Raw genomic sequence first — 57,671 nt, forward strand, 5'->3', positions numbered from 1 at the left:
CATTATCTTGATAGCAGACCAGACAGAAACGCTTAAAATATGTCGCATCCATCCTTAGATTTACCGACGTGCGCTTAATGATTTTAACTGAAGGTGAGCGGGAAAGATATTCGTAAAAAATACGTTGAAGAGTATCTTTTGAAAGACCACTTTCACGACATAGAATCTTAAAAGTCTGCCGCTCAAGAACCCATTTTTTAAACCATACAAAACGGTTCCGAAGTGTCTGTTCTTTAGAGTTACGGGTGAAGAAAAGACCACAGTTTTTACATTTAAATCGCTGTTTTCCTGCCTGCTTCCCCCAGCGAATAACCTCCAAATTCCCGCAAGCCCAACATCTGTTTTTTTTGAGTTTTCATAGTACAAAAAAAGTTTACTGAAACCAGTTTCAGTAAACCTCTTGTATTTACCTGATAATCATTGATGTTATAAGGTTTTTACCAACTATTTTTCAGTATTATGCCATAATTAAAAGCTTTTCTCTTGTCAAGAAATCTTCAAGCTGGACTACTTCAGAAATAATCCCTAATTCTTTCATCATTTTCATCGCTTGATTCAGCTGACTTCTCGATAGCTCAGGTTCAGTAGCCCAAGATGTTTGAGCAAACCATTCTTTTACATCATTGACATCTAGCGCATAGTTTATGGCTATGTCTGCTATAGTAGAGGAATTCGTTTGAAGGCTTTTGGATTCTGAATAGACTAAGTCTCTGAGTTTAAATATTAAATCTCCAAATTTTGCTATCGCCTTGTTTGTTGCTATGATTGCAAAGCAAGGCCATGGACTTGGAACTTCACCTATCCGCTTCATTTGTTTCGATTCGACCCAAGGTTTGGTCGTGTACTTCTCCCAAAGAAACATTTCAGGCTTCTCCGGAGTCATTTCTGCCAGTGCCCCGGTTAGGTTATTGACAATTTTGAATTGCAGCATATCAGCATCCCAGCCCTCACGTTTTGCAAGCACATAGCTCATTAATTGAGACCCTGAACCTATTCGGCTGATGAGAAAATTTGGCTCTGTGATCTCTTCCAAGGAATCTACGGTAGAACCAGCTGAGATGTGAATGCCCCAAGTTAAAGGCGATTTGACATGTAATCCTATCATTTTAGATGGGTTGCCTGCCTCGAAATCTTTAAGGAAGCTTTCTGTAAGGACTAGTGCAATATCACATTTATCCTCTCTCAGATCTTTGTTCATCTGTCCAGAACCTCTTGATTCGTCTGTCCACTGTAGTCTAATTCCTTCCTTCTCAAAAGGCTGATTTGCTACGACTTTTTTCCAAGGGAAATTAAAATGCTCAGGAACTCCGGTGATTCTAAGGGTTTTCATAAGAGAAGATTTTACTCGTGACAAATGTACTAATCAACGGGGAATAGAAATTCCTAGGAGCTGAAAAATACCCTTTTAATCCAGCTTTTAGGGCATTTGAAAGATTACTTTAATCAGAGTAGAAATTGATTTTTTCATTTTCCGGTTTAGAATCCTACATACTGATGATTAAAACTTTTCTAGTCACTTCTTTTTTTGAAATCTACTGTTTTGAAATCGATTGCGCAGAAAGTAATGCTTTTAAGAATGATATTTTAGAATTAGAAGAGGGGAATTATAAGTAAGGGATTTATATCTTTGAACTCTACGTTAGAAATAGGGCCTTTTTTCGGGCGCTTTAACTTGAAATACACAAACCTAATACGATATGAAATTTAAACCTGGAGTAAAATACGGTGAAGAGCTTAGAGACCTTTATGCTTATGCTAAGGAGAATGAGTTTGCTATGCCTGCAGTGAACGTAATTAATACCAACTCGGTAAATGCTGTTCTTGAAACTGCAAAGAAATTAAACTCGCCGGTGATCATTCAATTTTCAAATGGGGGAGCTCAATTTTTTGCTGGTAAGTCGTTGGCAAATGATAAGCAACAAGCTAGTATCGCTGGTGGTATCTCAGGTGCGCATCACGTGCATTTGATGGCTGAAGCTTATGGTGTTCCCGTGATTTTGCATACTGATCATGCTGCAAAGAAGTTGTTGCCTTGGATAGATGGACTTTTGGACGCTGGTAAAGCTTATTACGCAACACACAAGAGACCTCTGTATAGCTCCCATATGTTGGATCTTTCTGAAGAGCCTTTGGAGGAAAACGTAGAGATCTCATGCAAATACTTCAAAGAATTCGAAAAGCTGGAAATGGCAATCGAAATCGAATTGGGTGTAACCGGTGGTGAGGAAGATGGCGTGGACAATACTGACATTGATTCTTCTAAGCTTTATACTCAGCCTGAAGAAGTAGCCTATGCGTATGAGCACTTGAAAGAAATCGGAGATCTATTTACAATCGCAGCAGCTTTCGGTAACGTACACGGTGTTTACAAACCGGGAAACGTTAGCTTGAAGCCAATCATCTTGAAAAATTCTCAAGACTTTATCAAAGAAAAGCATGGTTTGACTGGAAAGCCGTTGAACTTTGTATTCCACGGTGGCTCTGGATCTACAGTTGAAGAAATCAGAGAAGCAAATAGTTATGGTTCTATCAAAATGAATATCGATACAGATATGCAGTGGGCGTTCTGGGAAGGGATTTTGAATAATTACAAAAAGAATGAGGCATATCTTCAAACTCAACTAGGAAATCCTGATGGAGCTGATAGTCCAAACAAGAAGTTTTACGATCCTAGAAACTGGTTGCGTAAAGGCGAAGAGAACTTCGTGAAAAGACTTGAGCTGGCTTTCGATATGCTGAATGCAGTAAATAGAAATTAATACAAACAACAAACGAAAAAGTCACTTTTATGAAGTGACTTTTTTTTTCTCCAATCCATATGAAAAAACCCGAAATAGCCTCAATTCTTATGGGATTAGCTTTAATGTCTGCCTGTAATCAAAAGCCCACACCTTCTGTCGAAAATTATTGGCCGAAAGCTGGTGTAACCTATGAGATTTTTGTTCAGTCATTCAATGATTCTGACGGAGATGGAATTGGGGATTTAAATGGAGTGACGGAGAAGCTGGACTATATCTCTGAGTTAGGAGCTAATGCGATCTGGTTTATGCCGATTATGCCTTCCCCTAGCTATCATAAATATGATGTGACAGACTACAAAGCTATCCACACTGACTATGGGACAATGGATGACTTTAAGAGGCTGTTGGATGAAGCGCATAAGCGTGATATTAAGATTATAATCGACCTGATTATCAATCATAGCAGCAGTGATCATCTTTGGTTTCAGGAATCTAAAAAAGGAAGGGATAATCCTTATAGAGATTATTATGTATGGGCTCAAAAAGACACTATCGCAGATTTTATAGAGAAAAAGGTCATCACGCTGGATTCCGATAACATCAGACAATGGCATGATCCGGGTTTTGGAGAAGATTTCTATTATGGTTTTTTTTATGGAGGAATGCCTGATTTGAATTTTGACAATCAGAAGGTTAGAGAGGAGATTTTTGACATAGGAAGATTTTGGCTGGAAGAGGTCGGAGTTGATGGCTTCAGATTGGACGCTGCAAAGCATATTTACCCTGATGAAAGAGCAAGTGATAACCACGAGTTTTGGATAGATTTTAGAGCTGAAATGAGCAAAATCAAACCTGATGTTTATTTGGTGGGAGAGGTGTATGATAAAAAAGAAGTTGTAGCTCCATTTCTCCCAGGACTTCCAGCATTATTCAATTTTGATTTTCATTACACATTGATAGAATCATTGAATAAAATGGATGGAATGTTGTTAGTAAAGAAGCAGAAAGATGTCCTTGATTTTTACCAAAGTATTACCTCAGATTTTATTGATGCGACGATATCTTCTAATCACGATCAGCCGAGGTTACTCAATGAACTAGGTTCTGATCCTGAAAAATACAAGCAAGCAATAGCAATTCTGATGACCATGCCTGGAGCTCCTTATCTGTATTATGGTGAGGAAATTGGTATGTTGGGATTAAAGCCTGATGAGCAAATCAGAGAACCTTTCCTCTGGGATGTAAAAGAGAAAGATACTGGACGTACTACATGGATAGAACCAAAGTATTCACTAGATACAACGGTTACTCCTTTGTCTTTGCAAAAAGATGAGCCAACTAGCTACTTTAATCATTACAAAGAGTTGATTTACCTTAGAAATACCAATCCTGCATTGGCAATTGGCTCATTGGAACTGCCTTCAACTTCTTACCCAAAATCAGTAATGGCTTATTCTAGAACCCTCGCTGATCAAGAAGTAGTTGTGTTGCATAACCTTGGGAAAAAGAAAATCTCAATTAATGCTCCTGAAGGTTTTGATCAAGAAATCTTTTCTCTGGGAGCTGTGGAGTCAGTAGGAGGTCAAATTGAACTGGGTAAAAACTCCAGTGTCGTATTGATGAAGTGAACAACACAACTGGTAAGAAATCCTTTTCTATTGATCAGACTTTCTTGCTAGTTTTCATTTACGTTTACCTCTCCTTCCAATTCTTTTAATTTTGCTATAGCACTTTCAAGCGTAGGTTCTAAAGCAACTACTTTTTTGAAAACTTCAATTGCGCGATCTTTTTGACCATTTTTTGTCAATGCTTCTGCATAACTATTTAATACGCGTGGAGAATAAGGGAAGATCACCGAATTGATTTCATAGGTAAGTAATGCTTGAGGTAGTCGACCCGAAGTCTCGAATAAATAACCAAGGGTATTCAGCTCCTTCTCTTTGCCTACCCGTTGATACACTTCGTTGAAATGAGTTTGGACATTTCTGTAGATAGAATCCAAAGGATCCGAATCAAATAATTCCAGAAGGTAAGTCGCAGCACGGTAATTAGGCTCTGAGGCATAACCAAGCGCGATTTGGGCTAAATCAGTTTCCAAATCATTCACGGGAAATTCCACAATCCGGGAATATTCCTGATCATTTTCCTTGAATATAAAAGTCGGTACTCGATGGATTAGCATTCCCTTTTCTTCTCCGCTCGGACCTTGCTTGTACTGCTCTTCTCCGTCATATAAGGCAGTAAATTTGAGTTGGTCTTCATCTAACCCAAGCTCGTTCCAAAGTTTCACGAACTGTGGAACCCAGCGTTTGCTATCTCCGCACCATGTTCCGATAAAAATCTCCACTTCGGTATTCTCCAGACTCTTTTTCCAATCAGTATTTTTTCCCGAAAGTTGAAATAATTTTTCACTCTCCGCATACCAGCCTTGAAATATGGTGTCTGTCCTTAAAATATTGAGATCAAATTCTCCAGCAAGGTGCTTTTCCCCCTCAGAATTAAAATAGGTTAAGGGAGTTTGAGCTAGGATCTTATTGGAGGATAAAAGAATAAGAGCAATTAGAAAATGTCGCTTCATTGAAGTGTATTTAAACAGTAGATTAAAATTAAGATTAAGCTAAAACAAAAAGTCCAAGGGATAATCCTTGGACTTTTGAATTTCAGAATATTTAAGAATAATTAGGTAGATAAGATCTTTGCAACTCGGAAATCATCTTCATCTACTGATTTGTCATCGACGATTGCTTTTTTGATAGGGGTGTAAACGACCTTGTTATTGATCAGTCCCGCCATCACATCATACTTCCCTTGTAATAAGCCTTCTATTGCTGCTACACCTAGTTTTGAGGCAAGGAGACGGTCATAAGAGCTCGGGGAACCGCCACGCTGTAAATGCCCTAGAATAGTGACTTTGATGTCATAATAAGGAAGATGTTTTGAAACTAGAGCAGCAATTTCTGTTGCACCACCACTTTTTCCACCTTCAGCTACGATCACAATGTTGGACGCTTTCTTGGCTTTAGTTCTTATCCTCAATTTATCAACCAGGTGCTCTATTGGCATCTTTTTCTCGGGGATCAAAATAGCAGCAGCAGCACTTCCTATACCTGCATTGATTGCGATGAACCCAGCATCTCTTCCCATTACTTCCACAAAGAAAAGCCTATCATGGGAAGTTGCAGTATCACGGATCTTGTCAATGGCCTCGATAGCCGTGTTACATGCCGTGTCAAATCCAATGGTAGAATCTGTTCCGGAAAGGTCATTGTCAATCGTTCCAGGAAGACCAATAGCAGGAATGCCAAATTCTTTATAGAATAAATGAGCACCAGTTAAGGAACCATCTCCTCCAATTACCACCAACGCATCAATGCCGTGGCTTTTTAGATTGTTATATGCTATCTGTCTGCCTTCTGGAGTTCGGAATTCAGCGCTGCGGGCAGATTTCAAGAATGTACCGCCTCTTTCGAGTACATGGGTAATATGCTTTGATTCTAACTTTTTGATGTCATTAGAAATCATACCCTCGTAGCCTCGGTAGACTCCATACATTTCTATATCGTAGTAAAATCCTGCTCTTACTACAGCTCGGATTGCAGCATTCATTCCTGGAGAGTCTCCTCCAGAAGTCAAAACGCCAATTTTTTTAATGGTTTTAGGTTCCATTTCTTAGGTTTGTGTAAAGGCCTTAAACATTAGGTCGGCCGAGGCCGGGTTGGTTGCCAAAGGAATATTGTGCACATCACATATCCTCATTAGCATTTGCACATCTGGCTCGTGCGGATGTTTGTCAAGTGGATCTCTAAAGAAAACAACCATTGCAAGCTCTTTCTGAGCCGCCAAAGCGGCAATTTGAGCATCACCTCCATAGGGTCCAGATAGTAGTTTTTCAACTTCAAATCCAGCTTTTTCTATATGTGAACCGGTAGTGCCTGTAGCAACCAAATCCACATCTGCCTTCTGCAGTCTTTCGCGGAATCCACTTAAAAAATGAACCATGTCGGCTTTTTTACCATCATGGGCTATGAGAGCGATTTTCATGGAGTATTAATCTAATAGGTTTATGCCAAAGTTAGGAAAAAATATTTCCCTTCCTGACTGACGGATATTATTTAAACGAGACTTAATGTTAAGCTGGAATCATACCTTCAAGGTAAAGTAAGAAGGTATATTCTAACGCCATTTCTTTCAGGGAATTAAATCTTCCTGAAGCTCCACCATGTCCAGCATCCATATTCGTATGTAGGAACAGCAACTTAGAGTCGGTTTTCATTTCCCTTAATTTTGCCACCCACTTTGTAGGCTCCCAATACTGCACCTGACTGTCATGGAGTCCTGAAGTGATCAATAAATTGGGATAGTCTTTGGCTTCTACGTTATCATAGGGCGAATATGAAAGCATGTATTCGTAATAATCCTTATTCTTTGGGTTACCCCATTCTTGAAATTCTCCTGTTGTCAAAGGAATACTTTCGTCCAGCATGGTAGTCACTACATCTACAAAAGGAACTGCTGCAATCAGTCCATTGAATAAATCAGGTCGCATATTCATCACAGCACCCATCAATAGTCCTCCAGCACTTCCTCCCATGCCATATAAATGAGATGGTGAAGTGTATTTTTGAGATATTAGGTATTCCGCACAGGTGATGTAATCCGTGAATGTGTTTCGCTTTTTGAGCATTTTCCCATCTTCATACCATATTCGGCCGAGGTCTTCTCCGCCACGGATATGTGCGATTGCAAACACAAAGCCTCTATCCAATAAACTTAAACGACTGCTGGAGAAATAAGCATCCATGCTAAAACCATAGGAGCCATAGGAGTAGAGTAAAAGTGGGTTTTCTCCCTGAGGAGAGAATTTGTCGATTCTATAAACCAAAGAAATTGGCACCATGACGCCATCATCTGCTTTTGCCCATATTCGAGCAGAAGTGTACTGAGTACTATCATAACCTCCTATGATTTCTTGTTGCTTCAGCAAAGTTTTCTCCTTGGTCACCATGTGGTAATCAAAAGTACTGGCTGGAGTTACAAGAGAATTGTAGCCAAATCGCAGAATGGAAGTATCAAACTCTGGGTTTGTACTTATCCAGGCGGTGTAGGTTTCATCCTCAAATTCTAGGGAATGACCAGCAGTTCCATCCCATGGTTTGATGTTGATTTTGCAAAGTCCTTTTGATCTTTCTTGGACTACCAGAAAATGTGAGAAAATATCAAAGTCTTCTAACAATACTGTGTCGCGATGCTCAATTACATCCTCCCAGGTTTCTATACCAGGGCTGTTGATGGGTGCTTTTACTAGCTTGAAGTTCTGTGCTTCATGATTTGTTCTGATCCAGAAGTGATCCTGATAATGATCTGCGGCATACTCCAAGTATGGAATTCTGGCTTGAAGCAATGTGAATTCTCCGCTGGGATTGGAGGAATCCAAAAACCTCATTTCAGAAGAAATTGTGCTTTCAGAATGGATAAGAATGTATTTTTCAGATTTAGTCTTATGAACTACGCATGAAAATTCCTCATCCTTTTCTTCATAAATCAGGCGGTCCTCAGTAATAGGTGAACCAAGTTTATGTGAATAGATCTGAAAGGATCGAAGTGTGTCAGGATCTTGCTTGGAGTAGAAAAGCGTTTGATTATCTGCAGCCCAGACAAAATTACCAGTAGTAGCAGGAATGTAATCGGGTAGGATGTCTCCGGTTTCAAGGTCTTTGAAATGTATTTCATAGATTCTTCTGCCTACTGCATCAGCGGCAAAAGCTAGGGTTTTAAGATTGGGAGTGGCTGCCGTTCCGCCAACGTGATAGTAGGCCTTGCCTTCTGCAAGTGAATTAACGTTCAAGAAAATCTCTTCCGGCGCCTCTAAACCTCCTTTTTTACGGCAGTACAGTGGGTATTCTCCTCCAGTCTCATATTTCACATACCAGTAATACCCGGATTTGAGGTAAGGAACACTTTCGTCATCCTCCTTAACCCGACTTTTCATTTCCTGGAAAAGCTCTTCCTGAAATTTTTCGGTTGATTTCAGACTTGATTTTAAGTAATCGTTCTCAGCATTTAAATATTCTATAACCTCTGGGTTTTCTCTTTCTCGCATCCAATAATAGTTATCAATGCGCTGATGTCCGTGTGTCTCTAGCAGCTGGGCTATTTTTTTGGCTTTTGGTGCCTGCATTTTTATTGAGTAGTTAAGCTTGCAATGTTAAGGAAAAAAATGGGGTCAGAGTTCGCTTTTTAGTTCAAATATGAGGCACAAACTGCACTTTTTATTTATTAAAATGACTTAGATATAGTTTATGTCTTGGATTGGAAAATAATTTTTAAAATATTCCCTATATCATTTAACCATTAACCAAAAACGTATGGGATTTCTTAAAGAGTTTAAAGAGTTTGCTGTCAAAGGCAACGTAGTCGATCTAGCAGTTGCTGTTATAATAGGCGGTGCTTTTGGTAAGATCGTCGCCTCATTTGTCAAGGACATCGTAATGCCTCCAATAGGAGTCCTGCTGGGTGGAGTAGAATTTACTGACTTGGCCATCGTGCTGAAAGAGACTAGTATAGGCCCCGCTGGAGAAGAGCTGGGACCAGTTTTGCTGACCTATGGTATCTTCATCCAAAATGTTGTCGATTTCGTAATCATCGCCTTGGTAATCTTTATAGCTGTGAAGGGAATCAATAATATGAAAAAGAAAGAAGCTGCAGCACCAACTCCGCCACCTCCAGCACTTTCTAAATCTGAGGTATTGCTTGAAGAAATTAGAGATCTTCTAAAAAAGTAAACAAATAAAAAAAGCGGCATTAAGCCGCTTTTTTTATTTCTTATCCTCGTCTCTTCGTCTCTGCCAAATATGTCTGGCAAATTCTCTGTTAAGGCCATCCAACCGAATGATTTGATTATAGGTGATCACCCCAGATAGATCTTTCACGAATTTTTCCTCGTCAGTAATCAACTTGCGTTGGATTTCAAATTTTTTGGAAATTCTATTCTTAGCTTCTGTTTCTGACAAATCTAAGTCTCTGGTTCTTCCTAGCTCTGACATTTCTTTGAGACTTTTCTCCCTTGCATCATTGAAGACATTATATATAGGCCAGAATTTTTGTGCTTGTTCAGGTTTCAGATCCAATCTAGTGGTTATAAAAGCTACCCTAGCCGCTTCTAGTTTTTCACGATCATATCTATCATCAGGGCGCTGGGCTTTAGTAGATCCTATTACCAGGAAAAACATAAGTGCTATTATTATAATTTTTTTCATCTGCTTATTTTTTAATTGTCATCCCGATAGCTATCAGGAGGAATTTTTTTGGGTGATTAATAATCCCTCTTCGAGCTGAATTTTGGAATGCCTTAATGAAGTTGTCAGGCTATAGTTTTTTAAGATTAATACCAATTTTGATCAGTTTCATCGATATACTCTACTTCATAAATCATTTCTTCCGCAATGATTTGATCTAATATTTCTTCTGGGTTATCCACCATACTGAGTACATCTTCAGCGGTCCAGAATTGACTTTCTATGTATAGAGAAACTTCTTCATCCATAGAAAAATCTTCTACCTGAGAATTGAAAGTGTTGAATTGCCAAACCCCTAAGCAAACGACAAGGACTGCAGCTGCTGCTGCGTATTTCATCCAGTTGATAGATCGATTAGGTTTGATTCTATCCATTATATTATCTGGGAGACTTTCGAAGTAATTATCGGGTGCCTTGAAATCCTTTATTTTTGGAATTTTTTGCATGGTATAAGTTTAGACTGGGTTGAGGGTCAATAGTTTATTCTAATGTTAAGGAATGTTCGATTTTTTTTACAGCATGGTGATAACTGGCCTTTAGCGCACCTATAGTGGTACCTGTGATTTCAGACATTTCCTCGTAGGTAAGTTCCTCTTGGTACTTCAAATGGAATACTAGCCTTTGCTTATCAGGCAGGGTTAGCAATGCTTTTTGGAGTAGGCGTTGTATTTCGTCTCCATCTATATTGCCAGGTTGATCAATATAAGATTCCATTTTCTCTTGATGATCATCAATCGAGAAGAAGTTCCTTTTTTTCTTCTTTTCTAAGAAGGTCAACGATTCATTGGTGGCAATTCTATAAAGCCATGTAAAGAGGCTTGATTGTCCTTGAAACTTATCGATGTGGTGATGAGCCTTGATAAAGGTGTTTTGGGTGATATCATCAGCATCTTCATGAATCAAAACCATTCTCCTGATCACATGATATACTCGCTTTTGGTAAGCCTGGATTAACTGCCTGAAACCCACGTCCCTTGTTTTGGGATCTTGTATGAGTTGGAGGATTTCCTGGTCACCGTTTTTATTCATTAGCCTTTTAGACCTAATTTAAGGAAAAGGGTTTAGTGAGCCAGTAAAAAATCAGGTTTAAGTCTTGGTTTTCAGAGAGAAATATTCTGAAAGATATTGAAATTAAATTTCTAGGATATAATCTAGAATGCCGGCATTCTTCCCTTTAGGTCTTGTCACCAAGAGTGGTATACTATCATTGTACTGGATTAATCTTTCAGCCATACTTCCTATGAATAGGGCAGTGGCAGCGGTGCGTCCTTTGGCACCAATGATTATCCCATCCGCATCTATTTCCTTTGCTTTTGCTACGATCTCCTCTACCGGATCATCGTTGACGTCTTGAGTATAGACTGGGGTTATTTTATTCCCTTTTGTATCTATTTTCCGGATGAATTTCTTGTAATTTATTTCAGCATGCATTCGCATAATCTGCGTGAATTCATCGTAGGTCTTTCCTGTGTAGTGATAGCCAGATGGTACTGTGAATACGTTCTGGCATACGATTTCAAGTCCGCCATGCTTTTCAGCAATCATAATTGCTTCTTCCAATGCATCTTTTGAATAATCAGAGAAATCACTTGGAACGAGAAGGCGCTTCATTTTAGTCTTAGACCCTTCAGGTACTATTAGCAGAGAGCAGCTTGCTCTTCTAGCTAATCTCGTGGATGCGACTCCAGTTCCAGGTAAATGCACTTTTCTGCCGATAAGGATCATGTCCGCTGATTTTTCCTCAGCCAGTTTCAGGATTTTTTTAGAAAGCGAACCCTCTTTTACTATGTAGTTCAGAGATATGCCTTTGGGGTGATTGAAATGCTCCTTCACCATTGATTCCATAGCTTCCTGCCTCTCATTGATCATATTCTCGATCAAATTCGGGAACTCCTCAAGTACCTCCTTAGGAATACTGAGGTTTTTAATCACATTTACGAAGTAGATTTTTTTGGTTTGATTCACCTGAGCAATAAAAGCTGCATGCTGAATCAAGGTTTGATCCAGAGAGGTTTGATCCAGGCAAACGACCATTTTTTTAATCAAATACATAAAGCGCCAATGGTTTTAGAAATGCAAATTTAACAGTATTACGAGTAAATCTTTAAGATATCTGTAAAATATAATTTTGAATTATCCTGATATTCATCTTATTGTAACTATATGTGGTTTGAGATGGTAGAAAAACTGAAATAATATTCGGAACTATTGGGTTGAGACCCAAGGATTTTGAACATGATTCTAATACATATTCGGAATCATCCTCCAGATTTGCCAACCTGCCGTGTAATAAATCGTATATTTGCACTGTCCGGATCGCCGACATGTTCAAACTTCACAAATTACAAATTTACCGAGTGAAGCCCTTCCCAAAAGCAGGCCTCACCCCGATGAAAATTGGGGCCTCGATTCGAAAGAGTCAGGATAACAGTGGAAGTTTGCGGTTAACAGGCAGCTCAAATCTTGTCAAGTAGGAGGTTTGCAACACTCTAAGATCCGGACTTTTTTATTTTATTTTTTACCCATTTCCACTCTTCATTTCCAACTCCTAATAATTTTGACCAAAACAGATAAAGGCCAAGAACCAATAAACTGGTGACTAGGATGTTTGGAATAGGAGAAAGAGAAAATGGATTGAAATACCCAGGACCAAAAGCTGTTACTCCAACGAAAATTATTTTTAATGTGTCTCTGGAGAAAGGATCAAAACCTAATCTGATTTTTAAGAATAAATATTTCACAAAATTGAACAGAAACATCACTGCAACTGATGCCAAGGCAGCTCCTTCTATTCCATAGATTGGAATAAGAAGGTAATTCAACCCTACAATGAGTACACTCATTCCAATTGTAGCAATCAAATTGAATCGGTAATGCTTGGAAAAAACCAGGATTTCACTGTTTACGGAGAATACGACATCAAATAATTTCCCCAAACCAATCAGAACTACTACATGCTTACCTGCTTCGTAGATTTCCCGATTTGGAATAAAATAATACAACGCATCCAAATTGGCGCATATTCCAACGAATAGGAGTAAGCAGATGTAAAGTTGACGGTTTGAAATTTGCTTATACAGGGCATTTATTTCTTCAAGATTTTCTTTGGCAAAATGGTCTGCTATCACAGGCATAACCACCTGAGAAATCGCTCTTCTAGGTAGTTCTATTACCAAAGCCATGCTAAAAGCAATGGTATAAATTGCATTTGCTTCTAGGCTGATCATGGAGCTCACCATGATGCTATCAATCTTCATTATCAAAGTGGAAGCTGCAGTAGCCAAGAAAGTAATGAGGCTAAACTGAAGGAAGGAGGTTCGAAAACCTTTCGGAAAGGTGTTCCAGCGGAAATCAAATTTTAAAACTCCCAGCCAAAGTAAATAGATTAATACTCCCAAAAAGGCTAACCCATAGACTAGCACTAGTCCTTGCATTACTTGTTGGAAGCTGATCCATTTAAGCAAATATGCTCCTACCAAAACCCCTGTCAAAAGACGTAGAAACACCTCTCTAACGAGTGTGGGGACCGCCACTTTTACAAAAGATCGACTGTAAGCATCCAGTATACTACTCAAAAGGGCAAATAGAGTAATAAGAAGTATGACTCCGAAAAAGTCTATTACTTCGGGAGAGTTAACCGCAAAAAGGTTGATGATTTGGGTTCTGAATCCTAGAAATATGGCGCTAACCACTGCAAACCCGGCCATCGATAAGGCTAAGCCATAACTGAGAAAAGCCGATTGATTTGATTTGAGTTGAGGGAAAAAGCGTGTGATTCCATGCCCAACGCCCAGCTGGGCAAAGGGAACAAAGAGTAAACCTATGTCTTGGATTGTTCGAAATGTACCTAACTCAGATGCGTCTAAGGCATAAGGATAAAGCCAAAGAACATTGACATAACCTATGACTACTCCCAGGTAAGAAAAAATGGTGGTTTGAATACTCTGCTTGGCTACTTTGCCCATGAGCTTAAAAGTATCAAAAAACTGGCATTAAGAGATTATTTGAGGTAAAAATCAGGACTTGGCGCACTTATCACATCCTGCTTCAGTTTTTGATTTGAAGAAATACTTCTTTACCAAAAATGCCAAAGCTGCTATAACTATTACTCCAATTACTATTTCCTGCCACATGTTAAGATAGAATTTGATAGACAAGTAAGGCCGAAAAATAGGCTAATACTGTCATGTATGCTGTTTGTATCAACGGCCATTTCCAACCTTTAGTTTCCCGATATACTACAGCAACAGTACTCATACACTGCATCGCAAAAGCATAGAAAACCATCAGCGAAAATGCTGTAGCTTTATTGTAGACTTTATCACCTGTGGTTGGGTTTATTTGCTGGTTTAGCTTTTGTCTGATGGTAAGTTCATCCTCGGTATCAGCACCTATACTATATATAGTAGCAATTGTGGATACAAAAACCTCGCGCGCTGCAAAGGAAGCTATCAATGCAATTCCAATTTTCCAATCGTAACCTAATGGTCGAATTACTGGCTCTATAGCTCTCCCCATAATTCCGATAAAGGAGTTTTCAAGAAGTAGGGAAGAAGTTTCATTTTCTATTGCTGGAATCTCTTCAGGTGAAGCTTGGGAGAGCTTAACTTCACTTTCAGCTCTGATGGCATCCATTCTCTCTGGTGGTCCATAAGATGCCAAAACCCAAAGTATCACAGAAATAGCCAAAATTACTTTACCAGCCTCAAAAACAAAAGTTTTTGATTTGTTATACATAGTCATCAAGACATCTAACCAGCGAGGGGCACGATAGGTAGGAAGCTCGACCATCAAAAAGCTTTTTTCTTCGGTTTTCAGTATGTTTTTCAGAAGCAACGCGGTAAATAACACCCCAATTACTCCTAATAAATACAGAGAAAGTAACGCCAGAGCCTGAAGATTCACAAAACCTAAAACAAGCTCATTTGGAACTACCAATCCTATTAGAATCACATAAACTGGCAGTCTAGCAGAGCAACTCATTAGAGGCGTCACCATAATGGTGATTATTTTCTCTTTCCAATTACCAATGTTTCTGGCTGCCATCACACCGGGAATGGCACATGCTACACCCGATACTAAGGGAACTATACTTTTACCATGAAGTCCAAATGGGCGCATCCATCGATCCATTAAAAACACCACTCTGGACATATACCCGGTGTCTTCTAGAATTGCAAGAAAACCAAAAAGCATGGCTATCTGAGGGATAAATATCACTACACCTCCAATGCCAGGAATAATTCCTTCTGTGATTAAACTTGAAAGCGGCCCTGAAGGAAGTAAGTCGGATACGGAACCTGCAAGCTCAGCAAAGAACCCATCAATTAGATCCATGGGTACAGAAGCCCAGGCAAAAATTGCCTGAAAAATAATTAACAGAATGCCTCCAAATATGAGATATCCAAAGACTGGGTGAAGTAATATTTTATCGATACCAGACTCCTTCTTTACATCTGGAGTTTTAACTACTGCTTTTTCAACTATTGAAGTGATAATTCTGTACCGAATCTTAGTCTCCTCTAACTGTGCTTTTTCAAGATCAAACTTGTTTTCTTCAAGTTTTGCCTTGATCCAACTTCGACTTTCGAGGGAAATGGATTTGTCTTTTTCTCCAAAACGAAGCATTTGATATGCCTGATAGGAGTTAGTGAATTCAAATTTCTCTTTTACCTCATTCAGTAGGGTTCCAGAAACTACCTCTTCAATAGTTATAAAAGATGATTTTTTACTGAAGTTTTGTTGATGGATTAACTCACGAATTTGATCCAGACCTTTTTCTCCTCTAGCATCGGTGCTTAAAATAGGAACTCCGAGAGCTTTGAAAATCTCAAAGGTTTTGATTGCAATATTTTTTCTTGTGGCAATATCAGCCATGTTCAGAACCAAGGCTAGATTTAAACCCAAATCGATTAACTGAGTTGCCAAAAATAGACCTCTCGACAACTGGCAGGAATCAATGACCATTAACACAAAGTCTGGCTTTTCATCTTCGCTCAGCTGGTTCAGTACACGGTGAGCAATGATTTCGTCTTCTGAGTTTGGGTAAAGACTGTAAGTACCTGGAAGGTCAATGATCTCATAATTTGACCCATGGTACTCCATCGACCCAGTCCTTTTATCCACAGTCACTCCAGGATAATTACCAATTTTTTGATTCAGTCCTGTGAGTTGATTGAAAATAGTTGATTTACCAACGTTCGGATTCCCGATGATGGCGATTTTTGGTGATTTGACTTGGGAAGGAATGGTAGACTCAGGCATGAAATTCAGAGCAATTGTACTTCAATGAGTGAAGCTTCGGTTTTTCTTAGGGCAAGTATTGTTTCATCAAGCTTGAATGCCATTGGTCCTCCCATTGGAGCGGAATGATGCAGGGTGATAGTTTTTCCAGGCAAAAACCCGAGTTCCATCAAGTTTATTTTCAACGGAGAATCTAAGATTTCCTGAATAATTGCTGCCCGGGTGACAGGTATAGAATCAGCTGTTATTAACATAGTATTACCTCGGCCTTTTGAACCGATTGCAAAAATAGAATTATTTGGAATGAATCTAAAGAAAAATAAAGAAGATTTTTGTCATGTTTTTGAATCTTGGGCTATTGGATAAAGAAAATTCGGTGACGAGAGCTACTGCTCAAAATAGAGTTTTAAGTGAAATGGTAATACCTGCTTCGCTGTAAGAGTTCTGATTTTGATTATTGGCTGCACCTTATATCTTAGTATTTGTTCGATCTATAGAATTGGTAAAAAATACTAAAATTTGTATCGTAATTGGTAGGTTTTCAATGAGATAGATTGGATAGTTTTAGGGATTAATTGGATTTATTTTTAAATTTATTTCGCTCTTTTAATTTTTAATTGTTTGGTGTTGATTTTTATGTGGTAGCAGAAGAGACAGTTTTATCATGAGAGGGCTTCACAAGTCTAAACACTTTTTACCATGGAAAAAGACCTGATTCAATCCTTGCTTACAGAGGTTTTTAGTCAATTACAGGCTAACGACTCCGAAGAAAAAAAATCGATTACTGAAGGAATTCCAATTTTAGCGAAAGCCTTGCAACATCAGTCTCTAGCAGATATTCAATCTGAAAAATTAACTGTTCAATCTGCAGATTTTTTCTTCCAAGACAGACTTTCTAAGCCTGATAAAATAAAGATTGAAGAAATTTCCAAAGAAGTCACCAGACAAAAAGTAGCTGCTGAGCCAGAGAATAAAGTATTTGTTCGTGAGGTTCCTATTAGGACTAGTCAAGTGAAAAAGAGTGTGCCAGCATGGGCGGTTGGAGCAAAGGTTAATAAAACAATTGGACCAATTACGAGAGTAGATGGCTTGCAGGTTTTCGTGGATGTTTACAGAGTAGAAAAGCTGATAGCTCTACGCAAACAAGGAACCAATGAACCTTTGATATTTTTCAAAGCAAAATTCACCAAACCTAAAGTACAGCCAGTTAATAGTCAGCCAGTTGAAGTAACAGAGAATTATACATTAGTAGCAGGTAGTGTGTGGGTTAAAGCAAAAATGTTTGCTTCGAATGCACCAGCAGATCGGTATTTTGGACTAAAAATAAAGGCCGGGACAATTTCACTTACAGCTAAACCTGTGCTTAATGGAAATAATCTACTCTTGGGTACGAATACTCAAGTAACGGTCAATCTAGAGCTTGATTCACCTATTTTAAAAGGAAGCAAGAGCACAAAGAGGTATGGAAAAGACGCAGCTGAGATGTCACTTCAATGTCCAGATGCTATTCAATTCAAGTTTACCGGCTCAGGTACAGGTCAGATAGTTGGTGCAGGAAATGCGCAATGGAATGTGTATGGTAATTCAAATTCTTTCAGCTATCAGAATAAAGCAGCTACATATAATACTCAACTCAGTCGATTCTGTATTCCATTTGTACCGGATTCAAAAGGCAAAGTTTTTTCTCCCAAAAAGACACAAGGGAATTGGGTGGAGCTATCTGGAGAAGCCAATGTGAAATCGAGCTGTTGGGCCATACCGGCAGCTTCTTTGGATGTAAATGCACCTTTGGAGGTGTCTGGAATTGGGGGGATGATGGAAGAATGGGAGCCAGGTATTTTATTTAAATGGAAGAGTGCTGAAGTTCAAAAAATCAGCTTAAATGAAAGCCTGTTTTTGGTAGAAGAAGGAAGGATTGCTATCACATCTCTGTCTGCAAATGGATCAGGGGGATCGATGCAAGTTGATCATTGGAAAGATGAACTCAATCCATATGGAACCTCTATTGCTATCGCTTTTACTTCGCAAACAACTTTTTTGTATAACTGTCTGGCAGAGGGAACGGAGCTAATTTTTTCTACCTGCAATACATCGGTTAATATCGATAGACCAAAGCAAGTTAATGGACATGCAGTTGCTATTAAGACAAAGGATTCTGCTTTGATTTTAGCTGGAAATGACACTTCGAATTTACTTTTACTATTGGATGATAATATACTGTGGGATAATAAATTACCATTTGATAAAGTGCCAGATTTTAAATCCATTGCTTTAGCACTAGAAAATGCATTATTCACTGTGTCTCCTGTAAATGGCTGCATGGTTTTTGGCAAATGTAATGATGAGTGGACAAGAATTGTAGAAAGCCAAACCTACTTGGTATTTGGTATGTTGGCCTACTTACCAACATTGCCTGACCCTTATTTAGCGAATATTGGGTCATTAGGTAGATCCTTCAATCGGAAAAGTACCAATTTGGATAATATTAAAAATTGGTTGGTTTGTAGAATTATACAGAAGCCAATTCCCGAGAAAGATGATGAGGTAACTGTTTCTTTTCACTTTGGGCAGGCGCTAAGTAGTGCAGCTTCTAGTCCTTCAAATGATGCTGTGGCGGGAGTAGTCATGAGTGCAGCTGGAGATTCTGAGTCTGAAAAGGTAGTTTATAGAATAAATAGCGATTCAGGTGTACCAAGAAGTACTGCAACTAATCGAAATACCCCCGACTTTGAAGCAGAGTATGATAAGCAAGTATCAGGTTTCTCTCGGGATTTTTTCACATTACTCGATGTAAGTTCGAATGCAAATCAAGTGGGGGTAAGTCTAGGTACTAATGTGAGAGCAGTATCTCAACGACAAGTAACTGGATTGGCAACCCACAAAACGGAAACTGAGGCAGCTGTTGTGGCACAGGATGGGCAACTAATTTCCGTTGAGGGAATGCAGGTCAAAGTTCCGGGGTATTTGGCAAGGGTATTTCTATTACCTCAGGTGGCCTGGGAGCCTGTATTGAATTTGACTGCACCTTCTGATCCACCACAACCAATGGATCCACCTGCCGGATATAATTATTACCTCAATGATGGTGGACCTACACGACTTATCAATACAAGTAATTTAAGTGTTACTCTATCTCCTATACCATTAACTGCTTTTATACTAGATCAGTATAAGCAAAAGAAGATTGATCTTTTGGCTCAATTTACTTTGCCATTTGGTTTGAAAGCCGTAGCTCAACTCACTCAAAAAAGTCCATACCAAGATTTGCTGCCACGGCTGGAAGGCGTCAACCCAAATTTCCCAGATAGCCTACAAGGAGGAATACAAATTCGCGCGATAGGTGGTGATGCTGGCAAAAAGCCTCCTTTGGAAAAAGACTTACCGATGTTTGATGGTTTTACTTTTCAGTTGAATAACGTCCTTTCTGCTTACGGAACATACACCAATACCAGTACACTAGGTGACTCAGTAACAACTATTTTTAACACAGAATTTTCCACACAAAATGGTGATCCAAAGGGAGTTCCGGTATCGACGATAGATTTTTCGGGCTACGGTGCTAGTATGTTTAGCAATTGGTTAAGTCCTTCTGCGGCGATTGCAAGTACGAGCCAAGCACGATTTGATGTTATGCTAGGCAGGACTGGCCATGAGGTGATTCAGGTAAAAAGTCTGGTTTATCCTTGGGGAATACGGGTAGTACGTACGATTACGCTATTTCGTACAAGTTCTGGCTTTGTCTATCGTGTGGATAGTGGATGGCAACCTGAGACAGATGGTAAGTTTGATTTTGGGTATGATTTCGTAAGGAATGGCAGCCTGGTACACGAAGATCCCTATGAAATCCATCCTGGCACACTGCGAGGTTTGTTCAACATAAGAAATATTGAAGAGGATGCCAGCATAGCTGATTTTGAACAAACTGATTTTATAAAAAAGGATGAGAAGTACATAGATATCTTGGGCGTAGAACAAACATGGGGCGAGAATACGGATAAAGAATTACCCATTATCTGTCGTCCAGTTTGGTTTGATGCAGATGTTGAGCTGGAAAACTTAGTGCAAGGGCATACTAAAAACCGAACTCCTTCCAAAAAGATTTTAGGATATGTACAATTAGCCCCAACAGGTGTTCCGCTGAGTCCTAAGCGCTTTAAAGAGCTGTTAGATTTGCAGGGGGGAATAATCGGTGGAGATATTAACTGTGTCATGAATGTTAATAAATCAGATCAGCAGATGCGGATTTCACGATTTGATTTTTCACATTCTACAAGCCCATTGAATACAGATCCAATTTTTGTGGCCGCTTCAAGAGGTAGTTTAATCCTTCCAAAAACTGGTAGTTGGACTGTGGTTCAGCATAACGTGAGTTCTGGAGATGTTACACCTTTGCCTCCTCATATTCCTGTTCCATTGATTAGAGCAGGGAAGTGGGTTAAAGACATCGTGGTGAAACCGGCTGATGTCAATACGAAGTTGTTGAGATTGGCAAGTCCATCAGAGTTATTAAGAAATCCTGACTCCAGCACAATCAACTTCGGGATACTCCAAACTACAGCTTCTCAGAAAGCCCTCGTGTTGACTCCTTCCTTCGAAAATGGAACAAAAAAACTTCTAAGTAAAACTCCAATGCTTTATGCTGATGCTTATCGGTTAATGGCAGGTAGTGGGATTTTCCCAAATTCTGGAAATGCAATTAATGAATTTGGAAAAGCAGCAGTTCTATTCAGTGGCGCATTAGCTGGTGTTGGAGCCGCTGCAAGTATTTTCAAAGAGAATGGTCTACAAGATGGTGGAGTGAAAGTTTTGGAAATGCTGAAAATAGAGCTCCAAAAAGAAGGAGAATCGATAGTAGATCAGGGGTTTGAGCTTTTGTCTACTGGAGCAAATGACATCATAAAGAAGGCGGTAGCTTTTGATCTTCCTCCAACTCAAGTGTTTTTGGTGAAAATGGAAGCACTGAAGATTTATATCGATTATCAAACGGGTAAGAAGGAAGATAATCCAAATACCTATGTAGATAGCAAGCTGAATTTTGATATTAAAGCAGCAGTAGGTGATACTGCCAAAGCATGGAAGAGCAGATTAAATAATCTTGCTATGGTCGTTGATTTGGGGGAGTTTACGCGATTAATGACTATTAAAGGAAATTTTGATGCGCAGAAGGGTAAAGAGTCAGGTTATGAGGGTTTTAAGGACGATGATTTTCCGACTCTAGGATTGCCAACTCCAGAGATTGAGTTCAGCGACGAGCTTCAGCCCGTGATTGATATTTTACAATTACTAGCATCCCTGAGCACGGGAGATTATGGAGCTGTCATGCAAAAAGGTCTCAAAATAGCGATGAGCAATGCGGGTGAGATTTGGGAATATAAATTTGAAGCATCTAAAGAAATTCCTCTGGTTCGATTCCCTCCACAAGAGGACTTGTATAACTCCGCACAGACGCCACTGAAATTGGAAGCGGGCTTAGCTTTAGGGGTTTATTTCAATGCTGCTCTCAAAGTAACTACAGACCCTAAACAACTTTTACCAACAGCTGGCGCATTCATCGAATTCCGTGGTGGGCTTGAAGTGATGTGTGTAACCGTAGGGGGAGCAACGATTTTTGCTATCGGCGAAGTCCAACTAAAAGTAGCTTGCGATACTAAGATTGGTCCAAGTTTGACAATGAAGCTTGGTTTTGGAGCAACAATAGCTGTTGGGTTACCAGTGGTAGGGAATGTGTCTGTCACCTACATGGTTGGATGCGAAATGTACGCTAGTGCTGATCTGATCAGTGTCACTGCCTTTATGCTATTCAGAGGTAAAGCAAGCTTAGTTGGCGGTTTGGTCTCAGTGACCATTTATATCGAAGCCAGTGGTACTGTCACAAGACTCATTCCTGAAAAGCGAACAGAATGCACTGCTTCAGTCACTTTTGGACTTGAGATCAGCATATGCTTTATCATCAATATTGATTTTGAAGAGACTTGGCAGGAAAGCAGACAAATCGCTTGATACTTATTTTTAACTAGACCTTTTTGAAAATGGAACTTAAAAAACTTCTTTCGGTAATGGCACTTCCTCAGCACTATGATGGGGAGAATTTGTCTGTAAATATTTTAGTAGTACCAACCAATACGGATCCATTTGTTAATTGGAATACTGCTCCAGCAAGCCCCAATGCTGTGCCTGGGTTTGCTAATTTTCACCCTCAATTCAGTCTGGGAATTGTCAGAGGGACTGATGACTTTCCAATTTCAAATCCTTTAAATCCAGATCGAAAGCCGGTGTTAGTGCCAGTCACCGTCACAGAAGCGACAAAAAAGGCGGATTTACTGGATAAAGTATCCAAGAGTTTTAAACTCACAATTGGAAACGCTAACGACAAACTTCCACCAGTAGTTGACGTTTCCAAGAGTGTTAAAAAGTATCTACCTGAAACTTATAGAAAGAGTTTTAATTTTACTCAGCCTCGACATCCGAATGCAATCACTGATGATAGCTATGAATGTGCCGTAAGAGATAAACTACCTCTCCAGCCAGTTGCTCCTGTAGATAAGATAAGTTGGGGAAAGATTTTCGCCCAAATTCTCAAGCAACCTTTATTAGCAGAAGCTTGTGGAATGGTATATAAGGTAACTATCCCGATAGAAGCATCGTGGTTTGAAGACGGAGGCTTTCTATATGCAGATATAGTAAATGAGCCATATTCTTCAGTTCAAAATCAATTATTAGAAGACTCAGAAGGGCCATTAATTAAACGGTACGCTGCCAGAATTCCAACTTTGGTACCTGGTACCGAACGTCCAGTTTTTGCGGCAGTGACTTTCCCTGTAGTACATAAGAAAACTACTGACCCAACGCCGGTAATTCCATTTGGGCCTTGGGATGAAGTTTTTCAGGAGGCCAGGTTATATGATGATGGTTTTGCGAAAATAGTCCATGCTAATCAGCCCAAAAGTGGAAATCTCATAAAGGAAAAAAGAGATGGTTTTCATCCTCAAACTGAGGCAGGAATTAGATTAGGCTGGGATGATGAACAGATATTAGTGTGGTACATCAGACAGCTGACAGAAAATACGGATGTTCAAGCTGCAGGTTCCGGGTTAAGACTAGATGCTCCTTTGGGTGTGATGGGTTATCATATTGACGTGAAAGAAGCAGAAGAAGGTAGTGTATGGGAAAGTCTAAATGAAGTTGAGATCAATCCAGAAAGTAATTTGGGGAAGGAATTGGCTACATCTACTACCGAACTTCCTTACCAAGTTTATCCTACCAAGCTTACAGGAAAGAATGCCAGCAATTTTTGGTTGCCTATGTATTATGCACATTGGGTTGGCAAAAGCATGGTGACTGAAGATCTTGATGCGCTTTTGATTTATAAAAATGATCAGGAAAATGGCGCTATTCTGAAAGGGAGCCAAGAGAAAAAAGTTGACCCTAATTCCACTTTGATCCCTGCTCCAATTGATACTGTGCTGCGATATGGCCAAAGCTATGATTTTAGAATACGCCTAACTGATATTAGTGGAGGTGGGCCAAGGGTGGATAAGATACCTCTAAACAGTGCGCCTAATCCTGTGACAAATGTAGCCTTCAAGCGTTATGTGATTCCGGGGATGCTTAGGATTGACATGCCTAAGCAGCTTCTTCAACAGACTGGCGAATATTTTAACTCCACAGATCCCGCAGAAACATCCTTTTCTTCCAATCCTACGATTTCCCTTCATCGACCACTGTTGGAATATCCAGCGGTAGTTTTTACTCAAAAATATCAGAAGGCAGGTCGGGATCCCATCGAAGAACTGAAGAATGTGGCTGCTCAGAACAAAGTTTTGAAACCGGCTTTAGCAGATCCAGATGTGACTGAAGTATCTATTAGGGTAGAGGTCAAATCACTAAGAATGGATAATGCCTTAAGCCAGAATGGTTCTGACGGCTACATCACTTTGTATCAAACCAAACGATTGTTCCCCTCAGATTTTGATGCAAGACTGGATATTCCTGTTGAATTTATCGATGTTCCTGTTTTGAATCTCGGAGAAGAAGCCAATCCATTTTTCGTAGATAACTTGAAAAATTCAGATTTGGATGAAATGACCCAATTAATACTTCCTACAGGTAGAAATATTAGAGTGACACTCCGAGGTCTAGCCAGCAGTGAGGAAGATCCAGATGAGTATTTTGGATCTATTGATTCTGACGTTGAGAATGATAGTAGGTATGGTAAAGTGACACAACTGGCTTTTTATAAGGAGCCCCTACAGGAAAGTCAATTACTATTTCCTTACGGAAATGTGCCTGAATTGCAGGGGATTTTTCTTTGCCCAGAGCGTGTGCCAACGATTAAGAAGAATCTTTTTTCACATCTATTGAAAAGAGTAACAGAAACTGGAGAAGCAGATATTGTAAACAGGTTAGCTGATGCCCTAGGCTGTAAAGCCAAAGGTATGACCATACTGGCTCCGAAAGGGGAAAGAATAGCATTTGGTTGTAGCTCTCGAATTCAGCATTCTTTAGCTCCGGATGGGAGTAGCGTGACCTTCGCCTCTAAAGCAGAATTGCAAGGGCACTGGATTGGCGGGATAAGCTATAAAATGCAAAGAGACTGGACTTGGGATTGCTTGGAAAATGATGCCTTCCAAATCAGTAAGAGATACAAATTCAGAAAGGACCTGGAAAGCGAATGGAGAAACCTGAAAAATGCTGGAGAAATAGAACTTAAGCATACCGTTTCTTTTGAAGCACTCCAAGAAGATCGATTTGGGGAAATAAATAGAGGATATACCCGACTGGTTTTTATAGATGCAATAGAACCCAAAAACGACCTTAAAAGAGATGGGGGTGAACTTCGATTTCCGGATGAAATCTGGGTTAATTATACGATTTTACCAAAGTTCAAACCTAAGCACGTCAGTGTCCCTGAAAAGAAAATTGAAGAATTAGCCTTGCCAACAGTGCTTGCACCATCGCAAATGCCTAAAATGAAAAGTGTAGGTCTGGCATTTTCTCCCTATGATAGATCTGATGATTATAGTTCCACTGAGGTGCGAAGGAGACATTTGTGGATTGAGTTTGAGGAGCCGGTAGAGAATCCCGATGACTTATACTTCTGTAGGATGCTGGCAAATGCACCTGATCAGTTGATTTCTAATAATTCTGCTGAGCAGTTATTAGCGCCTGAAGAAAGTCCATTGAATCTTGATCCTGAACTGACAAGAATAATTACTCCTGGTCAGGGCGATGATATGGCGGCAATAGGAGCCATGCAGCAAATGACTAAATCGTTGGATAGTGACCGGCATTTTATACTGCCGATACCACCTGGTATGCATCCAGAGAGCCCTGAGCTTTTTGGATTTTTTACCTATGAATTTAGAGTTGGGCATGCACATTTTGATGGTGAAACAAATAATCTTTGGTCCACAGCTCAAGGTAGGTTTGGGAGAGCACTTAGAGTAACAGGTATTCAGCATCCTGCTCCTAATTTACTGTGTACATTGAATAGAGGAAAGCAGCAAATGTATGTCACTGCGCCGTTTGCAAAGGCAGTAATGAATGGCAAAAATGTCACTTCAAAACCACCTAGAACAAGTCTTTGGGCGGTGTTATATGCTCAAGTGTACCAAGCCGACGGACTAGATTTTAGGAATATATTATTGGGAGAACAGGAAATGCAAATCGGGATAAAAATTGTAGATGACAAAGAAGAGTCTGAGCAATTTAAAGATTTGGTGAAAATAGCTTCTGCTCCAAATAAGGTTCCTACGAATGTTAGCTCTTCTTATGTTCAAAATGAAGCATTAATTCTTCAAGGTCATTTGGTGGCTAATCTAAAGGAGCTTCATCCAGTAGGAACAGCTAAATTTTCTTCTGAGGAAATTGCAAGTAGATTGAAAATGTTCGGTTTACCGGAAGATAGTCCGCTCAGCGTTTTGGTAGTCGAGGTTTTTGGTAACATTACCAATATTTTTGATCACTTCGAACAATTCCAACAGGTACGGGACAGTCCAATATTGGAGAAAATTTTAGAGAAAGTTGACAAAGATAAAATCCCACCTACCAACACACCCGAAGAAATGCGTCCATTGAGTAGAGGATTAGGACATTTTAGAATTTTGAGAACATCTCCTCTCACTAAGGTTCCATTTGTCTGCTGCCCCACATGTGAATAGTTGACTGATAAATAATTAGTATAAATACCTCTCAAGTCAATTGGGAGGTATTTTTATTGAACTATCTTGATCGAGAAATTGTGATATAAATCACTCAGCCAAAAACGGTAGATTTTTAAATTTGCCATCTTTTTAAAATGATATGACAACGGAAGAACTCAAAGAAGCACTGCCTAATTTTACAGACCCTGCATTGCTTGAGCAACTATTGGAAAAGGGGCAGATTATGGAATTAAAGGCTGGGAAAGTTCTTATGGAGCCTGGTCAGTTCATGAAAATGGTTCCAATCGTGCTGGAAGGGTCAATAAAAATTTCCAGGATGGATGAAGAAGGAAGAGAGTTGTTTCTTTACTTTTTAGATTCAGGTGAAACTTGTGCTTTATCTCTGACTTGCTGCTCTGCCTCAAAAGCCAGTGAAATTAAAGCAGTTGTCGAGGAGGATGCTACCATTATAGCTATACCAATTACCGCCATTGATCAGTTTTCGAATGATTTCAAGCAATGGAAAGATTTCGTTTCAAACACATACCAGAACCGTTTTCAGGAAATGCTGGTCGCCTTGGATGCTGTAGCCTTCAAACGAATGGATGAACGATTAATGGGCTATATCGTGAAAAAAATGAAACAGCTTAAAACTAATGAGCTTCATACTACCCACCAAGAAATAGCTAATGAGCTAACTACATCGAGGGAGGTTGTTTCGCGACTTTTGAAGCAATTAGAGAAAAAGAAATGGATAGAATTGGGTAGAAATGTGATCTACATCCGTGATGATTTTGAGGAGTTGATCAGTAAGTGATCAGGTCATTACCAGAAGTGGGACTTTAGAATGGAATACCATTTGAATAGTTTGGCTCCTAGTTAAGACCTGTTCCCAGAGGTTTTTATGTTCATGGCACATCACAAGGATGACATTTTCATTTTCTTCCAAAAACTGGTCTAACCCTTCAATGGGTGTTTTAGCATAAAAAGTGTGAATTTTAGCTGCTAAGCCTGGGTATTGAGTGCCAATTAAATTTTCCAATTTTTTTATTCCTGGGTCTTCCTCGAAATCATTTGAGGTTTGTACATGGACGAATTCTATGCCGCGTTCCCATCTTTTACTCATATTTATTACCCAGTCAATGAATTTTTCCTCATGACTTGCAAACTCTAATGCCAAAGCTACCTTTCGAATATCCGCTGCAATTGATTCTGCAGGAACAACTAATACAGGGACTGATGATTCTTTGATCAGGTTGACTGTAGTGCTCCCGATGAGAGCAAGTTTAATTCCACTGGCACCTTGAGTGCCCATTACAACCAAAGTAGCATCTAGTTCTCTTGCAATTCTAGCTATTGAAATAGAAGCAGTTCCTTCTTTGATGATGGTCTTAAAAATCAGGTTGGAATCCTTATATTTTTCTAAAGTCTCTTGCATCAAATCTTCTGCGTCTCGATGCATGCTTTCCATAGCTATGGAGGCTTGAGATGCAAAGTCGAAAACAGCCTCTATAACATGCACGAGTATTATTTCACCATCTTTTTTTCCAACAAGTGCTATAGCGAATTCCAATGCACTAATAGAATTATCTGAAAAATCTATCGGAAGAATTATTTTCATGGCTATTCAGTTTCTACCAATAATTTAAGCAAATGTGTAGGAATAAATGAATGAATCTGCAGGTGTAACCAGAATTATTTTGCAACTAGAGCTATCGAAATTACCTTAATGAGATTATCAAAGTATTTTGTCGCTTTTGAAGCCAGTGTAACAATTGTCACTTCGTCCTCTAAGGATCACTGCTACTTTTGTACCATCAAATCTTAGAAATTCATTATGGAAATCATCGTTTTTGTTGGATATGCAGCGGCGGTTGTGATAGGTGTAAGTTTGGGACTCATTGGTGGAGGAGGTTCAATATTGACTGTTCCTGTTCTTGTCTATATTTTAGGTATTGACCCAGTATTGGCTACTGCATATTCACTTTTTGTGGTGGGTACTACTTCGCTGGTTGGCTCATTTACTTATATGAAAAAGCAGCTGGTGGATTACAAGACTGCTTTAGTTTTTGCAATACCTTCTTTTATTGCCGTTTTCTTAACCCGAAAATTTATCGTCCCAGCTTTGCCGGATCCTTTATTTGACTTAGCAGGATTGGAGATCACCAAAAGCATTGGAATCATGGTATTCTTTGCCTTGATCATGCTTGCAGCTTCTTATTCTATGATCAAAGGAAATGGAAGTGTAAATGATGATGAAGAAAGCGAGGTTAAGTTCAATATACCGTTGATCGCTGTAGAGGGAATCGTAGTAGGATTGATCACAGGAATAGTCGGTGCTGGTGGAGGATTTTTGATAATCCCTGCCCTTGTTCTTTTAGCTAAGCTTCCCATGAAAATGGCTGTTGGAACTTCCTTGCTCATTATTGCAGCGAAGTCCTTGATTGGTTTTTTAGGAGATGTGGCCAATCAAACCATTGATTGGAAAATGCTTTTGATTTTTACAGGCTTATCTATCATCGGGATTTTCGTAGGTAGTTCTTTATCCAAAAAGATAAATGAAAAGGCCCTCAAAAAAGGGTTTGGTTGGTTTGTTCTTGTTATGGGGATTTATATTATTACTAAAGAACTAATGTCTATGTGATGTTTTTAACCGTAACCCTAAGGATCTAGTTTGCAGATTTAATGATTTGCTAATGCTGCGTTTTAGTAATTCTCTAAAATATTTTCCCGATTGGAAAAATCCAGTTGAAAAGTTGACATCGTAAATGCGATAAATCAACTATTCAACAAATGAAAAAATTAAACATTTTACCCTCACTAATTGCCAGTATGATCTTTTCTCTGGCATTTTTATCCTGCGATGATAAGGATGATGACATGGTTCCAGCAGTTGAATTGCCAGGAACAGCCCCTGAAGTAAGCTTTACAGGTTTAACCTCGGACAACAAAATTTTAATGTTTGATGCACGAAGTCTTTCTACTCCTTCCAGTTCGGTGGATATTTCCGGTTTGGCTTCTGGAGAGATGATCGTTTCAATTGATTACAGACCCGCTACAGGACAGCTTTATGCACTAAGTTCCATGAGTCGTTTGTACCATATCAATGAAAACTCAGGAGCAGCTACGGCCTTAGGTACTGGAGCTTTTACTCCTGCATATCAGGGAGCTAATCCGTCTTTAGATTTCAACCCAACAGTAGATAGGGTAAGATTAGTTACAGAGTCTGGCCAAAACCTTAGGTTACACCCAGAGCTTGGAACTGTTGTAGCAACAGATGGATCAATCAATGGCGGAATGAATCCAAGAATCGGTGCTGTAGCGTACTCCAATAGCTTTTCAGGTACTACCATGACAACGCTTTTTGATATTGACTTTGAACAAGACAAACTTTATAAGCAGGTCCCTCCCAATGACGGTGGACTGGAAGAAGTAGGTGAGTTGGGTGTAGGCTTTGAAGGTGTTGGTGACATGGATTTGAACCCTGATAACTCTGTGGCTTTGGCAGTAAATAGAAAGGATGATGAATCAAGGCTCTACACAATTGACCTTAACACTGGAAAAGCCATGTGGGTAGGTACATTTTCTCAGCCGGTGGTAAGTATTGCATTCAAGACTAACCCAATTGCCTATGCAACCGATGCAGCAAACAAACTTTACCGATTTGACCCTACTAACCCAAGTCCAATCGCCGTCGATATGATGGGATTGAAAGCTGGGGAAATGATCGTTGGACTCGATTTCCGTCCTGTGAATGGTCAGTTACTTGCCGTTTCTAATATGAGCCAGTTATATAGCGTCAACCCATCAAGTGGAGCAGTTACGGCGATCGGTAGTCCGCTAATGCCAGCTGCGATGGGATCTTATATTGGATTTGATTTTAATCCAACAGTGGATAGAATCCGTCTGATCACCGAGACCGGACAAAATCTAAGACTACACCCAGATTTGGGTACAGTAGTAGCAGTGGACGGAAGTCTCAACCCAGGTACGCCTATGGCGAGTGGAGCAGCATATACCAAAAGCTTTGCAGGAACTACTTCTACAGCGTTATTCGTAGTAGATGCTCAAAATGATATGTTATATCAGGTGTCTCCTCCAAATGATGGGGTGCTCGTGGCAATTGGACCTCTAGGTATAGATTTGATCGATGATAACGGATTCGATATAGGTGGGACCTCCGATATTGCCTATGGAGTATTTACGGTAGGATCTGCTTCTGGAGTTTATTCAGTAAACCTGATGTCAGGAGCGGCTTCAAAAGTTTCAGATCTCAATTTTACGCCTACTTCAATGGCTTTAGGTTTAGGATTCTAAATTTTTCACTAGCATAAAAAAAGGGAGTAGTTTCAAGAACTACTCCCTTTTTTTATGTCATTTTTTCACCCACGGTAAACCATAATATACCAACTGAGCCAAATTACCAATGGAATATAATAACTGATGAACACGACTAATCCGCACTCCGCAAATGGGCGACGACTGATCATATGAAAACCATATACCCAGACAATTCCGTAGATTATCTCGAAGATATTAAGAGTTGCAAATGCATAATGGTATTGAGGGGCTACATTTTCCGATCCTAAAAGGGAGAGTACCGATAAAGGCCGAAATTCATCTATTTCCATAAAAGTAACTCCGGAGGAAGGAGAAATGTAAATCAAAAGTCTTATCAGCTCTGGGAAAATAAAAACCATTTCTGCAATAAGTGCAAACTGCCAGAGTTCTTTATAAGGTACTTTGTATCCTATTAAAAAGGCTCCAAGCCAAAAGAGGAAAGATATTATGGTGAATTTCCAGAGTAGGGCAAAAGGAGTCCAGAGGTAGTTTAAAGCATTAAAAATGTGAAAAATCATAAAGTCACCCCTTGCTTCCAGGTTATTATAATCTGGGATGGCTTCCAGAATTAAGGTGTTTGTGAGATACCTGATCAGTAAAAACAAAAACACCAGTACTAAAAAATAAACTCGTTTGTCGAAATCAATTAGTTCTTTCAGACGTTGTGCTTCTGGTGTTAAAGTTTTAGCCATTATAGTGATGAATCTTGGTCAAATCTAAAATTTTGTTTGGGAATACCCCTAATTTTGAGTTCTAAAAAGAGATAAATATATGTCAACACGAATCGTAATGATTCTCAGTATTTGGTTTGCCGGGCTTGGCATTGCTCAGGCGCAGCAAGCCGAAACTGATTCTATGTTCTTTGCGCCTTCTAAGTACCTACTCTTGGACAAAGGGCTTCAGTTTCGAATTACTAAGGCTATCAACAGCATGTACAATTTTGATTTTGCGACAGCAGAAAGAGATTACGCCGTGCTTGCCATTCAATACCCTAATCACCCTTTGCCAGAATTTTTAGTCGCGTTGGGATATTGGTGGAGGATAGAAGTGGATGTGACCAATGAAAAATACGATGCAGTTTTCCTGAAATACCTTGACAGGGCTATTGAAAAAGCTGAGACCATTTTTGAAGAGGATGAGACCAATAAGGAGGCTGCGTTTTTTCTAGCAGCTGGCTATGGGTTTAAGGGAAGGCTGTATTCCGAAAGAAAGAGCTGGACAAAAGCAGCTTGGGCCGGAAAGAATGCTTTGAAATACATGGATTTAAGTAGGGGGGAAGAGGAGTTCAATCCAGAATTATTACTTGGAGATGCACTCTTTAATTATTTCTCAGAATGGATCCCCGAAAATTATCCTCTTATGAGGCCTGTAATGGCACTTTTCCCGAAGGGGAACAAAGAGCTGGGATTGCAACAACTTGAAGAAGTTGCCAATAATGCATTTTACACGCGGATTGAAGCCCAGTATTTTTTGTTCAGACTATATGCTTCCGAAGAAAAGGAGCCATTTAAAGCGTTACAGATCTCTGAGTATTTGCATACAAAATTTCCCGAAAACCCGTATTTCCATAGATCCTATGCTCGCCACCTCTATGCCGTCGGGCGGTGGACGGAAGCTGTACAACAATCAAGGGAAATACTGGAGAGAATAGATGCTAAGAAAACAGGCTATGAGTCTAACAGTGGGAGATATGCTGCATTTTATATGGCTCAGTATAATGAGAGAATTGGTAATCGAGCAGAAGCAAAGAAATATTACCTCAAAACACTTTCTTATGGAGAAGAGTCAGAGTCTCAGGAAAGTGGCTATTATCTTCATTCCTTACTGCAGCTAGGTAAGCTAGCTACGGAGGAGAAAAATAAACAGCTTGCAAAAGACTATTTTAAAAAAGTAAAGAAATATGCGAAGCGAAAACACCCTGCTCATCAAGCAGCTCGAGATTATATCAAAAAGAATAAACTTTAATCCAATTAGTACCGTTTTAAAAAAGAATAACAGGAGATAATTTGAATTTTTTAAAGGAGGCAAGGGATTTTGAAAGGATTGTTTGTGTATAGGCCTTTAAATCTTAAGAAAATTTTGATTTTCCTCTTTAAAATTCTGATGAATGGTTTAAAACAATCATCAATTATATTAACTTTGTGCGATATAAAATTTTGTAAATGCAAGAGATCATGGATCATAGCTTAAGAATAAAATTCGATAAAATCGACAGGAAGATTCTGGAAATCTTACAGGCTAATGCCAAAATCACAAATGCTCAATTGTCAAAAGATATTGGCCTTTCACCTGCTCCTACCTTGGAGCGAGTGAAGAAATTGGAGCAGTCTGGAATCATCAAGAGTTATCATGCTAAGCTTGATCCTGAAAAGATTGGCTTGGGAGTCAGCACTTTTGTGTTGGTGAGCTTGATAGGTCACAATAAAGGGAACATTGAAGCTTTCATGAAGGAGATTAATATTATTCCTGAAGTGATTGAATGTCACCATATCACAGGTACTGGAGATTTTATCCTAAAGATTATTGCCAAAGATATTACTTCATACCAAAGTCTGATGCTTGAGAAGGTATCTGAAATCAAAGAAGTAGATTCCATGCAATCCATGGTTATTTTATCTACTTTCAAAGATTCTAAAGTAATGCCAATTCCGGCTTAATCAGCCTTTACTAATAGTTAAGGGGTGGCGTAAGTCACCCTTTTTTTTTGAACAAATGGAACGAAACCCCTGGAAAACCAAGAAGATTAATCCGATTTATGAAAATCCCTGGATTAAAGTGGAGCATCATGAGATCATTAATCCTGCTGGCAATGATGGTATTTATGGTAAGGTACACTTCAAAAACAGAGCAATGGGCATCATTCCCATTGATGAGAATGGAAATACTTGGCTTATAGGTCAATATCGTTACACTTTGGATGAATATGCTTGGGAGATTCCTATGGGAGGTGGACCTTTGTCCGAGAGTAAGCTAGAAAGTGCCAAGCGAGAATTGAAGGAAGAGACTGGGCTTCTTGCCGAAAAGTGGACGGAAATTATGAAAATCCATACGTCAAATTCGGTAACTGATGAAGTAGGCTTTGTTTATTTAGCTGAAGAGCTCACCCAAGGTGATACTGATTTTGAGGAAACTGAAATTTTGAAAATCAAGAAATTGCCATTCGATGAAGTTTTGGAAATGGTTATGAATGGAGAGATTACCGATGCAATCAGCATTGCCGGGATTCTTAAGGCAGCTAGGATTCTTAATTTATAACATGACAATCAAGGATCATTTTAAAATCACCTTTACATTGGCATTTCCAGTTGTTCTAAGTCAGCTGGGACAAGTATCCGTGGGTGTGGCAGATAGTATGATGGTGGGCCGGTTAGGAGCGGTTCCTTTGGCTGCAGCTTCACTGGGAAATAGTATTTTTTTCGTTATCCTGATGTTTGGAATGGGGATTTCTATGGGAATTACTCCCTTGATTTCTGTGGCTGAGGGTAAAGGGAAATTCAAAAGAATAGGACATCTTTTCCAGCACGGCTTATGGATCAACATTGCAACTGCTCTGCTGTTGACTGTAGTCGTAATTGGTTTGTCACAAGGGCTTCATTTCCTCAATCAGCCTGAAGAAGTGGTCAAATTGACTATTCCTTACCTGTATATTATTACGGCATCCTTATTTCCCTTTATGATCTTTCAGACCTTCAAGCAATTTGCCGAAGGCCTCTCACAGACAAAACAAGCGATGTATGTAACTATTTTATGTAATCTGGTTAACGTTTTCTTGAACTGGGTTCTGATCTATGGCAAACTTGGCGCACCTGAAATGGGGCTAAATGGAGCTGGTTTAGCTACTTTGATTTCCAGAATCATGATGCCAATAGCCATGGGATTATATGTAATGAAATCAAAGCGGTACAATGTGTTTAATTTGAAATTGGGGATTGATAAGCTTAGGTTTCTGCTTCTCAACCGAATTTTGAAAATCGGTGTACCTACAGGATTTCAATATATTTTCGAAGTGAGCGCCTTCAGTGCTGCCGCTATCATGATGGGCTGGATAGGAGTAAATGCACTTGCCGCACATCAGATTGCTATTAATCTTGCTTCAATCAGTTACATGATGGTTTCTGGACTGAGTACCGCAGGGATGATTCGTGTGAGTAACCAGATAGGCAGAGGCAACTTCAAGGCGATGCGTGAAGCAGGAATGGTGGTCTTTGGGATGGTTTTGATTTTTATGTCTATCACCGGATTGCTGTTTATTATCCTGCGGTTTTATTTACCTACGCTATATATTGACCACAATGAAGTAGTTGCTTTATCGGCTTCCCTGCTGATCATCGCAGGATTATTTCAGCTTTCAGATGGGGTTCAAGTTGCAGGCCTGGGAGTCTTGAGAGGTCTTGAAGATGTGAAATTCCCTACCTTGATCACGTTAGTAGCTTATTGGGTTATTGGCCTGCCTTTGGGTTACTTCTTAGCCTTTGAAATGGGATTTGCTGAAAAAGGTATTTGGTATGGATTATTGATTGGTTTAAGTGTGACGGCTGCCGTGTTGTTTTACCGTTTTCACAAGTTGAGTAACCGGATGATTGAAGCAAATAAACCGATAGTCACTGACTAAGTTCACTCAGTCCTAAGTCAGACTTACCTTTCTACTTTTTGTTTTATATTAATGAAAAATCCACTTACTATGATCAAAAAGCTACTTTTCGTATTTACTCTTTTCCTAATTGCCAATCAAAGTTTCGCTCAAAATGTAGCCGTTCTCACCCAGCGCCAGCAAGCTGATGTGATCGATAGTTGGTTGGATTTCCGCATCCAAAACCTACTTCCTAACCTGATGACTGAAACAGGCATCGATATGTGGGTAGTAATTTCCAGAGAATACAATGAGGATCCCGTGATCCGAACCATGCTTCCTGCCACTTGGCATGCTGCTAGGAGAAGGACGATTCTGGTTATGTATCAGCCTTCGGCAAATGCTCCTGTGGAAACTTATGCCGTAGCTCGATACGATGTGGGCAAAGCCTTCAAAAGAGCTTGGGATCCAGAGAGCCAACCCGATCAATGGAAAGCATTAATGGATTTGATTTCCTCTAAAAACCCAAAGAAAATTGGATTGAATTATGCCAAAGATTATGGACATGCTGATGGTTTGACTACCAACGAGCATCAAGTTTTTCTTGAGTATTTACCACAAAACCTTCAGGAAAATGTCGTCTCTGCGCAGACATTGGCTGTGCGTTGGTTAGAAACCAGAACTGAACCAGAGATGGCTACCTACAAGCATATTCAGGAGATTGCGCACGCAATCGTGGCAGAAGGACTCTCGGAAGCCGTAATTACCCCTGGAGTGACTACAACCGAAGATGTGGTCTGGTGGTACCGAGAGAAAATAAAATCTATGAAACTGGATACGTGGTTTCATCCATCGGTGGATATTCAGCGAGCAGATCCTGCCAATAATGAGCAGAATAGAAACTTTGCCACTAAATCTCCTGAATCGGTGATTTTACCGGGGGATTTACTTCATGTGGATTTTGGGATCACCTACCTGAGATTGAATACCGATACACAGGAAATGGCCTATGTGCTGAAAGCTGGAGAAACCAAGGTTCCTGAGTATTTAAACAAAGCTTTTGCCCAGGGAAATAGAGTGCAGGATATTTTGACTTCTAATTTTGTGACAGGTAGTACTGGGAATGAAATTCTTCGTGCTTCCCGCAAGGTTTTGGATGCAGAGGCAATCCGAGGAAGTATCTACACGCATCCACTGGGTTTTTACGGACACTCTGCCGGGCCAACTATCGGCATGTGGGACAATCAAGGCGATACACCTGGCGCTGGAGATTTTCCACTCCATGCGAATACTGGCTATGCAATAGAATTGAATGCCGTAGTGTTTGTGCCCGAGTGGAATAAAGATGTGCGGATCATGCTGGAGGAAGGAGCTTTATATGATGGGGAAAAAGTGACTTACTACAACGGAAGACAAAAGGAGATTTTTGCGATTCCGCGAGTGAATGCTCATCTGGGGAATTGATGACAAACGTTGGATGTCAGGTGTCCGATGTTGGCTGAGCGAGGCCTGATTGCTGAGTTGATAAACGTCTGTTTTTATGTAGTGAATTTCACCTGAGAAATCTTCACATGCCAACGGCATGAGCTGTAACAGCCCAGTATGAAATGCTGGGTAATTGAATAGGTGAGAAAAAATGAATGCCAACGGCATGATCAGTAATTCATTAGAAAATAGTAAGGTGGTAAAATAGATTTTAGAGGATTTAGCTTTTCTGACGGCTGACAAAAAGCAAACTCACAAACGCCAGCCCTGCAAAACCTGCACTGGTCAAGAATACCAATCGAAAATTTTCTGGGCTATTTGCAAATAGAAAACCGGAGACTAAAGCGCCAATTCCTATCCCTGCTTCCAAGAATATATACATAGTCGCCAGCGCTCGACCTCTATATTGATCCAGTGATAAATCTACCACCCAAGCGGCAGTTGTTGGGCTATACATTCCTACTGCACAGCCAAAAAGAACACCTGACCCGAGTAGCGCAAATTTGGTTTCTGCCAAAGCGATTAATACCATCGCACAAACTAGCGTGGCACTGGCAGCTCGCATCACCGGGATTCTCCCATATCGGTCAGATGTTTTGCCTGCCAGCAACCGGATTCCCAAGGAAGAAAGTGTGAATACCCCGAAGAAAAGTCCTTTGTTTTCTATCCCCAAATGAGTGGAGAAATCTGGGATGATGGTGAGCACCACTCCAAAAGAAAAACAGCATAGAAACAGGATTCCTGCGGGTACCAATACTCTTTTTTCTATGATTTCCTCCTTTTTCAACCGTAGCATAGTCCATGAGATCTTCTCCTTGTTCGGCAAGGTTTCTTTAAGCCTAAGCAAAATCAAAATAGAAAATATGGCAGTGAAAGCAGAAACATAGAAAACTGTAGCAATAGGGAATAGGGTAGCTAGCCATCCGCCAATAGCTGGACCTGCTGCCATTCCCATAGATCCGAAGAGTGAAAATAAACCCATTGCCTGTCCACGTTTTTGATAGGGAACTATGTCGGCTACATAGGCTGAAGCACCGGTAGGCGTAAATCCAGTAGAGAAGCCGTGAGCGAACCTCAGAAACAAAAATCCGCCTACAAAACTGAGTAGGGGATAAAGCATTCCCACTACAAAGCAGACAGAAGCGCCAATCATCATCACAGGAATTCTTCCGATTTTATCTGCAAGCTTTCCGCTAAATGGTCTGGAGAGTCCAGCGGATAAGGTAAATAAGGCAATGATCAAACCTTTGTAATCAGCTCCACCCAACGATGTCAAATACGCCGGAAGCTCAGGGATAATCATATTAAAAGATGAAAAAAACAAAAAAGAACTCAGGCAGAGTAGGGAGAAGTCTAAAGTAAAAAAGGAGGGAGAGCTTCGCATTGGTCTGGCGAAAATAGGAAAAAATAAGTAGCTAGTAGCAAGACATAGTTAGCAAGAGATTAGAATCAAGAACCAGGAATCAATAGTTTAAAAAATCTCATAAGAACGGTATTTTTGTAGCCACGGCCAGATAGCAACCGAGATTAATAGAGATGGTCCTTGCATCTTCTTTGGTTTAAATTCAATATGTCTGCTCCAGACCAGAAAGATCTTTAGGCCCTATCGTTAGGCTTAAATTGTGAACTTTACGGTTTGAAAAAACATAAAACCAAAAAGGCCAGGAACAAATCCCAGCCTTGATGCTTTACTTTGTTTTGCTTATCCCTATATAAGAAATTTAGACGCTCTTGACTGTTTTCTGCAACTGAAAACCGCCAACCGACAACTGTTTTTATTCCTTATTCGCCTGTTCCTCGCTTTGCGCGAGCAGAAAGGCTTTCATAAACTCATTCAATCCTCCATCCAGCACATGCTGTGTATCAGAGGTTTCATGGCCTGTTCGGTTGTCCTTTACCAACTTGTATGGATGAAGCACATAGTTTCGGATCTGCGAACCGAAATCTACCCGCATCTTGGAGGATTCTATCTTGGCGATTTCCGCATTTCTTTTCTCCAATTCCATTTGGAACAAACGGGATTTCAGCATTTGCATGGCCTTTTCCCGGTTGGCAAGCTGTGAACGCTCGATCTGACAAACTACCACGATTCCCGTAGGCTTGTGAGTCAGCTGAACTTTGGTTTCCACCTTGTTTACGTTCTGTCCTCCAGCACCACCTGATCTGGAAGTATGCAACTCCACATCTGCAGGATTGATATCGATCTCTATGGAATCATCCACTTCTGGATAAGCATATACCGAAGCAAAAGAAGTATGTCTTCGCCCTCCTGAGTCAAAAGGAGAGATTCGAACCAAGCGGTGAACGCCAGTCTCGGATTTCAAAAACCCATAGGCTAAGGGACCTTCAAACTCCAGTGTACAGGATTTGATGCCAGCTACTTCTCCTGGCTGCATATCTACTTCCTTTACTTTGTAGCCGTTTTTCTCACCCCACATGATATACATTCTCATGAGGATTGAGGCCCAGTCATTACTTTCTGTTCCTCCCGCGCCGGGATTGATTTCCAATACAGCATTCAGCTGATCCTCCTCCGAAGAGAGCATTTTCTTAAGTTCCAGCTCTTGCACCGCAGCCTCAGCTTTGATGTATTCAGCTTTGATTTCTTCTTCAGAAACCTCATCTGCGCTGTAGAACTCAAACAAAACGTCTAGATCCTCGATAGTCTTATTGAGATCTTCGAATGCTGTAGTCCAAGCTTTTCGAGCTTGAATTTGCTTCATGCTTTTTTCTGCCTCTTCTGGGTTGTTCCAAAAATCAGGCTGGGCCGAAACGGCCTCTAGGTCTTCTATTTCTGCTTTCTTACGATCGTAGTCAAAGATACCTCCTCAAAGCCGATGTGCGGGCTTTCAAGTCTTTCAGTTGTTCTGAAGTCATCTGTCTAGGTTAAAATTTAGGTGGCAAAAGTCCGAAAAAATATCTGTTTAAACCAATAAACTTCTATTAATCCATTCTCATTTGGATCAGCTGAATCTTATTTCTGCCAGAGTTTTTGAATGTTTTGTATCGCAAAGGCAGCATAGCAAGGCCTGTTCCTAACAAGATTCCAGAAGTAAGACCTACTCCTTTATTGATGGAGAATTTTTGTTCGTGGTAGATGCTATTGATGGATTCTGCTCCTAATAGGATGATTCCAGCTCCTAGAGTTAGCATGTTTAAAGCTCTTAATGTGTTATTGCGGCGGTCTTTATCTCGAATATCCAGTTCAGTAATCGACTCAGGTGATAGGATGTTTTCAGAGAGATAAATGAAGTTTTGATCGATACTTTGAATCACGTCAGTGACGAAGTAATCTATTTTTTTGCTCTTATAAGTAATAGTTTCTCCAGGATAATATCGGATCTGAGATTTTTGTTTTGTGCCTCTTTTGAGGAGAATGAAATCCGTTCCCTGTGCAAAAGTGGAAAGCGAGGCTGTAAAAATCATCAAAAGGACTAGTAGTCTTTTCATACTCCTAAATAAAAACAAATTTGAAAGTTTTCTTTCGTTGAAATGTTAAATCTTTTCAGAAAAGTCGATTTTCTTGGAATGGGAGCTTTGGCTTCATTAAATGGCCCTGGTTCGACAAGCTCAGCAACCGTACTTCGGCTAGGTTAGGAACTTTGCTTCCTATGGCCAAGTATTCGTGGTTAGACTTCGCTCACCGTCCTTTTTTTCAACTCTTAAATCCAAACCTAGCAGGCATTGATCCGTTAAACTTACTTCGCGATTATTCAGGTTTGAAAAGAAATTTGATTCATCCGTTTATAAAAACAATGATTTACTCTACAGCTATCCTTCTACCTATTTTTTTGACAGCTCAAGCTGCCAAGTTGGATAATTGTGCGTTTTACCAAAAGAGTAAAGCCTTTATTTCTTAGCCCTCAGTGATTTTTAGGATTACGTAAGGAGGGCAAAATTTCCGAAATGCTTATCCTTTTAACTCCAAACTCAATTTGTTTGGTCCAACCACTTGTTTTTAAAAATCATGAAACCAATACTTGCAAAATCCGACTATAATACGATTAAAGAATTAATCCTAAATACTCCTCATCATCTTATTACGAAGGAGATTTCACTGCTGGCAAAAGAAATTGAGCTAGCTAAGAAAGTTCCTGATTCCAAAATAGAACCTCAAGTCATCCGACTCAATTCCCACTTTGAAGTGCAAGATGTAGCATCTGGAAAACTTTTAAATTTTCAATTGACGCTTCCAAAGTTTGGAAACTTAGAGGAAAAAAGGCTTTCCATACTTTCACCTTTGGGAGTGGCGTTAATAGGCTTCCAAGAAGGAATGGAGATTGAATGGGCATTACCGAGAGGACTAAAGAAACTTAAGATTCTCAGGGTACAAAATCCTGTTCATACTGATTGAAAAAAGGCTGTCTAATTAAATAGACAGCCTTTTTTGCTAGCTTTTGAACCATTGATTAAATAGAAATTATCCAATCATGTGGGTCAGTCACTTGGCCATACTTGATTCCATCCAATTCTGCTAGAACTCTATGCGAGAAAGCATCATCTGCTTTGTTTGGAAGAATGTAATCTTTTCCATTTACATTGATGCGTTGAACATGTGCAATTGTAGCAGCAGTACCTGTACCGAAAGCCTCCTCTAAAGTTCCATTTTGAAGCGCAGTTTCTAATTCTGAAACTGTCAGGAATCGTTCTTCCAAAGGTTCTTTCCAATCCTTAGCCAATTGAATGACAGAATCTCTGGTGATCCCTTTCAAAATCGTCCCTGTGTTGGTAGGAGCTGTGATTAAAGTGCCATTTATTTTGAACATGACATTCATAGTACCGCTTTCCTCGATCTTGCTATGTGATTTACCATCGGTCCAAAGGAGTTGGTCGTATCCGGCTTTTTGAGCTTGACGAGCAGGATAAAGAGAAGCTGCATAGTTACCGGCGGTTTTTGCGGCGCCAGTTCCTCCTTCCGTAGCCCGGGTAAAGGTGGTCTCCACTTTTACACTTACTGGCTTGCTGTAGTAATTGCCAACCGGACAAGTGAGTATGATAAACTTATAGGTATCGGATGGTTTTACACCAATATAATCATCCGTGGCAAACATAAATGGTCTTACATAAAGTGAAGCGCCCTTTGCTGTAGGTACCCAGCCTCTATCCAAATCGATCAGTTGAGTAAGACCTTCCATGAATATTTCTTCAGGTAGCTCAGGCATACACATCCGTTCTGCGGATTCATTCAGTCTTTTCCAGTTGGCGTCTGCACGAAAGACTAAGATCTCGTCATTTTCATTTCTGTAAGCTTTCATACCTTCAAAAATTGACTGGCCATAGTGAAGCGTTGCATTAGCGGGATTCAGGCTAAGTGGTGCATAAGGCTCAATTCTGAGATCTGTCCATTCACCATTTTTGTAATCTGCCACAAACATGTGGTCGCTAAGTGTACGTCCAAATACTAAATTTGAAAAATCTGTTTCCGCTAATCTAGAGTTCTGAACTTTAGTTATCGGTAGGGCAAGTTGTGTCTTCATTGGTTTTACCGTTATCTGGTTTTGCCAGGTATCTAATGATTAATTTCTTGGTTTCCAGGTTACTTCATCCACCTCAAGTTCATGAGCCATCATTCGGCCAAGTACGAAAAGAAAGTCGGAGAGTCGATTTAAGTATTGAATTACTAAATCAGAAACAGGTTCTAGGCTGTTTAGTTCAACTGCAATTCGCTCGGCTCGTCTGCAAACCGTGCGGGCAAGATGACAAAATGAAACAGATTGATGTCCACCAGGGAGGATAAAAGCTGTGAGTGGAGGAAGCAATTCTTGCATTTGATCCATTTCCTGCTCGAGGACTTCTATGTCTTCTGTGTGTAAATCAGGTTTTTTTACCTTGTCTTTACCTGGTACAGTAGCCAAATCTGCTCCTAGAGTAAACAAGCGGTCCTGAATTTCCTTTAAGAAATCAGTTCTTTTTTCATTTACAGCTTGATCTCTGAGTAAACCGATGTAGGAGTTGAGTTCATCTACAGTGCCATAGGCATCAATTCTCATGTTAGATTTCGGAACACGTACCCCGCCTAACAATGATGTAGTTCCTTGATCGCCTGTTTTGGTATAAATTTTCATCTCTTTGCCCCTGATTCTATAAGGACAAAATTAAGAATCTATTTGAAATTATAAGGTGTGATTAGGCTTGCATTGCAATACCACGCGTAGGATTTGGATTTATTGTGTCAGTTTCTACCAATCCATCTCGTAATCTTACAATTCTATGCGCATAATGCGCGATGTCGTCTTCGTGAGTTACCATGATAATTGTGTTGCCTTTTGAGTGCAACTCATGGAAAAGCTCCATGATATCGTAAGAAGTCTTTGAATCCAAGTTACCAGTAGGCTCATCGGCAAGGATAATACTTGGTGAGTTAACCAATGCTCTTGCTATGGCAACACGTTGTCTTTGACCACCAGAAAGCTCATTTGGTCTGTGCTTAGTTCGGTCACCAAGTCCAACGTTTGTCAGTGCTTGGAATGCAATCTCTTCCCGATCAGACTTGCTCATTCCTGCATAAACTAGAGGAAGCGCAACATTTTCAAGACAGCTTGCTCTTGGTAGCAGGTTGAAAGTTTGAAAAACGAAACCGATTTCCTTATTTCTTATTTCTGCCAATTCATTCTCGGTCATGTCAGAAACGTCCTTGTCGTTCAAAATATAAGTACCTGCAGTAGGAGTATCCAAACAGCCAATAATATTCATCAGTGTGGATTTACCCGAACCAGAAGGTCCCATGAAGGCAACATATTCTCCTTTATTTACTGAAATGGAGACAGATTTAAGAGCTTGAATAATTTCAGCTCCCATCTTATATGTTTTGTTGATTTCGTGGGTTTCTATTATTTTCTTCATGGCTAATGGTTTTGCTAAAGGTACTAGTTTGGCTTTGGAAATGAATTTCCGCTTAAACAAAAAACGTTAATAGGAATCAATAGTTCAAGGATTGGAGGCGTCGAAGTTCTTCTTCACTTACCCATTGTTTCAAAAATTCTAAGGATTCATCTGCATAATTATCAAGTCCGCTTTCCCTCGCTGCCTCCACTTTTCTCAGCCAAAGGATTGGATCTTGGTTGAATTCAGTGGCAGCATTCAAGACTTCGTATTGATAAAGAGGGTCGTTATTGAGTTGTAATGCGCTTATAATCAATGGGCTAAGGTACGGGTTAGCAGTCAACTCCTTTCCTGAATTGATCCAAGAAATAAATGCGGACACTGACTTCTCATCGGTTAGGTCAGGGTTATTGACAAAGGTTTTGAGGTCTTCTTGGGGGCCAATTTTACTTGCGATAAATTTCTCCAATTCTTTCAAATCATCTTTTCTAAGGCCATGCGCTTTGTATGCAATCAAGCGAATAGCCATGTCCGTTTTCAAAGCACTTTCATCAAGTGTTCGCCATTGTGACAGGAGGTTTTCCGGTAGCGACTGATGAAATCGGCTGATGATTTGTAAATAATCTGGAATGTTAGGACCTTCATCAGTTAGGTAACTAGGAAATAAAACATTGTATTTCTCGCGAATTTCAACAGCTTTTTCTGGCATTCCCGCAAGTCCAAAAATACTCCAATGATGAGAATCAAATGCCTGAAAACCTCTTTCTTCAGCAGCAATAAACTCATTGGCAGCTTTTTGAAAATCGAGGTTCTGAGCTAAAATTCCGCCTGAGAGTTGAAGGTAATAAGCAGCGTCCTTTGGGTTTCGAAAAGCTAACCCATTTAAATTTTTCACAGCTTCAGTTACTCTTCCCGCTGCCAAGCTCCTGATTACAGCTGTTTCCTGAAGTGACATCAGGTAAGCAATCATTTCAGGTTGTTGGCCCAAGCTATCCAGCAAAGTGAGGTCTGAACTTGGGTCATTTCTGTTTATTTCCGACATCACGTTCCTCCATCCTGCATTGATTAGCATTGGAGAAGTCTCAGATAAAACTCCCTCTTTAACGGATTTTAGTAATTCTTCCGAAGGAATATTGGCAAGAGCGTTGGATGCTGCCAGCTCATTAATCAAAGATATAAGCTCAGAATTTTGATCTGCGCTGATTTCGGGCTTGCCAAGTTTGGTTTTTAAAGCTGAAAGATTTGACATCAAAACTTGATCAGTACTTCCAGAATTACTCAGCAATTCCAGTGCTTCCGCAGTTTTATTGACCTTAGTATAGAGCAAACTCAGGTTGTTGACCAAGTGAGGTTCATTAGGGAAAATAGTGAGCCCTTTCTCTAGGTAATAAATAGCTTCAAATTCTTTGTTTTCCTGATGGAGTCTGTCGCTCAGGAGCAGGATATTATCTACCTGAGGAACCTCTGTGAAGCTTTCTTCTAAATGCTCTTTTGCCAATGTTGGCTGCTTGAGATCCAGAAGCAATTGAGCGGTTAGGAATTTTGCTTTAGGGTTTTTGCGATAGCGAATCCAAGCATTTTCATAAAGAATACTTGCTTCCAGCTTTTTGTCCACTTGGTAATAATAATCTCCTAGAATATTACTTGACATGGCATTAGCCTGTACGCCTACTATCCCTCCTGTATAGGTAGTGAGGACTAAAATCACTATCAATCCACCTATCCTAATGTGATAATAAACAAGGGAATAAGGCTTGTAAAGGATTTTTTCTATCGCCTTTCCAGAGTTCATGACAGACATAAAGTTTGCCATCAGGTAGATGAAAAAGAAGAGGCTGAAACCAAGTTGAGTGTAGACAAAAAGGTGTTTGAAAAGCTCTTCACCTGGCTGATTGGCAGAAAATTTCAATTTCCAGACTAACCATAAGGCAAGTCCAAAGCCGATTAAATGCAAAGCTTTTATTACCGAAGGTGTAGAAATTAAATCCTCACTTTGGCTTACTTTTTCACCTATAGAAATCCATCCGAAAAACCCCAGAGGAATAAGAAGGAAAAGAGGAGAGAAGGCAGGGAAAGGCAGTCTTATTTCTCCTTGCAAAGCCAAAAGCAAGAAGAATAGTATGCCTAAATAGACTAAAGTAATGAGGCTGATCTGAACAGTGATGTTCAGGTTGAGGTTACGGTTTACTCTTGCGAGCAAAATGTAAATCCCGGATAGGATGCCATGTCCATTCCAAAAGACCCAGGCTAGTGCAAGACCAAACCCGATTGTCAAACTGTGCTCAGCAACATAGATTTCAGGATTGGAGATGGGACTTTGAGTAATGAGTAGTACAAGTGCTGAGAAAGTCCCTGCAAAAACTCCAATCCACTTGAGAACCAGAGGTTTTCTTTGCCCCCAGATGTGAAAGTAGATTAAAGGGATAAGCGTTCCAGCCAAAAGAATAATGAGCGGATAGTTCGCATTTTGCCCACCGATATTTAGTCCATTGAAATCACTGAAAGTGAGCAGAACAATCCAAATAATGCCTCCAATGATGAAATAGGCCTTTTTGAATTCAGTTACTAATGTCAAAACAGATACTACTGCGAGCCAGACTATTCCTGCATAAATGTAGGATTCAGTCCTATGTAATTCAGGGGCTAACGCTTTGAACTCTTGGAAAACAAGGTAATTATCAACTTTAATAGGGTAAGAAATAGGACCTATTTGGACCCAGTCAAAAGGAATAGCAACAGTATCCAGAAAAGCTCCAGCCTGGATATTGACATAAGGCTGAGGATCGAAAATCAGGTAATACAGCGCAAAAAGCCCTCCTGATATGATAAATAGGAGGGCTAGGATTTTATAGATGGTTGAGGTATTCAATGTGGTTGTCAAGTAGGTTACTCCATTACTTTAGGTACTCGGAAGTAGTCGGAATCTCTTTTTGGTGCATTTTTCAGGCCAGCTTCATGCTCCAGCTGATGACCTATTTTATCTTCGCGCATGTCATTCACTTCTGAGGACATGGTAGTCAATGGCTCTACGTTTTCAGTATCAATTTCATTCAACTGCTCAACCCAGTCGAGAATTTGACTCATATCCTGAGACATTTTCTCCGCGCTGCTTTCGTCAAATTCCAATCGCGCAAGGTGAGCGATTTTCTTAATTGAGTTGGTATCTATTTTCATGTGTTTATAATTTGATTTTTTAAGGTCATCCCGATAGCTATCGGGAGGAATCTCGCATTTTAATTTTTTTCTCTCTCACAGAGAGATTATTGTCATGCTCGATTTCATGGTTTTGAGTTATCTACATTGAGTTGACTTTGAATCACATGAAAGCAATTTTCTTTCAACGCTTTTTCAGATTCAAAATTGCCAGGAAATAAAGGCTCGTGAAGGACCATTTTGGCAGATCTCCAGTGCACCAGCAATTTCCCGTCATCTGGTAAAATTAGATGATTATAGGATAAAGTGACAGGGATGATCGGGATTTGTTTCTCTATGGCCATACGGAATGCCCCATTTTTGAATGCAATCATCTCTGGAGGATTCTTGGTGAAAATTCCTCCTTCGGGAAAAATGATCACGGAGCTGCCTGATTCTAGAGCCTGATCTGTGCGTTTCATCGTTTCCGCACGGCTTTTTAGCCGATCTCTATCAACAGCGATATGGAGGTTTTTGAAATAGTATCCGAAAAGAGGTGCTTTGCGAATGGAGGCTTTTCCTACGAAAAGAACATCACCGGGAATAAAGCCCATCATTGCGATATCCAAGTAGCTGAAATGATTAGCGAGATAAATGTATGCTTTGTCCTTTTGGATCTTGTCGCTTTTCTGAATCTTCACTGGGAGGAAAATGCAAATGAAATATGCCCTTGCCCAGTAGCGATTGATTTTTCGGCCATATTTTTTCCAACCTGGAATCCAGATACAAACCAGAATGAATGGAAAGATCAGCAGAAAACTCAGTGCAAAGATTAACCCTGCGTATATAGAATACAGCCTTGCGAATAGATTACGCATGATTGATCATGTGATTTGCTGCTTTCACAAAGTAACTCAACATGGCTTCTTTGATGTTCTGATCCACTTGAATTTGGTCTAAGGCAGTTATCATCGCATTCATCCAATGATCACGCATGCTTGCATCGATTTTCCAGTTGGCATGGCGCATTCTCAATCGGGGATGGCCCCGCTGTTCAGAATAAGTTTCAGGTCCACCAAACACCTGAAGTAAAAAAAGAAATAAGCGATCTTCTGCAGGTGCCAAATCCTCGGGATAAAGTCTCTTCAAATCCTCGTTTTTGGAAACTTCCTGATAGAAAAATTGAGTAAGCAAACGGATTTGCTTTTCACCAATCAGGTCATAAATCGTCTGAGAAGTATTCATGGCGCAAACTTACCAATTTCTCTTAAGCCTCCCATTTTTTTACCTTCAGCGAAGTGCCTTCAGTGGAAATCACAATCACTTTCTCTCCTTGATCTATAAATTCACCTCGGGAATAAGCGTCATAAACATCTCCGTCTATTTCGATTCTTCCGCTTGGTCGCAGTCTGGAGTGAACTGTCCCAGTCTTGCCATTTAAAGTTTCTGAGTAAGAGGAAGAAGTGTAGCCCTCGCTTCTTTGCTGGGTGGATGCCAAAGTGATGGTTTTGAATGCTCCCCACTCATTGACTTTGGGAGTAAGCCAAAATACCAAGCCAACTGAAACTATAGCTGCTAAAATCACCGTAAGCAAGGCTCCAAACAGATCCGCAGCTGGGACAAAATCAAAATTGAAATTCTGGTTTGGAATCATGCCTAGAACGAGTCCTGTTAATATCCCGATGATGCCCAGTACTCCAAAAATCCCAAATCCAGGAATCACAAATAGCTCCACAGCCAATAAGATCACGCCAATAAAAAAGACTAAGATTTCCCAGTTTTCAGCAAGGCCATTGAGATAATAAGGGATAAAATAGAGAAATACTGCCACCACAGAAGCCAAGATTGGGAAACCAACTCCAGGAGTCTGCAATTCAAAATAGAGACCACCAATAATGATAAGGATTAGAAATCCGCTGACAGCTGGATTTAGGAAAAAAGCTATTATCTGCTCAGAAAGCCCCGTTTCATAAGTTATTATTTCAGCCTCACCGAGATTTTGAGAAGCTAGAATGTCTTCGATAGAATCGTATTGTCCTTCGCAAAAACCATATTTTTCAGCTTCAGAAACGGAGAAAGTAATCACGGATCCTTCTTCCGAGATTCCTTCGATTTCAATTTTTTCATCTACCATGGCTTCAGCGATTTTAGGATCACGGCCTTTTGCTTCAGCAGTACTTCGCATCATAGAGCGCATGTAGGATTGATATTTGTCGGGAGCCGCAGCTCCATCTGCTCCGTTTACCACGGTGGCAGCTCCTATACTTGCCCCGGGTGCCATATAGATACTATCAGTGGCGATGGAAATCAGTGCTCCGGCTGATGCCGCATCCTTATTGATGAATACATAAATAGGAATAGTAGAATTCAGAACCATAGTCCTGATTTCATCGGCATCATTTACGGCGCCTCCATAGGTGTCCATTTCAATAATAATCAAGTCCGCATCAATTTCTTCTGCATTTTCCAATGCCAATTTCACACGTCGAGTCATGGCAGGATCAATGTCCGTATCGATTTTGAAAGTGAAAACTTTCTTATCAACCCCAGTATCGCTTTGGGCCAGAACGAGTTGGGAGGAAATAATAAGGAATAGGATTAGTGCGCTGAAATAGATTTTCATTGTTGGTGTGCATTTTCGAATGATAAAAGATACGAAATACGCGTAAAAACTGATTTTTTTCTTTTCATCGCTTGGATTTGTTTCCGTATTTTCTGAAAGTAAATTCTGATTCTCGTGCTATTCTCCGACCTTTGCGACGAATACATGGTCAAGACTGCCTTTTACTCTTTATAGGTTAATAATTTCTATTTAAATGTCATCCAATTAACACGAGAGGAATCGCACTTGTTTTATGACCAATCGTCGGTGTCACTTGTGTCATTCTCGATTTCTAGCATAATTCTTGCGCCAATCGACTTTGGAAATTAATCTTGTATTTCTAATTCGTTTACCCCCAATTCAGTATATCCCTATGAATAATAGATCACAGTTTTTCTGGTCCTTTCTTCTTCTATTCTCACTTTCTGCTTCATTATCAAAGGCTTCCGAGCTTAATGCCATTGATTCGATTGGAGTTCAGCGTATAGGAGATCAGTCATTTATTTTACATGAAGTAGATCCAAAAGAGACGTTATTCGGGATTTCACGTAGGTATAACTCTCCTGTGAGTGATATAGTGAACGCTAACCCAGTGTTGAAGCAAGGGTTAAAAATCGGTCAGAGGATCAAAGTTCCTTTTGTATCCATGGCCGAGATTCCTGCAGGTTCTGTTTTGCATAATGTAGTTCCTGGTGAGACGCTTTTCTCCATTTCTAAAAAATATGGAGTAACAGTGGAAAGCGTAATGAAAGATAATGGGCTGAAAGGTAATGACCTTAGTGTCGGCCAGTCGTTAATCATAGAACCTGCTGTACCAGTCGCAGTGGAGAAGGAGCCAGCACCCGTAGTGGCGGTTGCCACTTCAACTGAAGTAGTGAAAACTGAGCCAAAGCCAAAAGAAAAGTCAGTTAAAAAGGAGGAGGAAACTCCTAAAGTAAAAGAGAAAACACAACCAACTCCAAAACCGGAGGTAGTTGCGGAAACTAGTAAACCTATGGTTCCTGGAGAATGGAGATCGCACACTGTACAAAGCGGAGAAACACTTTTCTCTATCGCAAGTCAATATTCAGCTAGAGTAGAAGATCTGATTACCTGGAATGCGTTGACATCTAATAATCTTCAGCAAGGTCAAGTGCTCAAAGTGGGTCGTGGAGCGATGGAAGAATCTACGGTTCCAGTGATTGGAACTCCAAGAGTTGTTTCCAGTGCAGAGGAAATGATGGTAGAGCCAGCAGATGAAAACACTTCTGGTGGATTTAAAAACATCAAGGAAACAGGTCAGGCTGAGCTAATCGAAGGAACTGGAGGACATAAGAAGTACTTGGTTCTGCATAGAACAGCTCCAGTGGGTACGATCATGCGTGTAAAAAATGAGGAAAATGACGTGACTATTTTTGCTAGGGTAGTAGGAACGCTTCCGGAAACAGGCGATAATGCCAAATTGGTGATCAAACTTTCCCAGGCTGCTTTTGATCAGTTGAAAGCAGTGAATGGAAGATTCCCGGTTGAGGTGATGTATTAGGAAGCTGGAAGCTGGAAGACGGGAGACCGAAGATGCCTCAAATCTAATGTCTAGCCAATCCTATTTACTCTTAGTTTTTTTTGGAAAGGATGTTCCATTATAAGTTATAAAAGAAGACCGTCGGATTGGCGGTCTTTTTTCGTTTTGAACCTATGTTTTCGGGCAGAGGTTTTAAGATTGAATTTTGGTTTCCGAAAAGCCACTGCTAATTTTGCGCTTGCGCTATGAATAAAGTACAACTCGTATTCCACCATATTTTCCGGTTTATCTGGAATCTTATTTTTATTATTTCCTACCCGATCTTGGCGAGTTTTGGCTTGTTGTTTATTGGTGTGACTTACGTCTTCTCTTTACTCTCGAGATTCCTGAACAGACTACGGCCTGAAGGGAAAAAGGTGGTTTTGAAAGAATCAGAATGGGAAGATTTGCCATATTCTGGAGAATTGTTAGAAGCCAAATTGATCAAGCAAATCGTATTTGGACCCTCTGGATTTAAGTTTAGAAGGAAAGATGGGGTTCCGTCTGTTCTTTCAGATTATGTTTTTGGGAAAAAGGTTCGGGTACTTGAGGAAGGATTTATTCTTGAGAAATGGAATAGCACAGAGTCTAAGGATTTACCTGATTTTGATATTTGTCTATATGATCCGGATGAGGATTCCTTGCGCTCGCTTACTACCATTAAATGCTTTGATTGGCATGTGTCTGAGAAAGTTGAGAATGAGCTTTCCTTCAAATGGTTTGATGGAACACAGGGTGGTGAAGTGAAAGTTGCCCTTTGATGCTGGATTTAAAGGGGTTTTTAGACGAAAAAGTTGAGCAATACAATAGGCCGGGATTTATTACGCTGGACCCAATTTCTATTCCCCATCGCTTTTCGAAGAAACAAGACATAGAAATTTCAGGATTCTTTGCTGCGATTTTGGCTTGGGGACAGCGAAAAACGATTATCAATAAGTGCATAGAATTGTTTGAGATGATGGACAATGCTCCGCATGACTTTTTGCTGAATCATCAGGAAGATGACTTGAAGCCATTTCTGAATTTCAAGCATAGAACCTTCAATGATGTCGACACGCTTTATTTCATCCACTTTTTAAGTTGGTTTTACAAACGACATGAGTCACTTGAAGAAGCTTTTCTCCTTGGTCAAACTGGAGATGTCGATTCAATGGAATCTATTTTAACGAAATTTCAAAAGTTTTTCTTTTCTCTACCTGATTCGCCTCATCGCACAAGAAAGCATATTGCCACACCTACTAGAAAGGCTGCCTGCAAGCGTATTAATATGTATCTGCGCTGGATGGTGCGGGACGATGAAAAGGGAGTTGATTTTGGACTTTGGAAAAGAATCTCACCAGCTCAGTTGATCTGCCCCTGTGATCTGCATGTGGATAGAGTAGGTCGAAAACTCGGTATGATTACCCGAAAGCAAACAGATTGGTTGACAGCTTTGGAGTTAACAGCGAAACTTCGGGAGTTTGACGCTGCTGATCCTGTTAAGTATGACTTTGCACTTTTTGGGCTAGGGGTGGAGGAGAAGTTTGGAGTAGGGAATAATAGCTTGCCTATATTGATGAGCATTAAAAACTTTCCAATGTTTTTATAAAGTGTTTTTGGTTCTTTTTATTCTTTTTAAACCTATCCATTCATGTTCTATGTCCTTCATCAATAAAGCATTATCAAACTTTACTGACCCTTTAGGAAAGATACTCTGATCTTCAAAAAAGCTTGAATGAACTTTATCTACCTCTAATAGCGATAAATTCCAATTGTGTGCTTTTAACTCTAGTCCTTCGAATGTGTTTTTATCTGGAGAATATCCTACAGAGCCATTTTTGAAAAAATCGGATACAGATTCTAAACTATTGAAAATACTTTTCTTATTCCATTCGGGGGTTTCTTTTGCTACAATTGACAAAGATGTTTTATCATCACTATGGAATGCAACTTTATATTTTCCTTCAGCTTCTTCTACTGAGAACTCAGCTAGATGATGTACTCCTGGGAAAATAGTACCACCAGCCATTGCATTTAATTTCGATGATGTATCTCTTCTAGGTATATAAACACCTTCTTTTAACTCTCCATTTTCAATCCATTCAACGGCAATTCTATGCGCGCCATTTTCAGAAGATAATCCAATTTGTTTGGGAAGCCCAAACGGTCTAATTTCTTTAAGCCTAATTAAGCAAATACCCGCAATCCCTTTTCCATTAATCAGTTTAGGTTTGAATGGATCAGGTAAATAGCTTTCCAAAACTTCCTTATCAACCTGAAAGTTGATAAGGATGCGCCTGTCTATTATACCTTTTATGTTGGGTATTATCATTCTAACAATTGACTTTGCTAATGAAACTTCTTAAGCTCTGGCGCATCTGCTACCGTAGAGAACTCTCGAGCAATTCGCTCAGCATAATCATCCAAAAGCTGCATCACCCGATCCTGATTTTTTGACTTTACAATCAAACCTGCATGGTATTCCAGTGGGACTCTAAAGTAAACCTCCGGATCGTCAAAACTGCTCAAATCTGGATGCTGGAATTTGGATAGGGTAAGCAAAATTCCAGCGTAGTTTTTAGACACTTTTGGAAGCTGGTATTTATATCCTTTAGCCAAGGCATCTTCAATTTTCGCCCATTCTGCCCAGAGATTAATCCCTGTTGCCGCTTCCACCATTTCAGCCAAATGCGCTCCGCCGACACGGGATGAAGTTTCCAAAAAGTAAATTTCCCCATCTTCATGAGACTTGATGAATTCTGTATGAGTAGCTCCAGACTTCATTCCAAATGCCTTCATGACCGCTGTATTTGCTTTTTTGATTGCCTTTTCATCAGTTGAGCCAAACTTGAGATTTGCCGAACGGAAAATCCCTCCTCCTTGGGAGATTTCCATTGGAGTGGACAAATACTTGGATACAGAGCAGAAAAGATTTCTCCCATCCAGCATCAATCCATCTGCATGATATACGTCCCCGGGTTTGAAATGCTCCACTAGGTAATAGAGTCTATTATCTCCTAATTGATGAATGTTTTCCCAAAGAGATTCCTTGTCATGAACCTTGATGATGCCATGAGCGGATGCTTCAGATCTTGGTTTTAGTACCCATGGAGCAGGGATATGATCCGCAAACTGATTGATATCATCGTCATTGAAAAGTGGTGCAAATGCCGGGACTTTTATATCTGAGTCATGTGCTTTGATCCGCATGGCAAGTTTGTCGCGAAAGAAACGGCCTGTAGTCTGACCCATCCCTGGGATTCTCAGGCTTTCACGTAGAAAAGTTGCCTTTTCTACATCGTAATCATCAAGGGCGACGATGCTTTCGATTTTATGATTTTTCATCAAACCTCCCACACCTTTCATCAGTAGTTCTAGGTCCCAGTCTAAATCCTGACCAGGCATATAGAAAATCTCATCGATGTACTCAAATGCCCAAGGCTTGTCTTTCAGCTTTTCGGAAGTGATCAAAAATACCCGATTGCCTTGCTTCTTGAGTTGTGTTAGAAATGCATTCCCTTTGAAAAAATTAGAAATGCATAGAAAAGTCTTGCCTTGATCACCCATAATTACAATTGATTTTCGATGAATTTAAGTAATAATTGGACTCCAAAAGCAGTTCCTGATTTGGTCTTTGCAAATTCACTGTCCCCGAATGCCACGCCTGCAATGTCTAAATGCGCCCAGTATGGATGCTCGTGGATAAAAGCTTCTAAAAATTTAGCCGCTGTGATTGCTCCAGCGATAGGTTTCCCGTGATAGTTTTTGATGTCTGCTATCTCTGAGTCCATTTCGGATCTATAGCTTTCCCACATAGGAAGAGGCCATACTTTCTCACCAGACTGCATTCCAGCTTCTCGAAGTAAATCTGAAATTGTATCTGAATTGGAAAAAAGAGCGCCACATTCGTAGCCGAAAGTTCCCACGCTACTTCCTGTCAAAGTTGCCAAATCAATAAGCTGATCTACTTGATAATTTTTCACCAAATAAGACAAGCCATCGGCCAAGATCAAGCGACCTTCCGCATCCGTATCGATCACTTCTATGCTCAATCCAGCGTGAGAACCGATGACTTCTGAAGGTAGATAGGCATCTTTGTCAACCGAATTTTCTACCGCTGGAACGATGGCCGTGAGATTAATTGGAAGCTTGAGTGAAGCGATAAGCTGCGTAGCTGCCAAAACTGCGGCAGCTCCTCCCATGTCAGATTTCATATAAACCATCCCTTGGGTTTTGATATTCAAGCCTCCAGTGTCGAACGTAACTCCCTTGCCAACCAATCCCAAATGGGATTTTGCATTAGGGCTTCTGTACTCCATAATGATGAATTTTGGAGCTTTTGCGCTACCACGTGCTACTGCCAAAAACGCATCCAAACCTTCTTCTTTTGCCTTTTTCTGATCAAAAATCTTAACCTCAAAACCATATTCTTCTCCTGATTTTTTGGCCCAATCTGCCAAATAGGCTGGTGTGATTACATTCGGAGGCAAGTCAACCAATTTGAATCCTTCGATTTTGGCTGCCGCAATTTTGGCTGCTCGATCAAGTGTTTTCTCTAATCCCGACTCTTGGGAAATCACTGAGACTTCTAGCTCTGCGAAATCTTTTTGATCTTCTTTCTTTTGCTTGAAAAAACCAATGTTATAAGCTCCAAGTTGAAAACCAACCAATGCACTTTCAATTAATTCGGTTGAGAATTCGGCAGAAAAATCGATAGAAACGGATTTTTCTACCAGATCTTTATTTTTGGAAAGAACTCTTCGAAATGACTTTTCAATGCTTGAGACATCTGTTTTTTCTCCCAAGCCTATCAATAAAACTAACCTACCACCGATTTCTAATTGATAGGAAGAATCCTTTTTCCCAGAGAAAATCGAGGGATTTACTGACTTACCCCCTAGTTTTTCCTTGAGTAGTTCTGACCAGTTAGAACCCACCACAGGGATGATTAAAAGTCCTGAATTATTCCTAGAGTTTGACTGAATATTGAATTTCATAAGGTGGCGCTTTCGCTTTTAATCTTCTTTAGTGCTGAAAAAGAGCCATTCTATGGCTTTTGGGAACTCATCACTCCAATAAGTCTCGTTGTGTTTTCCGTCTTCATTGATGCTAAGATGGACTTTCATTTTGCCTTTTAAGCTTTCCCGTTTGAGTAAGCGTTTTCGGAATTTGGTAACATGCTTGACCATGGTTTCACTTTCATCTCCACCTGCATAGAGGTATAGTCTGGTTTCCTGAGGTTCAAAGAAGTCAATAAAGCCCAGCTTGATTTTTGGGATAACCCAGAGGGAAGGAGAAAAAACCATCAACTTGCCAAATACTTCTGGATAGATCAGGCCTGAAAATATACTGACCAAACCGCCCATGGAGCTTCCTCCAATTCCGGTGAATTCCCGCTCAGGTTTGGTTCTGTAGGTTTTATCTACAAATGGCTTTAAAGTATCTGTTATAAACCGAATGTATTTCTTCCCGCTTCCGATTCCCAGCACCGTTTTGCCTACATTATATTCCTGCAGTCGCTCAGATTCCCCATGCTCCACAGCGATGATGATGATCTTGCCAATGTTATAATCGGACATCACAGCCAGCTTTTTATCTATCTGCCAGTTTCCAAATTCAGCATTTTCATTGAAAAGGTTTTGAGCATCATGAAGGTAAAGCACCGGGTAGTTTTCCTCGCTGGTATTGTAATCATGAGGTAAAAGCGCCCATACTTTTCGGGTTTTGTTGAGCTGAGGGATTTCAAATTCCTCAGAAATCAATCGAATAATTGGAAGTTGGCTTGGTCGATAAGGGAGCCAGTTTTTACGCCATTTTGCTACTTTTTCTGTTTTAGTTGCTTTATCGTTATTCCAAACCCTGTTTGGTGTACGGTTGCCATAGCGATCTATTTCTACTTCAGACCAGTCGCCTTTTGTGAATTTATAGATTAACTCTTTCTCGAATTCTGGCCCTTCAGGAAATGTGAACTCATACTTTCCTTTGGAGATTTTCTTCATCAGAAAACGCCGATCCTGAGTAGTCCAATTATTGAAATTTCCAGATAAATAGACCGGTCTATCATCATCATCGGAGGTATTCAGTAGTATGGTTTTCGCGGTTTTAATTTGAGGTGTTGAAGTTTTTACTTGTGGTTCAGAATTCATTCAGTGGGTGATTATGGGTAAAACCCAGAATGCAAAAATAACTGTTGCGCAGATAGCAAAGAAATAAACTTCAGATCTTAAATCATTTCCTCAGGTCGGAAGCGGATTTCGTCCGGGTAGGGGAAAGCATGAATTAATTCACCGCCTGTGATTCTTTGCTGGATTTCCTGCCAATACAAAGGGTCGAAAAGATCCTTATGATAGGTTAGAAAGTGTTCCTTGAGATCCTTTCTACCTATCATCCATCTTTGGAAATCCTCTGGGAATACATCGTTTTTGGCAATGGAATACCAAGGTTCTGAAGCATAAATTTGCTCATAAGTTTCGGCTTTTGGCTTGACTCGGAAATTCATATCGGTCAGAAACTCGATCTCATCGTAATCGTAAAAAATCACCCGCTTTTGACGCGTCAGCCCAAAATTCTTGGTCATCATATCGCCTGGAAAAATATTTGCCTGTGCCAACTGTAGGATAGATCTCCCATAATCTTCTACTGCTTTCAACCCTTCTTCTGTGTTGCAATGCTCCAGGAACAGATTTAAAGGCTCCATTCTTCTTTCTGTATATAAGTGTTTGATAATTAAATGAGTTTCGGTAATTTTTAAAAGTGAGTTAGTGGTTTTTCGGAGCTCA

Annotated in this window: 48 protein-coding genes (1 of these 48 running past the window's edge); 17 read left to right on the top strand and 31 right to left on the bottom strand. The window is 40.1% G+C overall.

What is annotated here, in order from left to right:
* Positions 1-319: IS1/IS1595 family N-terminal zinc-binding domain-containing protein (locus tag LV83_RS21840; protein ID WP_449353834.1), on the bottom strand; the 319-nt coding region annotated here is incomplete at its 3' end.
* A gap of 138 nt (positions 320-457) precedes the next feature.
* Positions 458-1,330: a type 2 periplasmic-binding domain-containing protein gene (locus LV83_RS18450; protein WP_111613046.1), complete on the bottom strand. Its 873-nt coding sequence runs from the start codon at positions 1,328-1,330 to the stop codon at positions 458-460.
* Positions 1,331-1,697: 367 nt separating this feature from the next.
* Between LV83_RS18450 and fbaA the strand changes: the two genes are divergently transcribed.
* Both fbaA and LV83_RS18460 read left to right on the top strand, forming a co-directional pair.
* Positions 1,698-2,759, top strand: coding sequence for a class II fructose-bisphosphate aldolase (gene fbaA / locus LV83_RS18455; protein ID WP_111613047.1), 1,062 nt, complete (start codon positions 1,698-1,700; stop codon positions 2,757-2,759).
* Between the two features lie 59 nt (positions 2,760-2,818).
* Complete coding sequence (locus tag LV83_RS18460; RefSeq protein WP_111613048.1) at positions 2,819-4,369, top strand: alpha-amylase family glycosyl hydrolase; 1,551 nt, start codon at positions 2,819-2,821, stop codon at positions 4,367-4,369.
* A gap of 47 nt (positions 4,370-4,416) precedes the next feature.
* On the opposite strand, the gene LV83_RS18465 is transcribed toward LV83_RS18460, so the two are convergent.
* The 4 genes from LV83_RS18465 to LV83_RS18480 all read right to left on the bottom strand — a co-directional run bounded on the left by LV83_RS18465 (position 4,417) and on the right by LV83_RS18480 (position 8,919).
* Positions 4,417-5,319 carry a tetratricopeptide repeat protein gene (locus tag LV83_RS18465; protein WP_111613049.1) on the bottom strand — a complete coding sequence of 301 codons (903 nt, stop codon included), beginning with the start codon at positions 5,317-5,319 and terminating at the stop codon, positions 4,417-4,419.
* Positions 5,320-5,420: 101 nt separating this feature from the next.
* Positions 5,421-6,407: a 6-phosphofructokinase gene (gene pfkA / locus LV83_RS18470; RefSeq protein ID WP_111613050.1), complete on the bottom strand. Its 987-nt coding sequence runs from the start codon at positions 6,405-6,407 to the stop codon at positions 5,421-5,423.
* A 3-nt stretch (positions 6,408-6,410) separates the two neighbouring features.
* On the bottom strand, positions 6,411-6,782 hold the full coding sequence (locus LV83_RS18475; RefSeq protein WP_111613051.1) for a methylglyoxal synthase: 372 nt from the start codon (positions 6,780-6,782) through the stop codon (positions 6,411-6,413).
* A gap of 88 nt (positions 6,783-6,870) precedes the next feature.
* Positions 6,871-8,919 carry a S9 family peptidase gene (locus tag LV83_RS18480; RefSeq protein WP_111613052.1) on the bottom strand — a complete coding sequence of 683 codons (2,049 nt, stop codon included), beginning with the start codon at positions 8,917-8,919 and terminating at the stop codon, positions 6,871-6,873.
* Between the two features lie 187 nt (positions 8,920-9,106).
* Between LV83_RS18480 and mscL the strand changes: the two genes are divergently transcribed.
* Entirely contained in the window at positions 9,107-9,523 is a 417-nt protein-coding gene (mscL, locus tag LV83_RS18485) for a large-conductance mechanosensitive channel protein MscL (RefSeq protein ID WP_111613053.1), read from the top strand.
* Between the two features lie 33 nt (positions 9,524-9,556).
* Here the strand turns inward: mscL and LV83_RS18490 are convergent, their stop codons facing one another.
* The 7 genes from LV83_RS18490 to LV83_RS18525 form a co-directional block, all read right to left on the bottom strand.
* The gene (locus LV83_RS18490) at positions 9,557-9,997 is read right to left on the bottom strand and encodes a hypothetical protein (RefSeq protein ID WP_146613758.1); all 441 of its coding nucleotides are present in this window, start codon (positions 9,995-9,997) and stop codon (positions 9,557-9,559) included.
* Positions 9,998-10,122: 125 nt separating this feature from the next.
* Positions 10,123-10,482, bottom strand: a complete 360-nt coding sequence (locus LV83_RS18495; protein WP_111613055.1) for a hypothetical protein — start codon at positions 10,480-10,482, stop codon at positions 10,123-10,125.
* Positions 10,483-10,516: 34 nt separating this feature from the next.
* The gene (locus LV83_RS18500) at positions 10,517-11,065 is read right to left on the bottom strand and encodes an RNA polymerase sigma factor (protein ID WP_111613056.1); all 549 of its coding nucleotides are present in this window, start codon (positions 11,063-11,065) and stop codon (positions 10,517-10,519) included.
* A gap of 102 nt (positions 11,066-11,167) precedes the next feature.
* Positions 11,168-12,088, bottom strand: a complete 921-nt coding sequence (locus LV83_RS18505; protein ID WP_111613057.1) for a universal stress protein — start codon at positions 12,086-12,088, stop codon at positions 11,168-11,170.
* Positions 12,089-12,525: 437 nt separating this feature from the next.
* Positions 12,526-14,001 (bottom strand): lipopolysaccharide biosynthesis protein, encoded by a 1,476-nt coding sequence (locus LV83_RS18510; RefSeq protein WP_111613058.1) that lies wholly within the window; start codon positions 13,999-14,001, stop codon positions 12,526-12,528.
* A 169-nt stretch (positions 14,002-14,170) separates the two neighbouring features.
* On the bottom strand, positions 14,171-16,300 hold the full coding sequence (gene feoB / locus LV83_RS18520; RefSeq protein ID WP_111613060.1) for a ferrous iron transport protein B: 2,130 nt from the start codon (positions 16,298-16,300) through the stop codon (positions 14,171-14,173).
* A gap of 5 nt (positions 16,301-16,305) precedes the next feature.
* Positions 16,306-16,533 carry a FeoA family protein gene (locus LV83_RS18525; protein WP_111613061.1) on the bottom strand — a complete coding sequence of 76 codons (228 nt, stop codon included), beginning with the start codon at positions 16,531-16,533 and terminating at the stop codon, positions 16,306-16,308.
* 445 nt (positions 16,534-16,978) lie between these two features.
* Here LV83_RS18525 and LV83_RS18530 point away from each other — a divergent pair, with 445 nt between their 5' ends.
* From LV83_RS18530 to LV83_RS18540, 3 genes are all read left to right on the top strand, one after another.
* Positions 16,979-22,279, top strand: coding sequence for a hypothetical protein (locus LV83_RS18530; protein ID WP_111613062.1), 5,301 nt, complete (start codon positions 16,979-16,981; stop codon positions 22,277-22,279).
* Between the two features lie 29 nt (positions 22,280-22,308).
* Positions 22,309-26,439 (top strand): hypothetical protein, encoded by a 4,131-nt coding sequence (locus LV83_RS18535; protein WP_111613063.1) that lies wholly within the window; start codon positions 22,309-22,311, stop codon positions 26,437-26,439.
* A 142-nt stretch (positions 26,440-26,581) separates the two neighbouring features.
* Positions 26,582-27,238: a Crp/Fnr family transcriptional regulator gene (locus LV83_RS18540; RefSeq protein ID WP_111613064.1), complete on the top strand. Its 657-nt coding sequence runs from the start codon at positions 26,582-26,584 to the stop codon at positions 27,236-27,238.
* Here LV83_RS18540 and LV83_RS18545 read toward each other — a convergent pair whose 3' ends face one another.
* Positions 27,239-28,042, bottom strand: a complete 804-nt coding sequence (locus tag LV83_RS18545; RefSeq protein ID WP_111613065.1) for a universal stress protein — start codon at positions 28,040-28,042, stop codon at positions 27,239-27,241. It lies immediately after the preceding gene.
* Between the two features lie 216 nt (positions 28,043-28,258).
* Between LV83_RS18545 and LV83_RS18550 the strand changes: the two genes are divergently transcribed.
* Positions 28,259-29,065 carry a sulfite exporter TauE/SafE family protein gene (locus LV83_RS18550; protein ID WP_111613066.1) on the top strand — a complete coding sequence of 269 codons (807 nt, stop codon included), beginning with the start codon at positions 28,259-28,261 and terminating at the stop codon, positions 29,063-29,065.
* A gap of 149 nt (positions 29,066-29,214) precedes the next feature.
* The gene (locus tag LV83_RS18555) at positions 29,215-30,738 is read left to right on the top strand and encodes a DUF4394 domain-containing protein (protein WP_111613067.1); all 1,524 of its coding nucleotides are present in this window, start codon (positions 29,215-29,217) and stop codon (positions 30,736-30,738) included.
* A gap of 65 nt (positions 30,739-30,803) precedes the next feature.
* Here the strand turns inward: LV83_RS18555 and LV83_RS18560 are convergent, their stop codons facing one another.
* Positions 30,804-31,454 carry a sulfate ABC transporter permease gene (locus tag LV83_RS18560; protein ID WP_111613068.1) on the bottom strand — a complete coding sequence of 217 codons (651 nt, stop codon included), beginning with the start codon at positions 31,452-31,454 and terminating at the stop codon, positions 30,804-30,806.
* 79 nt (positions 31,455-31,533) lie between these two features.
* Here LV83_RS18560 and LV83_RS18565 point away from each other — a divergent pair, with 79 nt between their 5' ends.
* From LV83_RS18565 to LV83_RS18585, 5 genes are all read left to right on the top strand, one after another.
* Positions 31,534-32,727: a tetratricopeptide repeat protein gene (locus LV83_RS18565; RefSeq protein ID WP_111613069.1), complete on the top strand. Its 1,194-nt coding sequence runs from the start codon at positions 31,534-31,536 to the stop codon at positions 32,725-32,727.
* 209 nt (positions 32,728-32,936) lie between these two features.
* Entirely contained in the window at positions 32,937-33,419 is a 483-nt protein-coding gene (locus tag LV83_RS18570; protein WP_111613135.1) for an Lrp/AsnC family transcriptional regulator, read from the top strand.
* A 55-nt stretch (positions 33,420-33,474) separates the two neighbouring features.
* Complete coding sequence (locus tag LV83_RS18575; RefSeq protein WP_111613070.1) at positions 33,475-34,017, top strand: NUDIX domain-containing protein; 543 nt, start codon at positions 33,475-33,477, stop codon at positions 34,015-34,017.
* 1 nt (position 34,018) lies between these two features.
* Positions 34,019-35,374: an MATE family efflux transporter gene (locus LV83_RS18580; RefSeq protein ID WP_111613071.1), complete on the top strand. Its 1,356-nt coding sequence runs from the start codon at positions 34,019-34,021 to the stop codon at positions 35,372-35,374.
* 51 nt (positions 35,375-35,425) lie between these two features.
* Positions 35,426-36,796: a M24 family metallopeptidase gene (locus LV83_RS18585; RefSeq protein ID WP_394335806.1), complete on the top strand. Its 1,371-nt coding sequence runs from the start codon at positions 35,426-35,428 to the stop codon at positions 36,794-36,796.
* A gap of 241 nt (positions 36,797-37,037) precedes the next feature.
* Here the strand turns inward: LV83_RS18585 and LV83_RS18590 are convergent, their stop codons facing one another.
* From LV83_RS18590 to LV83_RS18600, 3 genes are all read right to left on the bottom strand, one after another.
* On the bottom strand, positions 37,038-38,201 hold the full coding sequence (locus LV83_RS18590) for an MFS transporter (protein WP_111613072.1): 1,164 nt from the start codon (positions 38,199-38,201) through the stop codon (positions 37,038-37,040).
* A 391-nt stretch (positions 38,202-38,592) separates the two neighbouring features.
* Positions 38,593-39,694, bottom strand: a protein-coding gene (gene prfB, locus LV83_RS18595) for a peptide chain release factor 2 (protein WP_111613073.1) whose coding sequence is annotated in 2 segments (ribosomal slippage) — positions 38,593-39,633 and positions 39,635-39,694 — 1,101 coding nt in all. Because the reading frame shifts where the segments join, the coding sequence is not laid out codon by codon here.
* A gap of 66 nt (positions 39,695-39,760) precedes the next feature.
* Entirely contained in the window at positions 39,761-40,267 is a 507-nt protein-coding gene (locus LV83_RS18600; protein ID WP_111613074.1) for a hypothetical protein, read from the bottom strand.
* 517 nt (positions 40,268-40,784) lie between these two features.
* Here LV83_RS18600 and LV83_RS18610 point away from each other — a divergent pair.
* Complete coding sequence (locus LV83_RS18610) at positions 40,785-41,171, top strand: GreA/GreB family elongation factor (protein ID WP_111613076.1); 387 nt, start codon at positions 40,785-40,787, stop codon at positions 41,169-41,171.
* 55 nt (positions 41,172-41,226) lie between these two features.
* On the opposite strand, the gene LV83_RS18615 is transcribed toward LV83_RS18610, so the two are convergent.
* The 8 genes from LV83_RS18615 to LV83_RS18650 all read right to left on the bottom strand — a co-directional run bounded on the left by LV83_RS18615 (position 41,227) and on the right by LV83_RS18650 (position 49,394).
* A complete protein-coding gene (locus LV83_RS18615; RefSeq protein WP_111613077.1) occupies positions 41,227-42,294 on the bottom strand; it encodes a branched-chain amino acid aminotransferase in 1,068 nt (355 codons plus the stop codon).
* A 39-nt stretch (positions 42,295-42,333) separates the two neighbouring features.
* Positions 42,334-42,882 (bottom strand): cob(I)yrinic acid a,c-diamide adenosyltransferase, encoded by a 549-nt coding sequence (locus LV83_RS18620; RefSeq protein ID WP_111613078.1) that lies wholly within the window; start codon positions 42,880-42,882, stop codon positions 42,334-42,336.
* A gap of 61 nt (positions 42,883-42,943) precedes the next feature.
* Positions 42,944-43,660 carry an ABC transporter ATP-binding protein gene (locus tag LV83_RS18625; RefSeq protein ID WP_111613137.1) on the bottom strand — a complete coding sequence of 239 codons (717 nt, stop codon included), beginning with the start codon at positions 43,658-43,660 and terminating at the stop codon, positions 42,944-42,946.
* Positions 43,661-43,736: 76 nt separating this feature from the next.
* Positions 43,737-46,508 (bottom strand): tetratricopeptide repeat protein, encoded by a 2,772-nt coding sequence (locus tag LV83_RS18630; protein ID WP_146613759.1) that lies wholly within the window; start codon positions 46,506-46,508, stop codon positions 43,737-43,739.
* Between the two features lie 17 nt (positions 46,509-46,525).
* The gene (gatC, locus tag LV83_RS18635) at positions 46,526-46,813 is read right to left on the bottom strand and encodes an Asp-tRNA(Asn)/Glu-tRNA(Gln) amidotransferase subunit GatC (RefSeq protein WP_111613080.1); all 288 of its coding nucleotides are present in this window, start codon (positions 46,811-46,813) and stop codon (positions 46,526-46,528) included.
* 104 nt (positions 46,814-46,917) lie between these two features.
* Positions 46,918-47,649 carry a lysophospholipid acyltransferase family protein gene (locus LV83_RS18640; protein ID WP_111613081.1) on the bottom strand — a complete coding sequence of 244 codons (732 nt, stop codon included), beginning with the start codon at positions 47,647-47,649 and terminating at the stop codon, positions 46,918-46,920.
* On the bottom strand, positions 47,642-48,016 hold the full coding sequence (locus LV83_RS18645; protein ID WP_111613082.1) for a globin domain-containing protein: 375 nt from the start codon (positions 48,014-48,016) through the stop codon (positions 47,642-47,644). The genes LV83_RS18640 and LV83_RS18645 overlap by 8 nt, the downstream gene beginning before the upstream one ends.
* Before the next feature lie 22 nt (positions 48,017-48,038).
* Complete coding sequence (locus LV83_RS18650) at positions 48,039-49,394, bottom strand: NfeD family protein (RefSeq protein WP_111613083.1); 1,356 nt, start codon at positions 49,392-49,394, stop codon at positions 48,039-48,041.
* Between the two features lie 352 nt (positions 49,395-49,746).
* Here LV83_RS18650 and LV83_RS18655 point away from each other — a divergent pair, with 352 nt between their 5' ends.
* The 3 genes from LV83_RS18655 (at position 49,747) to LV83_RS18665 (ending at position 52,501) form a co-directional block, all read left to right on the top strand.
* On the top strand, positions 49,747-50,895 hold the full coding sequence (locus LV83_RS18655; protein WP_111613084.1) for a LysM peptidoglycan-binding domain-containing protein: 1,149 nt from the start codon (positions 49,747-49,749) through the stop codon (positions 50,893-50,895).
* A 224-nt stretch (positions 50,896-51,119) separates the two neighbouring features.
* The gene (locus LV83_RS18660; RefSeq protein WP_111613085.1) at positions 51,120-51,674 is read left to right on the top strand and encodes a hypothetical protein; all 555 of its coding nucleotides are present in this window, start codon (positions 51,120-51,122) and stop codon (positions 51,672-51,674) included.
* Positions 51,674-52,501 carry a TIGR02757 family protein gene (locus LV83_RS18665; protein WP_111613086.1) on the top strand — a complete coding sequence of 276 codons (828 nt, stop codon included), beginning with the start codon at positions 51,674-51,676 and terminating at the stop codon, positions 52,499-52,501. The genes LV83_RS18660 and LV83_RS18665 overlap by 1 nt, the downstream gene beginning before the upstream one ends.
* Here the strand turns inward: LV83_RS18665 and LV83_RS18670 are convergent.
* From LV83_RS18670 to aceK, 5 genes are all read right to left on the bottom strand, one after another.
* Positions 52,496-53,224 carry a DUF2071 domain-containing protein gene (locus LV83_RS18670; protein ID WP_111613087.1) on the bottom strand — a complete coding sequence of 243 codons (729 nt, stop codon included), beginning with the start codon at positions 53,222-53,224 and terminating at the stop codon, positions 52,496-52,498. The two genes, LV83_RS18665 and LV83_RS18670, sit on opposite strands and share 6 nt — an antisense overlap.
* 17 nt (positions 53,225-53,241) lie before the next feature.
* Positions 53,242-54,459, bottom strand: a complete 1,218-nt coding sequence (locus tag LV83_RS18675; protein ID WP_111613088.1) for an ATP-grasp domain-containing protein — start codon at positions 54,457-54,459, stop codon at positions 53,242-53,244.
* A gap of 2 nt (positions 54,460-54,461) precedes the next feature.
* Complete coding sequence (locus tag LV83_RS18680) at positions 54,462-55,889, bottom strand: leucyl aminopeptidase family protein (protein WP_111613089.1); 1,428 nt, start codon at positions 55,887-55,889, stop codon at positions 54,462-54,464.
* An 18-nt stretch (positions 55,890-55,907) separates the two neighbouring features.
* Entirely contained in the window at positions 55,908-57,038 is a 1,131-nt protein-coding gene (locus tag LV83_RS18685; RefSeq protein WP_111613090.1) for an alpha/beta hydrolase, read from the bottom strand.
* Between the two features lie 77 nt (positions 57,039-57,115).
* Positions 57,116-57,671, bottom strand: partial view of a bifunctional isocitrate dehydrogenase kinase/phosphatase gene (gene aceK / locus LV83_RS18690; protein WP_111613091.1) — the end only. It continues 1,172 nt past the right edge of the window; the window shows 556 of its 1,728 coding nt (coding positions 1,173-1,728); its start codon lies off the right edge, out of view; the stop codon is at positions 57,116-57,118.

This window comes from Algoriphagus yeomjeoni (genome assembly GCF_003259505.1).
GTDB lineage: Bacteria > Bacteroidota > Bacteroidia > Cytophagales > Cyclobacteriaceae > Algoriphagus > Algoriphagus yeomjeoni.

What these genes read in the sequence shown, in the direction of transcription:
- LV83_RS18450 (WP_111613046.1), bottom strand. Translation starts at nt 1,330, where the DNA reads ATGAAAACCCTTAGAATCACCGGAGTTCCTGAGCATTTTAATTTCCCT.
- fbaA (WP_111613047.1), top strand. Translation starts at nt 1,698, where the DNA reads ATGAAATTTAAACCTGGAGTAAAATACGGTGAAGAGCTTAGAGACCTT.
- LV83_RS18460 (WP_111613048.1), top strand. Translation starts at nt 2,819, where the DNA reads ATGAAAAAACCCGAAATAGCCTCAATTCTTATGGGATTAGCTTTAATG.
- LV83_RS18465 (WP_111613049.1), bottom strand. Translation starts at nt 5,319, where the DNA reads ATGAAGCGACATTTTCTAATTGCTCTTATTCTTTTATCCTCCAATAAG.
- pfkA (WP_111613050.1), bottom strand. Translation starts at nt 6,407, where the DNA reads ATGGAACCTAAAACCATTAAAAAAATTGGCGTTTTGACTTCTGGAGGA.
- LV83_RS18475 (WP_111613051.1), bottom strand. Translation starts at nt 6,782, where the DNA reads ATGAAAATCGCTCTCATAGCCCATGATGGTAAAAAAGCCGACATGGTT.
- LV83_RS18480 (WP_111613052.1), bottom strand. Translation starts at nt 8,919, where the DNA reads ATGCAGGCACCAAAAGCCAAAAAAATAGCCCAGCTGCTAGAGACACAC.
- mscL (WP_111613053.1), top strand. Translation starts at nt 9,107, where the DNA reads ATGGGATTTCTTAAAGAGTTTAAAGAGTTTGCTGTCAAAGGCAACGTA.
- LV83_RS18490 (WP_146613758.1), bottom strand. Translation starts at nt 9,997, where the DNA reads ATGAAAAAAATTATAATAATAGCACTTATGTTTTTCCTGGTAATAGGA.
- LV83_RS18495 (WP_111613055.1), bottom strand. Translation starts at nt 10,482, where the DNA reads ATGCAAAAAATTCCAAAAATAAAGGATTTCAAGGCACCCGATAATTAC.
- LV83_RS18500 (WP_111613056.1), bottom strand. Translation starts at nt 11,065, where the DNA reads ATGAATAAAAACGGTGACCAGGAAATCCTCCAACTCATACAAGATCCC.
- LV83_RS18505 (WP_111613057.1), bottom strand. Translation starts at nt 12,088, where the DNA reads ATGTATTTGATTAAAAAAATGGTCGTTTGCCTGGATCAAACCTCTCTG.
- LV83_RS18510 (WP_111613058.1), bottom strand. Translation starts at nt 14,001, where the DNA reads ATGGGCAAAGTAGCCAAGCAGAGTATTCAAACCACCATTTTTTCTTAC.
- feoB (WP_111613060.1), bottom strand. Translation starts at nt 16,300, where the DNA reads ATGCCTGAGTCTACCATTCCTTCCCAAGTCAAATCACCAAAAATCGCC.
- LV83_RS18525 (WP_111613061.1), bottom strand. Translation starts at nt 16,533, where the DNA reads ATGTTAATAACAGCTGATTCTATACCTGTCACCCGGGCAGCAATTATT.
- LV83_RS18530 (WP_111613062.1), top strand. Translation starts at nt 16,979, where the DNA reads ATGGAAAAAGACCTGATTCAATCCTTGCTTACAGAGGTTTTTAGTCAA.
- LV83_RS18535 (WP_111613063.1), top strand. Translation starts at nt 22,309, where the DNA reads ATGGAACTTAAAAAACTTCTTTCGGTAATGGCACTTCCTCAGCACTAT.
- LV83_RS18540 (WP_111613064.1), top strand. Translation starts at nt 26,582, where the DNA reads ATGACAACGGAAGAACTCAAAGAAGCACTGCCTAATTTTACAGACCCT.
- LV83_RS18545 (WP_111613065.1), bottom strand. Translation starts at nt 28,042, where the DNA reads ATGAAAATAATTCTTCCGATAGATTTTTCAGATAATTCTATTAGTGCA.
- LV83_RS18550 (WP_111613066.1), top strand. Translation starts at nt 28,259, where the DNA reads ATGGAAATCATCGTTTTTGTTGGATATGCAGCGGCGGTTGTGATAGGT.
- LV83_RS18555 (WP_111613067.1), top strand. Translation starts at nt 29,215, where the DNA reads ATGAAAAAATTAAACATTTTACCCTCACTAATTGCCAGTATGATCTTT.
- LV83_RS18560 (WP_111613068.1), bottom strand. Translation starts at nt 31,454, where the DNA reads ATGGCTAAAACTTTAACACCAGAAGCACAACGTCTGAAAGAACTAATT.
- LV83_RS18565 (WP_111613069.1), top strand. Translation starts at nt 31,534, where the DNA reads ATGTCAACACGAATCGTAATGATTCTCAGTATTTGGTTTGCCGGGCTT.
- LV83_RS18570 (WP_111613135.1), top strand. Translation starts at nt 32,937, where the DNA reads ATGGATCATAGCTTAAGAATAAAATTCGATAAAATCGACAGGAAGATT.
- LV83_RS18575 (WP_111613070.1), top strand. Translation starts at nt 33,475, where the DNA reads ATGGAACGAAACCCCTGGAAAACCAAGAAGATTAATCCGATTTATGAA.
- LV83_RS18580 (WP_111613071.1), top strand. Translation starts at nt 34,019, where the DNA reads ATGACAATCAAGGATCATTTTAAAATCACCTTTACATTGGCATTTCCA.
- LV83_RS18585 (WP_394335806.1), top strand. Translation starts at nt 35,426, where the DNA reads ATGAAAAATCCACTTACTATGATCAAAAAGCTACTTTTCGTATTTACT.
- LV83_RS18590 (WP_111613072.1), bottom strand. Translation starts at nt 38,201, where the DNA reads ATGCGAAGCTCTCCCTCCTTTTTTACTTTAGACTTCTCCCTACTCTGC.
- LV83_RS18600 (WP_111613074.1), bottom strand. Translation starts at nt 40,267, where the DNA reads ATGAAAAGACTACTAGTCCTTTTGATGATTTTTACAGCCTCGCTTTCC.
- LV83_RS18610 (WP_111613076.1), top strand. Translation starts at nt 40,785, where the DNA reads ATGAAACCAATACTTGCAAAATCCGACTATAATACGATTAAAGAATTA.
- LV83_RS18615 (WP_111613077.1), bottom strand. Translation starts at nt 42,294, where the DNA reads ATGAAGACACAACTTGCCCTACCGATAACTAAAGTTCAGAACTCTAGA.
- LV83_RS18620 (WP_111613078.1), bottom strand. Translation starts at nt 42,882, where the DNA reads ATGAAAATTTATACCAAAACAGGCGATCAAGGAACTACATCATTGTTA.
- LV83_RS18625 (WP_111613137.1), bottom strand. Translation starts at nt 43,660, where the DNA reads ATGAAGAAAATAATAGAAACCCACGAAATCAACAAAACATATAAGATG.
- gatC (WP_111613080.1), bottom strand. Translation starts at nt 46,813, where the DNA reads ATGAAAATAGATACCAACTCAATTAAGAAAATCGCTCACCTTGCGCGA.
- LV83_RS18640 (WP_111613081.1), bottom strand. Translation starts at nt 47,649, where the DNA reads ATGCGTAATCTATTCGCAAGGCTGTATTCTATATACGCAGGGTTAATC.
- LV83_RS18645 (WP_111613082.1), bottom strand. Translation starts at nt 48,016, where the DNA reads ATGAATACTTCTCAGACGATTTATGACCTGATTGGTGAAAAGCAAATC.
- LV83_RS18650 (WP_111613083.1), bottom strand. Translation starts at nt 49,394, where the DNA reads ATGAAAATCTATTTCAGCGCACTAATCCTATTCCTTATTATTTCCTCC.
- LV83_RS18655 (WP_111613084.1), top strand. Translation starts at nt 49,747, where the DNA reads ATGAATAATAGATCACAGTTTTTCTGGTCCTTTCTTCTTCTATTCTCA.
- LV83_RS18660 (WP_111613085.1), top strand. Translation starts at nt 51,120, where the DNA reads ATGAATAAAGTACAACTCGTATTCCACCATATTTTCCGGTTTATCTGG.
- LV83_RS18665 (WP_111613086.1), top strand. Translation starts at nt 51,674, where the DNA reads ATGCTGGATTTAAAGGGGTTTTTAGACGAAAAAGTTGAGCAATACAAT.
- LV83_RS18670 (WP_111613087.1), bottom strand. Translation starts at nt 53,224, where the DNA reads ATGATAATACCCAACATAAAAGGTATAATAGACAGGCGCATCCTTATC.
- LV83_RS18675 (WP_111613088.1), bottom strand. Translation starts at nt 54,459, where the DNA reads ATGGGTGATCAAGGCAAGACTTTTCTATGCATTTCTAATTTTTTCAAA.
- LV83_RS18680 (WP_111613089.1), bottom strand. Translation starts at nt 55,889, where the DNA reads ATGAAATTCAATATTCAGTCAAACTCTAGGAATAATTCAGGACTTTTA.
- LV83_RS18685 (WP_111613090.1), bottom strand. Translation starts at nt 57,038, where the DNA reads ATGAATTCTGAACCACAAGTAAAAACTTCAACACCTCAAATTAAAACC.